Source organism: Paenibacillus sp. FSL H7-689 (assembly GCF_000517905.1).
Taxonomy (GTDB): domain Bacteria; phylum Bacillota; class Bacilli; order Paenibacillales; family Paenibacillaceae; genus Paenibacillus; species Paenibacillus amylolyticus.
The window spans coordinates 57672-115342 of record NZ_ASPU01000005.1; the positions used below are offsets into that span (position 1 = coordinate 57672).

Sequence of the window (57671 nt, forward strand, 5' to 3'; positions counted from 1 at the left end):
TTGCCCAGCGTCATTCATCAGACAGGTATAGAGATTGAGTCAGCAAATGTTAAGCTACTATGCAGCAAGTGACACAGGTAATGGCGCCGGACGTCCGGCGCCGTTATGTGTGCCTTTTTTAGGCCATACTAAGTCAATTTTTACATGTTATCATTTACATCTAATTTGAATAGCTCTTTGGACGTATCTACAATGCACTATTATTCATTCATTTATCTAGTATTTTATATTTATTAAGGGGACCTTTATGAGAACAGTCACATCATTCTTAAAAAAACCGCAGGGGTTGTTGGTTTTATCACTCATTTTGGTCATTTTCGGCAGCTTGTTTGCTGGAATGTTCAACTCTTCCTTTTATTCCGTTAAGGTCAAAGAGATCAAATTCCAAGCCGATCATGGCACGCTATCGGGTCTGCTCTACATGCCTAAAGGGGCAGGTGCGGATGATAAACGTCCGGTCATTATTACAACACATGGATATCTGAATACGAAAGAAATGCAGGATGCACCTGCTATTGAGATGTCCCGACGCGGCTATATTGTGCTTGCACTGGACATGTATGACCACGGGGATTCCCGCTGGAGTGCAGATATTCCGGTAAAGGATCTGTTCGGAACGTTCTGGATATACTCGCAGTTTGATGCAGCCAAATATATTTATGAGCAGGACTTCACCAAGAAAGATGAGAAAGGCAATGCCTACGTGGCAGTCAGCGGTCACTCCATGGGTGGGTTCTCAACGCTGTTGTCAATGTACATGGACGAGATGAGTTCCCTTCAAACAGGATACCGTATGATCTACACAGGCATCTCAGCAGGTGCGGATTACTCTTACGCTGCGGCGGTTGCGCCACAGGATCAGCTTCAGGCTGCATTTGGCAGTCGGACGGTGGGCATGGTCGCGGGGAAATATGACGAGTTTTTCTTCAACAAATCGGATGAAGAGAAAACAGCCGCAGAGAAAGAAGTACAAGGTACGGTGACTCGCAAGGATTTTGCAGCAACGGCTTCGGGTAAAGCCTTCCTTGGCCTTGCACCTGATGCGCCAAGAGGCACGACCGATACATTTACCAAAGTACCATCCGGCGATCTGACCGTAGACGGAAAAGTGGTACGTCCTTCCCAAACGGGTGAGCATATTTTGTTTACGCCTAATCAGACTCACCCATGGAACCATTTCTCGCGTACAACAACCGAGCATCTGATCGACTTTTATGCCCATGCCTTCAATGGTGTAACGTCGCCGAACCAGACAAATGTGAATCTGGATTCTGGCAATCAGATCTGGTGGGCTAAGGAAGCCTTTAATTTTGTCGCTCTGATTGGGTTCTTCCTGATGATCGTTCCGCTGATTACGTTGCTGCTCAGACTTCCGTTCTTGCGTAACGCGGCAACAGGTGAGATTGCAACCGTGTCCGCAGCGGTCAATGGAAAACAAAAAATAATCTATTGGCTCGCTATCGCATTCAGCACCCTGATTCCAGCGATTCTATTCCCAACCTTAATGGATAAAGAGGCGAATGGATTGAATGTGCTTCGCATCATCGCTCTTATTGTACTCGCCGTGAGTGTGCTTGGGGCCATTATTGGGTTCGTGATGGCTGGAAGCAAGAAGAACGATTATACATCAAGCCGCCGGATGAAAAATATTGCGGTAGGCAGCGTAATTCTGGCTATCGTATCTCTGGTGATGTGGATCATCTTCAACTATGCAGATAAGATTGTGGTTACAAGTTCTTACTTCAATGAACCGACTACGAACCAGATTGTCTACTGGGCGCTGGTGTCGGCGTTAATTATGATTCTGGTGACCTTTGCATTCCACTATTTTTCCAAAAAGGATGCAGGAACCCGCTTCAGCGATTATGGGATCAGCCTGAACCCTGTTGCGATAATTGCCAGCTTGGTAACCGCAGTACTCGCAGTAGTCATTGGGTACGCATTGTTATTCGTAGTACAGGCGATTTTCGGAACAGATTTCCGGATCTGGACGTTTGCGGTCCGTACGTTCGAGAGTGAACACTTCATTACCGCCTTACGGTATACACCGTTCTTCCTGATATATTACTTTGTCAGCGCGGTTGCTCTCAATGCTAATACACGTGGCAAACGTGGGGGCATGTTCCTGGCCATGGTCCTGAATGTTGGCGGGTTGGTGCTGTGGTTGCTGGTGCAATACGGCAAAGACTTTATGACAGGTGTGGCGTTGTATCCAGGTCAGGCATTGAATGGCATTCTGCTCTTTGCACTGGTGCCTTGTCTCATCATCGCTGCTGTGTATGCACGCAAATTGTTTGAAAAAACGAATAACGTATGGCTCGCCGCATTTGTGAACACATTATTGTTCACCATGGTTACGGTGGCGAATACCGCCCTGTTCTGGAATTTGGTTTAATGTAAAAAAAAGACATGGAATGCACCTAGGATTACACTTGACCACTCTGATTGCAGACCATACTTGATTTGACACTCAGGAACTACACAGACAGAAAACCTTTCGATCTCTCTTATCCCCGGATTTTAATGATTTTTCCCCTGAAGCTAGAAATCTGGTGATAAAGGAGCACGCTTCGCTTCTTCAGGTCCTTTCTGTCTGCTTCGCCCTTGTGTCTATAATAAGTAATATGTCTGCAATCTCCGTTCCGGTGTAATCATAGCTCAAACCATATCCAACGTTACATTAAACGTGGATATAAGTAAGGGGACCGCTCTGTAGCTTGGCTTACAGAGCGGTCTTTTTGATATGGAGGAGCGATCTTGTGTGCCTTAAATTGGATTCGCAGTTCCAGATAGTGTAATCTGGAGGTTAGGTGCAGATCGGTAAAAACCCATTTGAACGAGAAGGGATCGGGATAATTCAATGACGAAAAAAATCTATTATGACTCTGCTTACACCAGAGAGTGGCATACAACGATTACAGGTAGAGTGGACAAGGAAGACGGCGTATATGTCACGCTGGCGGAGACTGCTTTTTACCCGCATGGGGGCGGACAACCTTGTGATCTGGGGCAAATTGGCGGAATCGCTGTTCTGGATGTGAACAGCGAAGATGGTGAAGTATGGCATAAGCTGGAACGCGTCCCTGAAGAGACTGAAGTACATTGTGAGATTGACTGGGAGCGAAGATTCGATCATATGCAGCAGCATACGGGTCAGCATTTGTTATCGGCAATCACTCTGAAGCTGACTGAAGCGATGACGCTCAGCTTCCATCTTGGAACGGAGTATGACACGATTGATGTGGCTGCGGCTGAACTGGGAGCGAATCAATTGACTGCCATTGAACAAGAAGTGAATCGGCAGATCTATCGTAACGCTCGGATCAACACGTCTTGGGTTACAGCAGAAGAGGCTGCACAGTTACCACTGGTGAAGCAACCTACGGTAACGGAAGACATTCGCATCGTTGAGATCGAGGGTGTGGAGTATAACGCCTGCGGAGGAACGCATGTGTCGGCGACAGGTGAGATCGGGATCATCAAACTGTTGAAAACCGAAAAAGTGAAGGGCGGCACCCGCATTTATTTCAAATGTGGAACAAGAGCCCTGAATGAATTCACAGCTACACAAAACGTGCTCAACAGCATCATGGTTAAATTAAAGACCAGCAAGGACGAATTATTGGAGCGCATTGAGAAAATGGAGCTGGAGCAAAAACAGCTGCAAACCGAGCTGAATGCAGTGAAAACAACGAATGATGCTTACTATGCGGATGAACTTCTGGCCGCTCGGCAAGGGCTAGTGATTGCTCAGGTCTTTGAAGACAAATCGCTCAAGGATATGCAGAGCCTGGCCACCAAGCTGACGGCAGACCATGAGGGGCTTGTACTCTTTGCCAGTATCTCAGAGGCCAAAGTGGTTCTGGCACAGAACGGACAGCCGCCTGAATGGGCTTGTGGACCTTTCTTCAAAGGTAATCTTGGAGCCTATCAAGGCAAAGGTGGCGGCAGTGAAAAGATAGCTCAGGCAGGCTTTGCCAGCAGTGAAGATGCGCTTGCCTTTTATGAATTCACCAAGGACCAATTGGGACATCACTGATTCGCATTTTCCTTTAGAGACACGCAGGCATTTAAATATGGAGTAAGGGACAAGCACGTCACATTGTGGCGTGTTTTCCATTGCCAATAGTTGAAGGAGGTTGGAATATGACAGAACGAATTCCGTGTATACGGGAAGGGTGTGCAAATACCATTTTACCAGCAACAGCGTTGAAAACGGGTGGTTATTGCATGCCTTGCAAGCAGGAGATGGAACGCGAGGAGCGTCAGAGATACATTGAAGCGAATCGACGTGACGTGAACTTGTATGCAGGTATCACAGACCCAGTCGAAATTTTGAAAATCATGCACAAACCTCAGGTTCGCGATCCACTAATTCGTTATACTCCCTATGAACAATCCGAGGAACAGGTATATCTATCTTTGTCTGTAGAGCAACAAGATCAGATGAAGGATTACGCGATGCAACGGATTTGTACAGGTGATGAAGATACGGGCAAAGACATTCTGGTATATCTGGTCTGCTACCATGATATATCGTTGACTGCCGAAATTCCTGAGCTGCTGGAACAGGAGATATATTATCCTGCCATTTTGTATAAAAGTGCCTCGGGTGAGGCTCGTGATCATCTCTTGCAGCAGGTGGATACCGATGATGAGAATCGGAACCACATATTGCTCATGCTGGCCCATATCGGAGATGATGTTGTCGTGCGGCAGTTCCGGCAGTGGAGACAATCTCCTCCATCTTGGGCGAACGAATTATACGTGGCACCTGAGCATTACACCACTGAAGCTGGTTGGGAGCTTACAAAAGACGGGCAGCGCAGGGAATTATTCATCACCCCAAGTTATTCACTCTATAAAGTAAAAGAGAATGAAGGACCTAACGTGGAGTTAACCGGAAGTTCACTATCGATGCTGAACCCTAGCACCAATTGCTGTCCATGGTGTGGCAATGCGTTAACCACCTTAATTAGTCTGGATGTTAAGCATCCAGCATTGAATGACGTTTCTTGGCATGCTCAGCAACTTCAGATACAGACTTGCGTGATATGCAGCAGTTACGGTGTGGTTTACATGGAGCTGGACGTAGCAGGAGAACCGTTATGGAGTTCACATAATGTCGTGCCTGCGGGAATGGACGAGATTGACCTGGACGACTATGGTAAACTTGCACCGGATGTTGGCCAGCAGTTTCGGATTGCAAATGCATCGCGTCATGCATTCCATGCCAGTGAGTGGGCGATGGAGCCATCGTTATCTCAGGTCGGCGGCCATCCGGGATGGGTTCAAGATGCGGAGTACCCAACATGTCCACGCTGTTCCACGAGAATGAAGGCTGTCGCACAACTGGACTGGGGCGAGGTTGAGAAATATGGTGAGGGTATGTATTACATGTTCATATGTGAGCCGTGTCAGATGACCGCCGTATCGTACCAGCAATCTTGATGGTGGAAGCTAGTACAAAACATTATAAGCAATTATAAGCAGTCATCTTATTATAAGATTACACCGCTGTTAAGGTTGGAATGACAGTAGTAGACAGACTATAACAAAGTGGCATCCCGAAGTTCTTGGAACTTCATGGGATGCCCCTTTGCCCTGCGCAGGATGGATGTGAGATATTTTTGCTACAGCCAGTCGTTTATGCTATTTATTTAGCCGCCAGAGTAAGAATGGGTTGTTTTTTCTACGTGCAGAGGCCGCTTGTCGTACTCACACAGTCTAGCTATGATGAACGTAACCGCAAAAAATAGCCCTCCATATTGCTGCACATCGTAGGTTAAAATGGACAGTAAGAAGACCACCATTTCAGAGCTACACAGCAAAGGAGAGCTATCCCTATGAAGTCTACCACAAAATTCATTGGTTTAGATGTATCCAAAGAAAAAATTTCTGTCGCTATTGCTGACGAGGGTAAAGACAAGCCGCGGTATTACGGTACCATTGCTCATGCGCCTGCTGCCTTACGCAAACTCATCAAAGAGTTGGGTCCGGCAAGCTCCCTCTCGTTTTGTTATGAGGCCGGTCCTACAGGATACGAAACCTACCGCTGGATCGAATCCATGGGGGCCCATTGTGTCGTCATTGCCCCTTCGCTCATCCCCAAACGCTCCGGCGATCACGTGAAAACCGATCGACGGGATGCCGAGCAACTGGCACGTCTGTTCCGTGCAGGCGAGCTTACGCCGATTTACGTTCCAGCACGTGAAGATGAGGCGCTTCGTGAATTGGTTCGGGCACGCGAATCGGCAAAAGAAGATGCTCACCGGGCTCGTCAACGCGTGCTCAAATTTTTATTGGGTCACCAGATCCATCCGCCTGAACAAATCAAACGTCGCTGGACGAAAAAATATCGCGTATGGCTTGGACAACTGACCTTCCCGAATGCGCCTATGCAGATTGCGTTTACAGAGTACCTTCATGCCATGGACGAGATCGAGCAACGCATCGGTCGACTGGAAAAAGCCTTGATTGAAGAGGCAGCGACCAGTTCCAAAGCCGATTTGATTCAGATTTTACAGTCTCTGCGTGGCATTGGATTTCTCACGGCCGTCACGCTTGCTGCGGAGATCGGTTCCTTTGCCCGTTTCCGTTCCCCTGCTCAGCTCATGGCTTACTTGGGCCTGGTTCCGCGTGAGCATTCGTCTGGAGTCCGTACCCAACGAGGCTCGCTCACCAAAGCGGGAAATGGACGATTGCGTCGCACCTTGATTGAATCGGCATGGAGTTACCGCCATCGGCCTGCGATTAAAGGGGACTTGGCCCGCCGTTTGGAAGGTCTGCCTGCGGACATACAGCTCATTTCATGGAAAGCCCAGGAACGGCTGCACCGAAAATTCCGCCGTTTAGTTTATGGATTAAACAAACACAAAAATGTCGCGGTCACCGCGGTGGCCAGGGAGCTGACCGGGTTCATTTGGGCGATCGCCCGAACGTTGGAGCTACCGAACGCTCAGTAATCTGTTATTCATCTTGAAGAGACGGATGGTTTAAAAGGAAAAAGGGGAAAACTCCGGAGCCTTAGGCCCGGGAGTTCATGGAAGGTTCAGGAGAGAATGTACGAGGTTCGTTTGCACTAGGCTTTTAATGGGCTGAACGTGCGTGGCTAGCTTGTAAAAGCTCTCCTTGACGAAGGCATACCATGTGGTAACCAACCCACGGATAGCAGCGTGCCAACCGTCGCTCGCATATGGACTCCCGCGCTTAGGGCTTCGGGGAAAAGCAGCTTTTTGTGATGGACTTGACAAAAACGTTCATAGCAACGAACCTAGCACGTCTTATTGGGTGAATTTGCAGCAGTATAGAATTCTAACGAATCATAGCAACTCTATTTCTCCAATTGTCATGGTTTTTCGAAGAAAATCGGAGGTTAGGTCTGTAATAAGACTGCTGAGATTCGTTAGAATTTCATATGTTTTTAAAACTGCGATATAAGGTGTGTCCGATTCGTTAGCGCTTGCCACAAACCTAACCCTAAACTCACCCCATACATACCACCCGCACATTACGGCCCACACCATACGTTTCGCACATTACTACCTAAGTTACTACTTCGGCGTATGTGCTCTTCACTACATCTCTCTACAATTCCGCAGATGCTTGCTTTAACAAACCAGCCAACCATTCATAGTCCGGCGTATCTTTTTCCTTGAGTTTGATCGTTTTGCGCTCTTCCGGGCCTTCAAATATCCCATCAGGTAGATCGAGTCCGGTTGCATTGAAGATGGTGAAAGACATGGCTTGTTTGGAAGGCGAGATGACCGCAGCGTACTTTCCGTTTTTCAAAAAATGAGGTTTCTTGTATTGGACGCGTTCTTGTACGTCAGGGATGGTATCATGCACCAACTGGCGCAATTGTTCAGCGACTTGTACTTGCCAGGGGATCTGAATCTGTTCAATAAACTCGGTGACTTCTTCATTCTTGGTCATGCTTGTTCACCCTCCGTATGGATCTGATTGTGTGTTTCCCATTCTGGTCTTAGGATTCCCATCATCAAGCGGTCGTAACGCTTACCATCACGATATACAGCTGAGCGTGCACGACCTTCCAACTGAAAACCAACCTTTTCATAGGAACGGATTGCTTTGGCATTGTAGGCGATGACGTCGAGGCCAACCCGGTCCAGATTCATTTCATGGAATGCATATCGTAAAATAAGATTCAACGCTTCCGTACCATATCCCTTGTTACGATGTTTGGCAAGTCCAATGCCAATGGCAAGCTGTCCGCAGCGGTTGTTCCATTCAATGCCATGAATGACGACAAAACCAATCAGCGTATCTTCTTCATGCGTGCGAAGTCTGAAATAAACTTCCTTGTTCTTCGTTTCGCCCTCATCCTCCAACTGTTTCTCCGAATAGGGAATGGCCAGGTCAGTATCCACATTCCGAAGGTACTCCGGGTCTTCGTTCCATTGCAACATGGTCTGCACGTCTTCAGAGCGTGGTGGCGTCATCTTTAATCGTTTGCTATAAAACAGGTTATCCGTAGTGAGTGTCATAGGGTTCTCCTTTAAATTAAGTTAAGCTTGCTTCACCTTAGTTCCACGTTTAACTCTAAGTATATTTCGCAATAGACCTCGTCCCTTTGGCATATGATAGCCTCATCATACTGGAAATTATAGGTGAATCACAATAGCGTATTTCAGTGGATATAAGTAACCTCTTGTCATAAAACCTAACACGGTAGTAAGATAAAATGATTGATATACATTCAGTGATAAAACCAATAAAAATGTCGGCGGGAGTGGTATGTTATGGAGATCAAAGTGGATGATTTGAGTGGAGTCCAAGTTAAGGCTTTAATTGCGGAGCACTTGCAAGGGATGGCGGCAGATTCGCCTCCAGAAAGTATTCATGCGTTGAATCTGGACGGACTCAAGGAGCCCGAAATTACTTTCTGGTGTGCTTGGGAAGGGGACGACTTGCTCGGCTGCGGGGCTATCAAAGAACTTGATCCAGAGCATGCAGAGTTGAAGTCGATGCGTACCGCTTCGGCTCATCTGAGAAAAGGCGTAGCGAGAAAAATTTTGGCACATATTATGGAGGTTGCCACAGACCGTGGTTATAAGCGAATCAGTCTGGAGACGGGTTCAATGGATTCATTTATCCCGGCAAGGAAGATGTACGAAGATTTCGGATTTGAATATTGCGAACCATTCGCAGATTATGTATTGGACCCGAACAGCACGTTTATGACGAAAAAAATCTAAATGAATTCACATGACAAACCAGTATTCTGTTTTTTTACAGGACGCTGGTTTTTTAATTTTGCAACATATCGTACATTTTAAGAGATGGAAAAAGAGTAGAATAAACTCAATAATACGCATTAAAACAACGTGGCCTTGTGACGAAGAATGTGGAGGGAGTCGTACATGATTTACTGGTGGTTCGATCATATGAATCCGCTGTTTGCTGTCTTGGTGTTATGTCCCATCATTGCTGTGATGCTTGGAGTATGCAGTTATTTTGCCAATTGGTTTAGACTCTGGGTAGCGCTGGTTATATCTTTTATGCTGCCTTTGTTGTATATCGCGAGTGATCTTTCAACATGGGGTAGTAACATAGGCGCTTGGTTCATCTATGGGGCAGGGTACATTTTGCTAACCTGGATTGTACACAGATTGCTTCGTGCCATTGTGGGGTATAAAACATAGGTTATGTCCATATATGTTTGGGATGAATTGGCCATGAGGAACTTCTGGGCTGATTGATGGACAATAGGGTATACTGGACATTATGTCTATGAAACAAGACAGCATTACAGACGTTTTTTACATCAGGAGGACTTGAATTGGCTCAGACAGAAGGAACACTACAGAAGAAGCTTAAACCAAGACACATCAGTTTTATGGCTATGGGTGGTGTCATTGGAACGGGAATTTTTAAAGGCAGTGCAGAGACGATTGGACTCGCAGGTCCGGGCGTTATTGTCACGTACATTTTTGCCGGATTATTGCTGCTGGTTGTTATGGCCGCGATGGCGGAGATGGCTACGGTGTACAAGAACAAAAATATGAAAGACTTCGTGCAGGAGGCATTTGGTAGCAGAGTATCCTTTGTTATGGGATGGATGTACTGTTTTCTATGGTTATCGGTGTGTGTCATTGAGGTGATTGCCGCCGGGAGCTTTTTGCAGTATTGGTTCAGTGAAGTACCGCTGTGGATGCTGAGTCTGGCATGTGCGGCGTTCATTATACTGGTTAATCTGTTAAGTGTAGGTGTGTTCGGGGAATTTGAGTTTTGGCTGGCCGGGATCAAAATTGCCATGATCATTATTTTTATCTTCCTGGGTGCAGGATTGATCTTTGGCATTATCCCAAGTGACAACACCCCTTATCTGCAAAATTATACGCAAGCAGGCGGCTTCTTCCCGAACGGATGGTCTTCGATTTTCTCGGCACTGCTTGTGGTCATGTTCTCTTATGGGGGATCGGAGCTGATTGGTCTGACCCTGACCGAGACGGAAAATGCAGAAAAAGTCATGCCCAAAATCGTGGGCAATTTCATGCTCAGAATTATTCTGTTCTTCACCTTGCCGATTCTCATCATTTGTGGTCTTATCCCATGGAATGAGATCGGGCCGGAGAGCAGTCCATTTGTACAGGTGCTTGCATCCACGGGACTGCCGGGAGCAGCACACATAATGAACTTTATTTTGGTGACGGCGGTTCTGTCTGCTGCGAATTCAGGGATCTATGGTGCATCCCGGATGATGCACTCCATGGCAGTAGGCGGTGAAGCTCCAAAGGCATTGTCACAGACGAATCGCAACGGAAGCCCTGTTAACACACTTCTGGTGTGCTCAGTAGTTTTGCTCGGAGGTTCCTTGCTAGGCCTGTTCGCGCAGGATCAACTGTTCCGCGTATTGCTCGCAGTTCCGGGGTTTGTTGTAATCCTTGTGTGGATCTGTATTGCTTCATCACAGCTGAAACTACGGAAGAGATATCCGGTTCAACCGACCTTCAAAGTTTGGGGATTCCCTTACATAACCGGAGTCGTTGTACTATGTCTTAGTGTGATTGCGGTGATGTTTGTGTTTGATGAAGGGAATCGGTTCAGCATTAGCATCTGTATTGCCGTGCTCGCGTTGCTGATTATCTGGTCCCTGATTCGATTCAGGAAGACGAATGGACGAACAGTTTAGTAATGGTTGGATAGTATGCAAATGTAGAACAACATGACATCTCGGCGCTTGCGGCGGGGTGTTTTTTGTATTCAGTAAGGTAATGGTTTTATTTTGGAACTAGAACCTCTGTTTTTGTTATAACTGGGACAAATTAGGGGTAATACAAACTAGATAAATAAACCGGCAGTCTCAGAAATAAAATTTAATGGAGGGTAGAAATATGAATTTAATAAAGAAAATTGAAGAAGGACAATGTTCGATTGATGAGTTGCAACTTTTATTAAATGAAGCAAATCCAATAGTTTTGTATCATGTAATGACTTATATAGGCAAAGAAAAATTGGCGTCAACTGCTATAAATGAAAAGCTGGAGGAACTTACATCCAGAAGAGGAGCATCAGATAAGTTAATAGGTTATTATAAAGTTGGAGATTTAGCCATAGCTACACTCATCAAATTGGACAAAAAAACAGATGAAATAGCTATTTTTAAATCAATGGATGATTTTGATAAAAAAATGATATTTAACTTGATTGAAGAGTTAGAATGGTAACTCAAGTTACAGAATAAAAATAATTATCAATCTTTGAACATACTCTAATGCTTGCATTGGAGTTTTTTTGTTCCAATGAACAAAGCTACCACGGCCATGATAGCGTTTTTATGTTAACCCAATATTTTCTTGCCTAATTCGACATATTCGTTTACTATTTTCCCATACATAGTGCTTCAAGCATGCGTTTTTTGGGTAGCGCCTAGTCAAAAAGGCTTGGGTTCACGGGAGAGGAAGAGGAGCGGATGATTGGTTTTTTTAGAAAACGTTTGGTTGTGCGCATTGTTGCAGTAGTCACACTGGTCATTACGATTATAGCCGTTGGAAGCATGCTGTTACAGGTGGCCAATATGAAACTAGCTGCGCAGGAGGCCATTTCGAGTTACAACATCCAGATTGCTCAGAGTTATGTGAATCAGCTGGATACAGCATCTTATGCCGAGTTTGCCAAGGACCCCAAGGAGAATGACGAATTCTTGAAGATTCGTGATGAACTGGATGACTTTCGCGTAAGCATTGGTGCAATGTATGTGTATTTCGTCAAAATAGATGACAAAGGTACGCCACTTATTATGGTGGACGGTATGAAGGATGCAGATAAAGCCTCACCGATTAATGAAGTAACGGATGTCCCTCAGGAGGCTGTTCAAAAGCTGTTGCAGGGGCAAACAGCCAGTTCTTCGATTATTAACAATGAGGAGTACGGCGACTATATTTCCTCTTACGCTCCCATGCTGGATAGTAACGGTGCTGTAACAGGTGTAATTGGGATCGATACGGCAGTATCGGTGATCGGAAGCATTGAGTCAGATATAATGAAATCGAGTATTCCCTTCTATGCCTTATTGCTACTGATTACACTTATAGGCATTGCTGTTGTCACGTGGTTTATCGTAAGAGGACTGCGGCCACTTCAACCGCTGAAGGCGAGTGTGGAAAAAATGGCACAGGGTGAGCTTGCAGAAGCGAACCGAATTCTGACGTCGTATCGTTTGCGCAGCCAAGATGAGATTGGAACAACATATCAAGCGATGATACATATGTCCGGGAACTTGAATAAGATTGTGAGTAACATGGTTGAAGGCGTAGCAGTAACCACAGATATTTTATCAGAATCAACGAAGGAATTTAATCGCAGTACCGAAGAGATGCTTGAGATGGGCAAGACGGTTGATCAATCTGTCGAACAGATTAGGCAGGGTGCACATACGCAGAAGCAGGGTGCAAGCGATAGCGCGCATGCGATGGAAGAGATCGCAAAAGGCATAACGGATATATCCGAATCCTCGATGGTTGTGTCGGATGCGGCATCAAGTGCGCTTTCTACGGCGGAGTCCGGTAAACAGAGCATGACACTGATGAAAACACAGATGGAGAGTATCTCAAATGTCTCAAGTGAAGTTGTAGCGATGGTTCAGGTGCTGAACAACTACTCCCAGGAAATTGGTGGTGCCCTGCACACGGTTCGTGACTTTGCGAGTCAGACGAAGCTACTTGCGCTTAATGCATCCATAGAGGCAGCACATGCAGGAGAACACGGCAAAGGTTTTGCGGTTGTGGCGGATGAAGTTCGGAAGCTTGCTGAGGCCTCAAGCACATCCATGGAACGGATCTCCGACTTGCTGGTCCGTATTCAACAAGAATCACAACAGATTGGCTCACAGATGGGGGTTACTGCAACCGAGATTGGACAAGGTGTTACGATTACCGCAGAAGCGGAGCAAGCTTTCGCCCATGTAGTTGATGCGTTCCAACTGGTGACCCGTCGCATTCAGGAAGTCTCCGCTGCGGCAGAGGAAATCTCGGCAGGATCGGAAGAGGCTGCAGCCTCCGTCAATACGATCTCGCAGATCTCAGCCGGGGTGTCGGATCATTCGGATGAAATCTATCGCTTAATGCGTGAACAGTCGGCCATGTTCAACAGGGTGGCGCAGACCTCCACAATGTTGGAGCAGCAGACGAACGAGATGAGTGAAGCCGTACGAAAAGTTAAAGTATAGTTTGAGTAAGGTGTAGTAATAGTAACGCAAGAGATAGTCAGAAAAGTGTTCCGCTTTTGGAGAAGTTGGTGTTCATCCCAAACTTCCTTCAAAGGGTGGAGCACTTTTTTAGATTTAAACTTTTAAATGATCCAGCTCTATCGCCTGTCTGAAGCGTTGGGCGAATCGTTCTGCAGCTACGGCGGACTCCTTGGACTCCGTCTGCACGAAGCCAATCTGCATTTTCGGTTGATCGATTCCAGCGATCTCTACCATCTTCACCAGACCTTCTTTCCATAAGGGATTTTGGTGAAAGGAAAAGTCGTGACCAATCGTGGCGGCAATATCGTTTCTTAACACCATGTTGATCGCTTCTGAATTATTTGTTTTGAACAGAATGGACAGAGGTCCATGATCATAAGTGAATTCCTTGATGAAGTCTTCGATGAAACCATCTCGATAGAGTGCCAGCTTGTGTTCTTTTAATTGATCCGGTGTAACACGGCTGTGCTTGGCAAGTTCAGACAGGTGATGAGTACCAACTACCAGCTTGCCCGAATACATGGGACTGAAGTGAAGTCCATCGAATTCCCGCAATTGTTTGGCATAGATCGCGATAAAGCCCAGATGGGTTTTGTTGTTGCGAATATCTTCAATAATTTCCATGGACCCTTTCTCTTCAATGGAGATATTAAGTTGCGGGTGCTCACGCTTCATATCCGCAGCAGACTGGACAAGATAGGGCATAACACTTGGAAAAGTAGCCACATGAAGCTCTCCGCTAAGAGAGGAGGCTTCTGCGTTCAGGGATTTCAATTCATCAATCCGCTGTAAAATATCCAGTGCCTTGGCAATGAATTGTTTGCCTTCGGGAGTGGGATGAGTTCCCTGCCGCGAGCGTTCGAACAGGATGATACCCAATTCTTTCTCCAGACGATGAACCGATTGGCTGATCGCCGATTGTGTGACATGTAGATGCTCCGAGGCGGCTGAGAATGATTTCGTTTTCGCAATTTCAACGACATATTCGAGCTGTTCCAGATTCATGATTTCATCTCCGTTTAGCATTAATACAACTAATGTTAACATTAGTATCTATAAATATGAATAATACATGAACAGCGATATAATATATAGACAATCATACAAAGGGGATGAACTTCATGAAAGCAGCAGTATGGTATGCCCATAAAGACGTTCGTGTAGAAGAACGGAAAGTTCCGGTCGCTCAAGCGGGTCAGGTCAAAATCAAAGTGGAATATGCAGGGATCTGCGGCAGTGACTTGCATGCCTATCATCATGGTGTGGGAATTCAAGAAGGCGAGAATCATCCGCTCTCAGGACAGAAAGCACCGTTGACATTAGGTCATGAATTTGCAGGAACCGTAAGTGAATTGGGGAGTAATGTAAGCGGTGTCAGTGTAGGGGATCGAGTTGTGGTTGAGCCGTTGTACCATTGTGGAAAATGTGACTACTGTATCCAGGGGCGTTACAACCAGTGTACTCAATTTGGATTCGTTGGACTGAATGGTGATGGTGGTTTTGCAGAGTATGTTGTTGTTGAAGCATACATGGTTCATCCCATCCCGGATAACGTAACTTTCGAAGAAGGTGCGCTTGTAGAGCCTACAGCCGTAGCCTTTCACGCGGTTCGTCACAGCAAGCTGAAAGTGGGGAACAAAGTAGCCGTATATGGAGCAGGTCCAATTGGATTATTGACCATTCTGTCTGCCAAAGCAGCAGGAGCCTCTGAAATCTATGCAGTCGATGTATTTGAGGAACGTCTGGACCTGGCAGCCAAGCTGGGAGCGATTCCGGTGAACAGTGCCAAAGTCAATGCAACAGAGGTGATCCTGCAACAATCGGGCGGCATTGATGTAGCTTATGAAGCAGCAGGTGTACAACCAACGATGGATAGCGCCATTGCGGTTGTCAAAAAAGGCGGAGAAGTTGTTGTCATCGCAGCGATTCCAAATCCGCTTCAAGTGAACTTCTTCGATCTTCTGGTCAAAGAAGCGAATCTAACGGCAACGCTGGCATATCGCCACATTTTCCCTGAAGTGATTTCATTAATTGCTGAAGGGTCGCTCGATGTGAAACAGGTCATCACCAAGAAAATCAAACTGGACGACATCGTGCAGGAAGGGCTTGAGCTGTTAATGAGCGACAAGAGCCATGCGAAGATTTTGGTAGAGATTGGCGGCTAAAAAATCAATAGCGATGTATCATTTCAAATGCTATATAAGTTGAACTAAAGATTGTTTACACTGACACTACGATGACAGAATAACCTTCCAATCGCTGTTATCCCCAGATTTTTTCAATTCCCTTTTCTCAAGGGGAAATCCGGGGATAAAGGCGAACGCTTCGCTTTTTCAGGTTTTTTCTGTCCTCTCCGTTATCGTGTAAATGATTAGTGCAACTTATATAATTGATATTTATAAACGTAAAAGACCGTTCATGAAGATGATCGGTCTTTTTTACATTTCATTCTCTGTTCACTGATCCCGTGTTGGTGTTAGCCAACACAAGGAATCATAACGGTAACATATTGCCTTGCCCCCGCCACTCTCGGAGCTGAACTCCTCATCCTCTGTAAATCCAAAACGCTCATATAAACGGATGGCATTGACCATCTGACCGCCCGTATATAAATACACCGTATTTTTGCCCATTTCTTTGGCAGAATCTACGCATTGCTGGAGCAATACCCTGGCAATCCCGTGACCTCTCCATTTTGGATCAACACCCAACAGCCGAATAAACGGATAATCGATCGGCAATTCAAAGTTTGGATAAGCCTTGCGCGCTGTTTCGAATAATTGGACTGTACCAACGATCTGATCATCAATCTTCGCGATCCATAATTGTGTCAGGTACGGATTAACCACAGACTCTCGAATATCTTTGAGGTAGGCCTCCCAGCGTTCATTTTGCTCAAAAGTCTCCCGATACTCGGCATAACTTGCAACAAGGATATCTACAATCTCTGGATGGTCTGCTTCTGTGGCAGGGTGAATCGTAACGGCAGCCGTTGTCATCTTATAATTCCTCTTCTCTTATGGGTTAAGTATGGAATATAGTTTTCTTGCATTTTACCATAACGGATTCAATCCGATTCATTCAAATTTTCTATAGGTAACTCAGTCATTTCTATAGATCGTAGCGCATCAGCGATTGAGCTGTGTGGAATACAGATGATTGCGATATTCGGTTGGCGTATTGCCTTCGTATTGCTTGAACATGCGCAGGAATAGCTTGTAGTCGGAGAAGCCGCACTGTCCGGCGATTTCTTTTACACTAGCATTGGTGTTGAGCAGCAACTGTTTCGCCCGGCGAATTCGTTCTGTGAGGATATAGGTTTTGAGTCCAGTACCTTTCTCACGTTTCACCATTTTGGAGATATAGTCTTTGTTAAAATTAAAATTTTCCGCAATCTGACTCACTGTGATGTTTGTATGCAGATGAATATCGACCCACTTGCAGATATGGTCCACAATTGCATTGTGCGGGCGATAATCCGCCTCTATATTGCGCTCCAGCTCCTTGAACAACAGTAACAAAGCAGCGTCGGCTTCTTCTGGTGAGAAGGATGACACATGCAGCAACTGCTTGAATAACTGATTGGCCATGGAAGGTACCTGAATGGTGGCATGTGTCCTAAACTGGTTGAATTCTGCCTGCACGGCATCATAGTGAACCCAGTAGAAACTGACGGGTGTGTCGCTAATCTGGTAGCCGTAATGGGTGCGACCGGCGCGCAGAAACAACAGATCGTTGGCACGAACGACATATTGTTCCTCTTCTTCCGCGATGTACATCTCACCTTCCAGCATCAAAATGATCTCATGCACAGGCATGCTGCGTCTCATATGGCTCCAGTTGCCTTCGGATATGAACTTGCCGCACAGGTAATGTTCCAGTGGCTTTTGCATAGGACGGATTTATCCACCTTTTCTTGGATTATGAGTCTGATGTAATTGTATTTTATTTGATAATATGAGGATATTCAAGCTCTACAGTAGATTGATGAGTATTAGTCTTGTAGCTAATAAAACGGATTTTACCCCTTAAGAATGAATGGACATCTATTACATCCCGAGAAGGAGTGAGTGTCATGATTGATACAAAAAAAGGATTTCTGGGACCGGAACATGTAGATCTGTTAAATGGTGTGTTTCAAACATCACAAGAGGTGGGGGAGCGTTACCTGTTATCGCTGGATATTGATCGATTCCTGGCTCCATGCTTCGAAGCGCATGGTTTACCTGCCCGAAAAGAGCGCTACGCGGGTTGGGAGGCACGTACCATCAGCGGACATTCCCTCGGACATTATCTGTCTGCCCTGGCTGTGACGTATCAGGCAACCGGGAATATCACGTTAAAAGAAAGACTGGATTATGCGGTCACCGAACTGGCGAGAATCCAGCAGACCACGGGAAGCGGATATATCGGTGGTTTGTCCGAAGAACCTTTCCACATGGCTTTTCGAGCAGAGAATATCGGTGGATTCAATATCGGTGAATACTGGGTTCCCTGGTACAGTGTGCACAAAATCTATCGCGGCCTGATTGACGCCTATAAACTGACTGGCAACGGACAGGCACTTGAGGTGGTTACTCGATTTGCAGACTGGGCGGTCGAAGGATTGCTCCCGATGACAGAAGAACAGATGCAGACGATGCTTCAAAGTGAACACGGGGGCATGAATGAAGTATTCGCACACTTGTATGGGATTACCGGTAAAGCCTTATATCTTGAGATCGCTAATAAGTTCACCCATCAATTGATCCTGAGACCCTTGGAGCACAAGCAGGACGATCTTCAAGGCAAACACGCCAATACGCAGATTCCCAAAGTGATCGGTGCAGCCGAAATCTACAATCAGGACCATACTCATGAGAGTTATCGGACAGCGGCAGAATTTTTCTGGGACACCACGGTGCATCATCGTTCTTATGTATTTGGTGCGACGAGTATTTCGGAGCATTACGAAGCAAAGGGTATGGAGAGTCTTGGCATCAAAACAGGAGAGAGCTGTTGTACTCACAACATGTTACATCTAACGAAGCAACTCTTCGCCTGGAATCACGATAGCGCCTACATGGACTATTATGAAAACGCCATCTATAATCACATCCTCGGCACGCAGGACCCGGATACGGGGAACAAAACGTATTTTGCATCAACGCTGCAAGGCCACTACAAAATCTATGGAACTCATGACACCGCCTGGTGGTGCTGCACAGGATCAGGTATGGAGAACCCGGGCAAATATGCCGAGGCGATTTATTTTGAGGATGAACAGGACCTGTACGTCAACCTGTATATCGCTTCCCAACTGGATTGGGCGTCACAAGGGTTATCTCTGAAGCTTGAACCCGACTTTCCTTATTCGGAAAAGGTAACCCTGACGATCACCGGAGGCAACGCCTCGGCTCATCTAAGATTACGTGTGCCCTCATGGCTGCAAGAGCCAATGACGGCAACAGTTAACGGGGATACGGAACATCCGTATACACGGATGGAACCCGGCTATCTTTCCATCGAGCGCACATGGACAACGGGCGATGTCATCACCATCACACTGCCGATGTCACTCCGCCAGTACACTGCCCGGGATGATTCCCACAAAGTGGCATTCCTGTACGGCCCAATAGTACTCGCTGGTGCACTAGGAAACGAGGGCCTTCCCGAGGATACGATCGTAGACGAAACAGCGCTGAATCCCAAGACTGCACCTGTACCTGTGATCTGGACGGAGCAAGAGGATGTACGAGAGTGGATCAAGGTTGTAGATGCAGATACGTTAACATTTGAACTTAGCAAAGATGTTACTTCCACAGGCGAAGCCGTGAAGCTCATTCCGTTCTATGATGTGCATCACGAATTTTATACCGTGTACTGGCCGTTTAACGATGAAGGGGATGCGCTGGAGAAAGAGTTGAACGATATCACGATCGACAGGGTTCAGGCTGACGGTCAGCAGGATGAGATTGGACATCAACTGGATAGCAACTGCCGTGGGGAGCACCACAACGGTTCAACCACAGATGGCCGTAAGAAGTTGCATATGTGGCGAGAAGCTTTTGGCGTCAGTGGGGCTTACTTCAGTTACCAACTGGCAGTGGATCGTAAAGCAACCAATTATCTATGTGTGGCCTATTGGGGTGGAGATCATTCCGCGTTTAAACGGGAAGGTACGTTATATGACAGACAATTCGCCATTACCGTGGATGGAACACTCATCGGTGAGCAGCGAATTCATATGAACAAGATTGGCGAAGTGTTCTATGTGACCTACGATATTCCTGAGGCCGTAACATCAGGTAAAGACAGCGTTAAGGTAATGTTCCAGGCGAAGGGCGACAATGGATGTGCCGGGAAAGTTGTAGAGGTGCGCACCACGCGAAGCAAACCGGAATCCATCTTTTCGTGAAAGAGGCATGGTGTGAAAAGGCGCAAACACAATGTTATAATGAAAACAAAAATACGGTTAGTTGGAAGAGGAGGATCGAAGTGTGGCAAAACCCGACAATAAAGGTACTTATAGCTTTCAGGATTGGTTAACATGGGAAGGATCATGGGAATTAATTAACGGCAGAGCTTTTAATATCTCGCCAGTACCTACTTCATCGCACCAGTTTATTGTGGGTGAGCTGCACTTCTCTTTGCGGACTTTTTTTCAGAATCGGAAATGTTTCGTGTTTGTTGCCCCTTTTGATGTGTATTTTAGCGAAAATGAACAATACGACCTACCAGATCAAGTTGTACAGCCTGATTTATCGGTAGTGTGCTCCAAAGACCAGATATCCAAAAGTGGCTGTCACGGTGCACCTTCTTTAATTATCGAGGTGTTATCGCCTTCGACTGCGTTAAAGGATTTTAACGAAAAATTTAACTTGTATCAGAAATATGGTGTGAACGAATACTGGATTGTTGACCCCGGGAATCAAACCGTCCATGTGTACACGCTGGAGGATGGCAGCTACCAGACCCGTCATCTGTATACAGAGCAGGAAACGATTCAATCGGTTATATATCCTGAATTGGTAATTCCGTTGGATTCGCTGTTCAAGTTCAGGTAGTGCGAAGCGTCAATCTGTCTGCTACAGACGAAGCAATAAGGCGGCCACTTTTTTATTCTAACGAACCGTACACGTCTTATATGGGCAATATTGATGTGGTGGAAAATGTAACGAATCTCAGCGATGCTATTTCATTCGAAATAAGCGATAAACAACGTCTTTTCGCCTAAAACGGGAACATAACGTGTCTCAGGTTCGTTACATTTTCAGAAGAGCTGGAATGTACCTAATAACGTCACCTCAGTTCGTTAGATGTAGAACACGGCATCAAAATTTTAATAAGAACACGAAAAATAATGAACCAACGTAAAAGGGACGAAAGCGGATGATCTCCGATTCGTCCTTTTTGCTTTGCTCCTTTTTTAGACAAGTCTTATATAAAAAATGACACGCATAGCTATTTTCCACGTATTACCTGATAACATTTCTTCTCCACAATCTGCTGTCTCGTAAAGCTCACTTTTTATGGATTGACCACAAAATTTCCTGCCAAGTTCCACGTTGTCCCTGAAAATATGAAATGGGATAAGCCCAAACCACGTATATTATGAGTATCCAAATATTCAATCATATCCACCTGAGAGCGTTAACATCATGTACAATAAGAATAAGTTGAACAGGAAAATTACGACATGAAGCACCAATATATAACATGAAAGGAGGTCGGATGATTGAACATGATCAAGTACATAAAATTGTTGGGATTAATCCTCGGTATTGTGGCTGTGAATGTTCTCGCATTCTCACCCGGCTTTATCGGGCTGAATTTCGAGGAGGGTGCATTCACAACTGCGCTATCCGTTACCCTTCTGTTCGGTAGTGCAATGGCACTCCTATATGGGAGTTATGCCCTGCTGTTCAGACAACCGGTAGTGCTGCCCGTGAAGCATATTGAAACGCATGAAGATTATGTGGAAGCACTATCTTTTTATAGACGCATTAAAGTCCTCGAAGAAGATATTACGCTGGGGCTGTCCCAACTTAGCCGAATGAAAAAGAAAAAAGAAACACTTCTGAATGTGCTTCATCAGCGTTTTGATCCAGGGGAACTGAGCTACAAGAAATTCGCTTCGGTCACACTTGAAGTAGAGAAGCTGTTATACCTGAACATCCGCAGTGTGCTGAACCGGTTGAACGTATTCGATGAAGCTGACTATGCCAACATGATGAAATCCAAATCCTCAACACTTCCCCAGAAGCTTTTTCAGGAAAAAACCAAAGTATACAACGATTATCTGTCTTATGTGAAAAATGCATTACACACCAATGAGGAGATTTTGCTCAAGCTCGATCAGTTGTTACTCGAGATTTCACGTCTCGACAGCTTTGAAGCCGGAGATATTGAACAGATGCCTTGTATGCAGGAGATTGATCAGTTAATCAAGCATACCAAATTATACAGACAGTGAGGGGTTGCGAGTATGGCCAAGAAGGGAAAGTTTTTTTTCATATCGATTGTAATGCTGGTGCTCGTATTTGGTCTGGTCTATGCAGGGATTACACTGACGTCGAACTTTGGCAAGTCGACTACACAGGTGAGCACAGAGAATGCAGGTAAGGAACTGGGAAAACTGTACGCGGACATTGCGCCAGCGACGGCGGAACCGGTCAAAGGACAGATTGATCTCGACCCGGTCGATGTGGCAGAATCACTGCCGGATATCTCCAAATTTGCAATTGCCGTAGAGAATACAACAAATGATTACGTCGAAATCTTCTCTTCCCCAGAGAAGTCGGGCAGCGGGGTAGACGGCTGGTTAACCGAAGTGGGCGAGGAGTTCAACAAAGCGAATATCACCGTTGGCGGGAAACAAGTATCGGTCAAAATCCGCAACATTGCCTCCGGTACGGCCACCGATTATATCAAGTCTGGTAAGTATATGCCGGATGCATTCACCCCTTCTAACGAATTGTGGGGCGAAATGGTTGAAGCCAGTGGGGTGAAGACCGAGATGGTGTCCGAGCGATTGGTAGGGAATGTTCCGGGTATTGTCATCTCCAAAGCGAAATACGATGCACTGGTTGATACGTACGGCTCCGTTAATGTAAAAACCGTAACCGAAGCGATTGCCAACAATGAACTCGCGATGGGATATACCGATCCATTTGCCAGCTCCACAGGACTGAATTTCCTGGTGACCGCACTGAATACGTATGACAGCGCCAACCCGCTTGGCGAGAAGGCTATTGAAGGGTTCGAAAAATTCCAGACGAATGTACCGTTTACAGCGTCGACAACGATTCAGATGAGGGAGGCTGCCAAGTCCGGCAGACTGGATGCCTTTGTACTCGAATACCAGACGTATGTGAATACCGCTGATCTGAAGAGTGGTTACGTCTTTACACCATTTGGCGTGAGACATGACAGTCCGCTGTATGCACTCGGTCAACTGCCGCAGAACAAACAGGAGATCGTCCAAAAGTTTGCGGAATTCGTAACCCAGGCGAAGTACCAACAATCGGCGGAGGAGTTCGGTTTCAACGGGCTACAGGATTACAAATCCGAACTGGTTACCGTGGATGGCGGCACGTTGCTGTCCGCACAGAAAGTATGGAAAGAGAAGAAGAACGGCAGCAAACCCATTGCCGCCGTGTTCGTGACAGACGTGTCCGGAAGCATGGACGGCGAACCGCTTAACCGACTGAAGGAATCCCTGCGCAAAGGTCAGAAGTATCTGGGCACAGACAACAGTATTGGCCTGGTCTCTTACTCCAGCGGGGTAACCGTGAATCTGCCGATTGCCAAGTATGATACGAACCAGCAGTCCATGTTTGTCGGAACAGTTGATAGTCTGCAAGCTGGCGGTGGTACGGCGACCTTTGACGGGATCGTGGTGGCGATGAAGATGCTGGAAGATTATATGGCTGCTGATCCAAACGTGAAGCCGCTGATCTTTGTCCTAAGTGATGGCGAGACCAACGAAGGTCATACCCTCAAGGATATCCGGGATCTGGTCGAGACGTACAAAGTGCCAATCTATACGATTGGATACAACGCGGACATCAAGGCTTTGGAGAGCATCTCCAGCATTAACGAAGCAGCAAGCATCAATGCCGATACCGACGATGTCGTGTACAAGATTGGAAACCTGTTTAACGTACAGATGTAATCTAAAGGGGGAACTGTAGATGTCATTTTCAATGGAAATACCGAGCCAGAAGGAAATTCAGAAGGTGATTGAGGAAGAGGTGAAACCCGTGCCCGCCGAGGTCGCGGAGCTTCAACAAGTGGCAAATGCCAACGTAGAGATGATCATGACACTGGATCTCGAGTCCCTGGAGAAACGCAAAGAGATTCTGCAATCCATTGACGGCTTTGGCATGAACACGATGAGATCCTCTTCTGAGAAAAACGCCTTGCTTCAAGTCTCCGTTGGACATCTGTCCAAGACGGGAGACGAGGGCGGTCAGGTCGCCAAAGGTTTGACCGAGTTGCATATGCAACTGAAGGATCTCGACCCAAGCGTGGTCGACTTTGCCAAGACCGGTTTCCTTGGGAAATTGTTCAATCCGCTTCGCGCCTATTTCCTGAAATACCAGAAGGCTGACGCAGTCATCGCTGACATCGTAACCTCTTTGGATAAAGGCAGATCCACCCTGCGTAATGATAATACAACGCTGGAGATCGAACAACAGAACCTGCGAGAACTCACCAAGCGACTGCAAAAGGAAATCCAGCTTGGTGTGCTTATGGATGAGTCCATCGATGCGCAGATTGAAGCGGCCAAGGTTCGGAATGAGGACCCTGAAAAAGTCCGGTTTATTACCGAAGAAGTGCTGTTCCCGCTCCGTCAGCGGGTGATGGATCTGCAGCAGATGCTAGTCGTGAACCAGCAGGGTATCATGGCGATTGAAGTAGTCATCCGCAATAATAAGGAACTGATCCGAGGCGTAGACCGTGCGAAGAATGTAACGATTTCGGCATTGAAAATTGCCGTTACAGTAGCGAGTGCTTTGTATAATCAGAAGATTGTATTGCAGAAAATTGAGTTGCTGAACCAGACAACCAACGATCTGATCGCAGGTACTTCCAAAATGCTGAAGGATCAGGGGATTGCCATTCAGAAGCAGGCGTATGAAGCCAGCATCTCCGTGGATACGATGAAACAGGCGTTCACCGATGTGCTGTCGGCGCTCGATTCGATCAGTCTTTATAAGCAGGAAGCTCTGCCAAGAATGCGTGAGACGATTAACCAGTTCCGTGAACTTGCGGATACCGGCGAGCAACAGATTCAGCGGTTGGAGAAAGGGCAAAAGCTGGGGCTGTAGTGAGCAGATTAAGGCCAAGGACATAATCTGCCGGAAAAGACTCCCTCGGGAGTCTTTTTTTGATGTCAGCTTTGTATAATTCATGGCATTGCTCGCGGGTACCGAATTTCGACGAACAGAATCATTCTGATCTACTTATTGCTGATGGGGAGCTGCTTAGTCTTTTAATCCAACTATTGATGGAATCTCCATATACAATTATAGCCAATTGAATTAAAATTAAAGAGGCTTGTAGCCGGGGAGTTGGACTAACTATATACAGAAATAGAGGGATACGATGAAGGGTCAGAAGGTGTTTGCCATACTGCTGGGAGCGTCTATTGTATTGAGCGGTTGTGGCGGGATTGAGATTACCATTAAGGAAGAAGGGAAGAGCCAAGAATTACAGGAGACAACCAAACCAGTTATACAGTCAGATGTAGTTCAAGGCGGAGAGCAGGTAGAGCTAACGGTTAACTCGAAGAGTGAAGCTCAAACGGAAGTTAACAAGGTTCAAGAAGATACGGCTCAGGAAATAGCAGTAGAGAAGCTTAAGGAAGAAGCAAGCTACGCTGTGTCTGAGACGTCAGCAGAACAAAGTATTGATTATCTGAAGCCAACGTCTTCAGAAATAAATCTGCGCGTTGCACCTAGTATCAATGCAAGATCAGTAGGTATCCTATACCAAGACGATGAAGCTGTATATTTGCACCGCAAAAATTTTGATCCCTCGGACGGTCGTACCTGGTATCAGGTAAGTATTTCGGATGGAAGCATCGGATGGGTGAGCAGTAAAGTGGTGAAGCAATCGGATGGTCGTTATTACGAAGGAAATGCGTATTCCACATCTAAAGCGCAGTTCGTGACCGTATCGGTGGCCCATGCAAATATGCGAGATATACCTTCGATCAACGGATCTGCTGTTGCCGTTGTGGACAAAGGAGATCAATTGGAACACTGGGGCGGTTCCGTTTATGATCCATCAGATGGTCGTACGTGGTACGAAGTATGGACAAGTAGTGGGAAGTACGGTTGGATTAGCGGCAAAGTAATCACTTGGTAGACGGGAGACTAGAATCTTTATATACCAACTTTACAAGAGATTCATATTAGCATTTTGCTACATTCACACAGTCTAGACGGACCAGAGCCTGAGGAGCACCAGCTTCTTTGCTGAATTTACTCACTAGGATATGAGAAATACATATATGGAAGATACATCCGCAAATTACGGTTGAACGCAGGGTAACCTGCCGATTCAACCGTTCTTTTTATTTTGGCAATATGGATCAACGGCTAAGAAGGAGACTTCTATACAAGGGGACGCCTTAAAGTGTTATCCGGCTTGTAATGGATGATCTTGAACAACTCCTCGGCCATGTAGGTGGGGCTGTGCTTGAAATCCTGTCTGATCCACTCCATGATCATGCCAAATATCGCATGAGATTGGTAGCTTGCCAATATTTCATGGTTGATGTGCGGAGGGAAGATATGGTTCAGATCCTGTAAAGCGAGATCCCGAAGGACATCACAGATCATACGCTGGAAGTTGGAGGAGGCCTCAGATTTCACAACCAGTGTGTAGAATTGTGCGTGTTGGTGTACATGCTCAAATATAGTGATAGCCGAAGAGGGCATCAGATTGACTTCGAACTTTTCCTCATCCTGATAAGGTTTGCGGAAAGAAGTTACCAGATCCTGAATCACATCATCGATAATTTCGTTGAACAGGTCTTCTTTGTACTGATAATGCCTGTAGAAAGTTCCTCGATTCAGGTCGGCTCGCTGCACAATATCCGTAATTGATATTTCTTTAAAGGGATGTTTTTGCATCAAATGGATGAGTGCATCCTTCAGTGCAGCTTTTGATTTTTTAATTCTTCGGTCCATCGAATTCAGAGTTTCAGACATCTATTTTCCTCCTCGCTATATAAGTTGAACTAAAGAATATTTACACTGACCACTTCGATGACAGAACAACCTTCCAATCGCTGTTATCCCCAGATTTTTTTGATTCCTTTTATAAAATGATAAATCCGGGGATAAAGGCGAACGCTCACGCTTCGTCAGGTTATTTCTGTCCTCTCCGTTTTGTGTAAATGTTTAGTTCAATTTATATAGTTCACTTTATCAATTAAAGTACATTCGGGCTTAGTAGTGTTGTTTAACGTACAACTGGACAAGCTTTTACTGATTGAAGTGAAACGCTATGACTTATTATACTAAGGATAAGAGTTAATGAACATTTGTTTGTTAACTTATTGTAAACGAATACACAAAGGAGGATACATGGAATGAAACTTCAAGATAAAGTTGCAGTTGTTACAGGTGCTGGTTCAGGTATGGGGAAAGCAATTGCCACGTTGTATGCTCAAGAAGGCGCGAAAGTCGTCGTATCGGATATTAACGAAGAATCCGCACAAGCGGTAGTGAATGATATTAAAGCCCAGGGTGGAGAAGCGATTGTCGTTCTGGCCAATGTAGCTAAAGAAGAAGATGTGCAAAATCTGATCGATACGACGGTGAGCACATACGGTACAGTAGATATTCTGGTTAACAATGCGGGAATTATGGATGGCATGGAGCCGGCAGCAGATGTAACGGATGAGAAGTGGGAGAGATTGTTTGCTGTGAACACAACCAGTGTGATGCGGACAACGCGTAAAGTATTGCCGATCTTCCTGGAAAAACAAAAAGGCGTTATCGTGAACATTGCTTCAGCAGGGGGCCTACACGGCGGACGTGCAGGAGCAGCCTATACAGCTTCCAAACATGCGGTCGTGGGCTTCACCAAAAATACAGGGTATATGTATGCTGAGCAAGGCATTCGCTGTAACGCGATCGCTCCAGGCGCTGTGGCAACCAATATCAGCACATCTATGGCAGGTATTAGCCATTTCGGTGCAGGGCGTCAACAGCTTGGGATGGCAATCAACCCACGCATCGGGACGAGCGAAGAGATCGCCAAAGTGGCTTTGTTCCTTGGATCTGACGAGTCCAGCTTCGTGAACGGAACTGTCGTTACAGCTGATGCAGGCTGGAGCTCTTATTAATCCATTGAAGTGCAGCCAAGCGTGGAGTACGGAAATAGTGTGTGAATTAAGGAAGCCGCAAGAGTATATGCGGCTTCTTTTTTTGCACCTATGCACCTACGTACGGTGGATAGCAGCATCATATTCCGTATAGGACAAACGTTTGCATTATTACACGGATACCCGAAATGAATCAATCTAAGGGTGGCTTTGGCTTGGAAAAGAGTGAGGATTCACGCACGATCAGACGATGGGGGATGATGACCGGATTATGAAGCTGTGGTTCCCCACTAAGAATTTTTAACAATACCTGAACGGCTGTATAACCAAGCTGATAAGTCCCGATGTCGATAGAGCTTAGGGGTGGAGAAGCCAGTTCCGATAATGCAATATTGTTAAAACTGACCACACTGATATCTTCAGGCACCAGATAATGAAGCTCAGCAAGAGCTCTCAATACCCCAAAGGCCACATTGTCATCGATGACAACAATTGCGGTGGGTCTGTCCGGCAAGGACATGAACAGCGACATCGCTCTGAATCCACTTTCCTGCAGAAATTCGCCTTCCACAATCCAATCACTATCCGCATCCAGCCCGGCTTGGGCAAGCGCTTTTTGGTATCCTAACATACGATCATGCGATAACGTAATGTCCGGAGGACCGCTGACAAATCCGATTCGCGTATGTCCTTGGGCGATCAGATGATGAGTCGCATCATAAGCGGTCTGCACATTATCGTTATCCACCATGGGGGCATTTGGATGAGCTTCACTGCGACCGATTAACACAAAAGGAAACTTTTCCGCTTCCAAAAATGAAATGATGGGATCATCTCGCTTGGACCCAAGCAGCAGAATACCATCCACTCTACGGCCATGCACAAGGCGTGATATCGCATGCAGTTCATTGTCTGATGATGTTTCAGTTGTTAGCAGCAATTCATAGTTCATTCGGGTGGCATGTGTAATAATACCTCGGAGCAGTTCCCCGAAAAAGTAATTTTGAAACAACTCTTCTGCAGGACGCGGAAGCATAATCCCAAGGGTATGTGTTGTTTTGGAAACCAGGCTCTTCGCGATGATGTTGGGATGGTAGTTCAATTCTTTCATAATTTGCTTCACTTTGAGAGACGTTTTGGTGCTGATTCTAGGATGGTTGGAAATCACCCGTGACACTGTAGAAGGGGAAACACCCGCCAATTTGGCAATATCCTTGATCGTAATCATGTGAAAAAATCCCTTCTGAACAATCGTATAAATATTCTCCTATGGTAATCCAAAGGATACGAGAAATCAATTGCTAACTGCCGAGTAAGGGATGCACGCCAAGTGAAATTAAGGAAGAAAGAGTCAGAACAAGGAAACAGGAAATTACTGCAGGTAGAAGAAGGAAATTGGTTAAAATTGAGCAAATATGGCTTGTGCAAACGTTTGTGCAAATAAAGATCGTTATTGTATGATGTGATTGTTATTGTAGCGCTTACATCGTTGGATTTACATACCTCTTGACTTGTTTACCCCTACATATTGAACGAATAGGTCATCTTGTCTCCCATTTGAGCAAACGTTTGTACAAAATGGAATATGGGATGTAAAACCTGACAACATACGCAGACAAAAGGGTGAAAAGCGCGAACTTTGTTGGACCAAGCAGAGGGAAGGGGACATTTTACATGAGAAAATGGCAAGGGGCAACATTGTCCGTCATGATGGCTTTTACACTGGCTGCATGCGGGGCTGGAGGCGGAAGTCCATCTCCAACTACGGCAGGTGAGAATCCGGAGGAAGTTGTAGAGCTGACATCCGAGAACCTTCAACCGGAAGAAGGGGCAACGCTGGTGATCTGGGAGGATAAAAATCAAAGCAGCTTTATTGAACAAAGAGCCAAAAAATTCGAAGAAAAATATGGGGTAACGGTCAAAATGGAGGAGTTGCCTCCAACCGATCAGGTAACCAAGCTGACGACGGATGGCCCAGCGGGTCTGGCGGCAGATGTGGTTGTTTTCCCACATGATAAGATTGGTAGCGCTTCAGAGGCGGGACTTATTCTTCCCAATGACATATTCGAAGCAGAGACCGCAGAGAACACCAGCGACAACGCGCTGAAGGCAGTGACGTTCAAGGATATCCTGTACGGCTATCCGTACAGCGTGGAGACCTACGCCCTTTTCTATAACAAGGCACTCTATCCAGAAGCTCCGAAAAACTTTGATGAGATTATCAGTTTCGCCAAGACGTTCAATAATGTGAAGTCCAATCAGTATGCGCTGATGTGGGAATTGCAGCAATTTTACTATAACTATGCGTTCCTGGCTTCACAGGGCGGTTATATTTTTGGGGACAACGGGATGGATAGCACGGATCTCGGTCTGAATAACGAAGGAGCCCAGAAGGGTGGACAGTTCTTGCAGACGCTGAAGTCGGAAGTGCTGCCGCTCAAGATGGGTGACGTGAACTATGATATCAAAAAAGGATTATTCTCCAGCGGCAAGCTGGCTATGGACATTAACGGTCCGTGGACCATTGCCGATTATCGCAATGCAGGTATTGATTTTGGCGTTGCTCCGCTTCCGGCAATCGATGGCAAACCGATGACCTCCTTCTCAGGTGTTAAAGCCTATTATGTGAATGCATTTACACAATACCCGAATGCGTCGAAGCTCTTGGCAGCGTTCCTTTCCAATGAAGAAGCTCAGATGGAGAACTTTGACCTGAATGGTACACTTCCTGCGAACAAAAACGTAGCTGCTGATCCGAAGCTACAAGAGGACCCAATCAACAAGGCGTTCCTGGAACAGTTCAACAACTCAACACCAATGCCTTCGCTTCCTGCCATGGACAGCGTATGGGGACCAATCACGTCGGCCATTACGGATATCTGGGATACCGATAAGGACGTGAAGGCGTCACTGGATAACGCTGTGAAACAGATCCAGGAAAGCCTTGCAACCGTCCAATAAGAACGAACGACGAGTGCAAAGATATGCATAAGAACTGTATAAATTGAACTTCATATTTACACAAAAACGGAGAGGGCAGAAGGAAGCTGAAGAAGTGAAGCTAAAAGCTTTCTGAAAGAAAGCTACTTCGGAAGCATAGGCTCGCCTTTATCAGCGATCGGAAGCTTGTTCTGTCATCGGAGTGGTCAGTGTAAGTACACTTTTGTTCAATATATACAAGTTAGCAATAGGCGGGGAGGAGAGAGCGAATGCAACAGCAGCATGTCCCGGTGCCTGTTGGACCGAACAGGGAAAGACAGCACCGGATGACAGCGGCTATATGTTCCATCATACTGCAAGGTCTTGGACAGCTGTACAATCGACAATGGATTAAGGGAATTTGTCTACTGTTACTGGAGGGAGCAGGGCTTGCGTACCTGCTTCCTCGCCTGTCGCAGGCCGTATGGGGCATATGGACACTGGGGGAAAATACACAGCGTTTTGTCAAAGTGAATGGGTCCACCGTACTTCAAAGGGGAGACCATTCCATCTTTTTGCTGCTTGATGGCATTATCATACTGCTGGTGTTTTTTGTGTTTATTCTGATCTACATCCTGAATATCCGGGATGCGTACGTCACGGGACTTGCGAGGGAAGAAGGCAAGCAGACCCTGGGTGCAGCGGCTTCGCTTCGAAACATGATGGACAAAAACTTTCCGTATCTGTTTCTGTCCATTCCGGCACTGGGGATACTCTTCTTCACCGTTATGCCCATCCTGTTTACGATCACAATTGCATTTACGAACTATTCGGCCCCGGATCATATTCCGCCAGCCAAACTCGTGGACTGGGTGGGCTTCAAGACGTTCAGTGATCTGATTCAATTGAAATCCTGGAGCCAGACATTTTACGGCGTGCTCACTTGGACGGTCATCTGGGCCATTCTGGCTACAGTCACCACCTATTTTGGCGGCGTGTTAGTAGCACTGTTAATTGAACAGCGGGGCATACGTTTCAAAAAGCTGTGGCGGACCATCTTCATTCTGCCTTATGCCATCCCGCAGATTATCTCCTTGCTGCTCATGCGTAATCTGTTCAATGGTCAGTTTGGTCCGATCAATACGTACATGAGAGCATTTGGGCTGGAGGGATTACCCTGGCTGACAGATCCGTTCTGGGCCAAAGTCACCGTCATTGTTGTCAACATGTGGATTGGTATTCCGGTCAGTATGGTGCTGATTCTTGGTGTATTGACAGCCATCCCTCGTGATCTCTACGAGGCTGCCGAAGTGGACGGAGCATCTGCGTTTCAGAAATTCAGGATCATTACGATGCCGTTCATTCTTTTTGCCACAACTCCGGTACTCATCATGCAGTTCGCCGGAAATTTCAACAACTTCAATGTCATCTTCCTGCTGACCAACGGGAATCCATTGCGTGGAGACTACCAGTACGCAGGGGCGACGGACCTGTTGGTGACCTGGCTCTACAAGCTCACGCTCGACAATAACAAATTCAACATGGCTTCAGCGGTAGGTATTATCATCTTCCTCATTATCGCTTCATTCTCTATCTGGAACTTCCGCCGCTCCAAATCATTCAAGGAGGAGGACATGATTCAATGAAGACACGTAATAATCCGCTGCGTTTGGCCCTGAGTTATGTGCTATTGCTGATCATCGCCGTTGTCTCCATCTACCCGGTGCTCTGGATCTTTCTCTCTTCCTTGAGACCCGGCGCGGCATTGTTCAGTGAACGGTTGTGGCCCGAAGCATTTACGCTGACCCATTACGGTGAGCTGTTTAATAACCCGTCCTTTATGTACGGCAGATGGTATATGAATACGCTGAAAATTGCCTTTTTCACGATGATCTTCTCCACGTTGATGGTTACGCTTGGGATGTATGCCTTGTCCCGCTTCCGCTTCCGTGGACGTAAAACGATTCTCTCCACCATGCTGATCCTCGGCATGTTCCCAAGCTTCATGAGCATGATTGCAATCTATATCATTTTGCTGCAAATTAAATTGCTCGACACCCACGCTGCGCTCATTCTGGTCTATTCTTCAGGGGCGGTACTGGGCGGATTTATCGTCAAAGGTTTCTTTGACACCATCCCGCGCAGCCTGGACGAAGCGGCGCGCATGGATGGTGCAAGTCATCTGCGTGTATTCACCAGCATCATCCTGCCTTTATCCAAACCAATGCTGACTTATGTGGCACTAACCAGTTTCACCGGTGCTTGGATGGACTTTATCTTCGCCCGGCTGGTGCTGCGGACGAAAGAGAACTGGACGCTTGCGGTGGGTATGTGGGATCTGGTCAACCGTTATCAGGACAGTAACTTTACGATGTTTGCTGCGGGAGCGGTACTGATCGCTATTCCAATTACCCTGCTGTTTGTTTTCCTGCAACGATTCCTGGTTCAGGGTCTGACAGCAGGAGCTTCCAAAGGGTAAACGCAGACTCAGCAAGAAACATTATAGGTCTAGAGACAATATCATCAACTAAGCTAACGACGGCATGATTAATCTCGATTGCGAACACTCACTTAACTCAGGCACTTCCGTGATGTCATGTCTTTATCGACTGGCACTTCTGCGGAAGTGCCTAGTTCTGTATGGGCTCGAATCATGATTAGGGAGGAACGTGATGTATGGGCATGATACCATCCAGTGAGCCCGAGATTATCGGATACCAAGATGGACAAGCTGCATTGCATAATACTAAAGCTCCGCCAACACTTTGGCGTAATGTTACCTTTCGCAGGATATTGTACGGCTACGGCATCTCGGTCTTCGGGGATTGCTTCAATGGGATTGCGATCAGCCTGTGGGTTTTACAGACCACAGGCAGTGCGAAGAGCATGGCGGCCGTACAGATCTGCAATATGGCCGTCAGTTTTCTGTTTGGATCGGTAAGCTGATGCTGGCCTCGGATGTATTTCGGGGCGTAATGGCTGTACTGATTGCGGTTAGCTTATTCGGTTGGCATGCACCGTTCCCAGTGGTGCTCTTGTTACTCTCGCTCTCCATGTTTTCAAGCCTGTTTCAGGCCCCTGCATTCCACGCCTCTGTAGCAAGTATGGTGGGCAGAGAGCATATTCAACAAGCGACGGGAACCATTCATATGGTGGATAATCTTGCCCGAATCAGCGGACTAGCCGCAGCGGGCGTTGCTGTTGCTGCATTTGGCGGATTCATCGCCATATTAATTACAGGAGCAACCTTCCTGTTGTCCGCAGTCTGTGTGCTGATGGCGGGCCGCTTTCCAGAGGTACAGCGATCCGTTAGTCAGCAGACTACGTTTGCTCAAGAGTGGCGCAGTTCGTTTGGCTACATCTATCGGAATCCTTTGATCCGTTCCATCGTATTGCTCAATCCCGTACTGATTTTGTTTTTCATGTCGGCCATGATGCTGGTTCAAGTGCTGGCGGTCAAGGTATGGGAGGCGAATCCGGTACAGTTTGGATTAATTGAGACCTGTATTCCGCTGGGATATATGATTGGCTCTGCATTGTTGATTGCTTCGGGAAAACGATTGAAGCGAAGAGGGAGATGGGGATTTATCGGTCTGATTGTGTTGGGACCGATATATATTTTCTTGTCGAACGTATCCTCACCAATTATGGCGTTACCGTTCATCGTGGGCGGAGGTGCGATGTTCGCCTGCTGTACAATGCTCACCCAGATTATGCTGAGGACAGCTGTTCCAGACGAGCTGCAAGGAAGGGTCTATGGCGTAGTAGGAACAATCACCAGTACAGCGCCTATTTTGGGATTGACTGTTGTCTCCGTATTGGCAGATCAATGGGGGGCAGCTTCTGTGCTGCAAGGCGTGGGCATATTACTGCTGGCGACAGGTATTCTGGCCGCTACAACATTGAAGTCGATCCGAACCTATCATTAGAAATGTGAGATATAGATCCATTCTATATTAGTTGAACTATAAACATTTACACGATAACGGAGCAGTCAGATGCAATCCGGAAAAGCGAAGCGTTCGCCTAAAAGATTTCTAAAAGAAAGCTACATTGGAAGCATACGCTAGCTCCAGATTTTCCCTGTATAGAAGGGAATTAAAACAACTGGGGGTAACAGCGATGGGAGATGGATCTGACCGTGTAGTGGTCAAGTGTAGAGTCATTTGTTCAATTTATATAGCATAATCCAATAGCAAAACCCGGAGCATACGCTCGTTAGCGTAACTCCGGGTTAGCTTATAGAAGGATTATCTTATTGCCAGTTTACATTTACAGTCGCTGTACCGCTGGTTGGTGTGGTGAACGTGTGGTTGGAACCACCTTCCCACGTAATGGTTGCACCATTTTTCTTGAAGAATTTGAACTCCAGTTGTTTCCCGGCTGGCACGCTCACATCATAGTACCAAGTTGGGTAGGCGTGGATGACCTGATTGAAAGCAGGACCAATAGCTGTTGTGCCCGTACTCCAGTTGCCCAGTTCTGCCACGTTACCTGTCAGATAGATGTTCTGACCCAGTGTGGTGGACGCATTATTAATGACAAATCGTACAGTGACCTGATCACTCGTAAGGAGGGTAAAGTTGTTATACGCATTGCTGTTAACACCGTTCGCAGCTACTTTCACAGCATAATTGCCTGCGGCAACCGCTGGGATCGTCACTTTGATCTGCGTATCTTCCCAGGATGTGATCGCAGCACCGGTAACGGCTGTTGTACCGAAGTATACCGTACCTTTGGTGGAGCCAAATCCACGTCCGCTAATGGTAACGACATTACCCGGTTTGCCCATCACCGGACCTACATGTCCGATCGTTGGTGTAGTTTCGCTCGTTGTATATTGCCATACTGCTGTTGCTCCGGCTGCCAGTGTGAAGGAAGAGACGTTGCCATTGGTGGAAGTGATGTTATTACCGTTCAGTGCACCGCCCAGTACATCGGTGTAGTTGCCTGTTGGCAGTGAAGTGCTTAGATTCGAAATGCTTGCTGGTGTGGAGAGATTACGGTTCACCGCAACAACAGCTACACTTTTGCCAAATTTGCGCTCATAGACGTACACATCATTATTGATCCAGCGTTGCTGAGTGGAGCCATAGGCAATCGCCGGATTGGATTTGCGCAGAGGTGCCAGTTTGCTGATCACATTGAAAGCAGTGGTTGTTTTGGAGAAGGAAGGCATTTTGGCCCGATTATCAGGGTCTCCGTTACCCGTCAGATACTGCTCGGTACCATAATAGATGGCAGGTACGCCGCGGGAAGTCAGCGTGAAGGCCAGCGCTTGTTCCAGACGACGGTTGTTCACGGCACTTGTTTTGAACCGATCCATATCATGGTTGTCGATGAACGTGACTTGGTCATTCACCTGATTATAATCTGCCGCTGTGCCTGTAATCATCGAATCCAGAGCATACATGTTGGATGTGTTATCCCGGAAGACGTCACGCACGGCAGAGTTAAAGCGAAAATCGAGCAGGCTCATCCCGGATTCATTGGCAAATTCTGTGTTATCCGCATCGGATGCAGCGGATCCCAGGAACCATTCACCGAAAGTGAATACAGGTTTATGTGCATAGATGGAGGACATCCAGCTCTTTTGCCAGCCGAGAGGCATATGTTTCACTGCATCAACGCGAATACCATCCACGCCCATATCGAGCCATAGCTTGATTGCATCTTTGAAATATTGATCAATGGTACTGTTATTGTGATTCAGGTCAGCGAGGTCATAGAGGTTTTTGTAGATACCATTCTCCAGGGAGGAAAAATCGGAGCCGCCGTTGTGATGGAAATATCCATTTGTATCATTGGTGTATCCGCCAACAAGATTACCATCATCGTATAACTTGCCATTCTCTGCAAAGGAGGTATCGGTTTCCATGGCAGGAGACGTATGGTTCGGTGCAAAGTCAATGACGATCTTGATGCCTTTGGCATGAGCGGTTGTAATCAGATTTTGAAAGTCAGCCATCGTTCCGAAATAAGGATTGGTCTTCTTGAAATCACGTGCCCAGTAACCATGATATGCTGTGTTGATCACGCCGCCGTAGTTGATGGTAGCGAAGATATTTTCGACCGGTTGGGAAATCCACAGTGCTGTAACGCCCAGATCGCTAAAATAGTTATCGTTGATTTTGTTGATCAAACCCTGCCAGTCGCCTCCGCAATACAACTTCAGGTTACTACAAGTGGCATCGTAGGCAGCTCCGGTAGGATTGTTGGAAGGATTGCCGTCCAGGAAGCGGTCCGTAAAGATCTGATAGATGACATCTGTACTAAAGTTCTGCTTGTTGCTAACCGCGGTATCCGCATCGGCATAGATCGCTGAAGCAGGCAGATAGGGAAGTGCGCCCCCTGCAAGTAAACTGAGTGTCAGTGTTGTGCTGAGGAGTACACGTTTGGCCATTTGAAACATAGTAATCCACCCTTCTCGTGAATGTAGTAGTTTAGATAAACAACCAACCCGGCTCTTGAATAATAGCGCTTTCAATACAGCGAAGTGTTACGCAGTGGATTGAAGACTTCCCTCCTTTTGACACGCCAACAACCCCGGCATCTCCTTCGGGAGTTACCGGGGTTGTCCTAAACCGCTCAGGTTTAAAAGCATGGCCCTCGAGTTATGATCACAACGTTATCGTAAGAAATATTGGATCTTATGTCAATAACTTTTTTGGGAGTATTTATTTTCTATTTTTATGTTTACAAAAGCATGTCCGGGGATTTAAACTATTCGCAGATTCACAATATAAGGGCTATGTATCCCGGAACACTTACGTGTGTTCTGGGACAACCCCGTCTCTTCTGAGGCGGGGTTATTTGTATTATGCAGTCGAATTGGGAGAAGAGAGGCGGTTGATAATCGTTGAGTACCCATTCTGTCATCGAATGTTTGGAAGGCATTCAGGCGTCGAGGCTGGGCAATATCCGCAACATTTATGTGTACCTCCCGCCCGGTTACCATGAGCAGACAGCTCGGCATTATCCGGTTCTGTACGTTCATGCGGGGCAGCGGGCTTTTGGTCCATCCCGGACAGGCAATGAAACATGGAACATGGATCAGGCAGCGGACGGACTAATTGCCTCCGGGCAGATTGAATCACTGATTATTGTCGGTATTGCACATGTCCGTCCAGTCACGCACAACGAATTCTACCACTACATTGCTCCTGAGAGAGAGGCCGTGAGTGTGGGGTGCTCAGGCATCGACTATGAGCATTTCATCATTCATGAACTCAAACCGATCATTGACCATCGTTATCGGACGTTGCCAGACAAGGAGAATACCGGGCTGTTGGGTTCATCTGCCGCAGCACTTTGTACATTGCACATGGGGATGCGAAATCCGGATGTTTTCGGAAAACTGATCATGATGTCGCCATTCTATGTGGATGTGCAGCTGGACGAAACATCGGAAAGCGGGCTGTTGGAAGAAAACATGTATCGCTTGCCAGAAGAGGTACCCGACGTTCGGATGTGGATGGATATTGGAGACACGGAAGGTCTGTTTCTGCCTTCCCAGGTCAGAAGAGTAGCTCATCAATTGCTTGAACGGGGAGTCAGATCGGGTGCGGAATTGGCATTTCTGGAACAGCAGGGTGCCTGTCATCAGGAAGGTGACTGGGCAGCACGCGTTCATCTCCCGTTACTGTACATGTTCGGCCACTTGGGTAAGCCCTCCTCGCTCGAACTGCTTGGAAGGGATGTCATCGGACTACAGGGTGGAATGACCGTGTGTATCAATGCACAAATGCACTACGAGAGCGGATTGGTTCAGAGTCTGCTGCATGGGAATTATACTTCGAGTGACCCGAATGTACTTCAGGTTCATGCGAGTGGAGAGTTGGTTCCTGTCGGTATTGGAAGTGCATTTATCACGCTGACTGTGGGGGAACTGTCTGCTACACGCATCTACACGGTTATTCCTGAAATGTCCACTCATGTGGAGGTCTGCATTCGTGCAGAGGTAGCTCCCGACGAAGACTCGGAGGAAACGATATATGGTGGCATGGGCATGAAGCTTGTCCGTTCTGGTAAAGGTCGATATGAAGGTAGTTACCGAGTCCCACGTGATAGTGGGTTCTCCTTCCGATTTACACGTGGTTTCCGCCGTTTCGAGACCGATGTGGATGGCAAACCTATTGCCAATCGGGTATTTCGAGCGACAGATGATATGTCTGTGCATTACCTAATCCAATCCTGGGGCAGTACGTCAGCCAAAACGGGAACAGGAGGCCCAAAATGATTATTCCTTCATTCGCTCCAGTGCTGGACATTCCCTATTATTATCCCTGCAATTTTCCTCTGATTCATGAAGTGCTCCATCGACAAGGATCCATCACAAGTCTTGCACTGTTGGCGGCAAGTCGGTTGTACAGCCTTCCTTCGTGCGGGGATAACGGACTGGTGAAGCCTTATTTTCACAAGCTGGATTATGCAGAGCCGATCTGGGAGATGTATGGTCAGCGACAGCTGGACAGCTTTGAGGAAGGCAAGACGCAGATCCGGCAGCATATTGGCGAAGGTGGGCTTTTTTTGGCTACAGGAACCAGTTATCATCTGCCTTACTGTGAGGATTATCAGAATCCCGAGTACATTCGCAAACACGTGAAGCAAGGCTCCCGACTGCATCTGGTAGACCATTGGATTGCCGTATATGGTCTGGATGATGAGCATGTTCATGTCTACGATCCCGTGCCCTCCAAGTATAAGGGGAAGGTTGCTCAAGCAGCCTTTCATGATTTCTGGAAAGGGAACCGAAGTATCCCCGAGCTTGCGCATGCCAAACGCAAAGAAGAACTCCGAACGTATGGCACCATGGACATTCGGGCGACTGTAAAGCTGGATTCTGTCGGTTACCGCGACATGTTGACCCAGGCGTTAACAACGCAAATTGAAGAATTTCTGACAGGCCGGACGATTACGCAAGGAGAACGCAATTATTATTTTGGACATGCGGTATCGCTGCAACTGTTACATGCATTACATGCGGTGAATGAAGAGGAACAGGCCAATGAAATGCTAATATCCGGTCTGCTGTTTGATATGCGATGGAGTCGATATTTTCTTCGAGATCTTCTTCAGGAGTCTGCCCTATGGCTAGGTTCTCCACTTGATCAATATGCGAGAGAATTCAGCGAGATCATTGTACGTTGGGAGAAGGCCTACAATATGCTTCAGATCAGTCGGATAAAACAGCGTGAGCAGTGGAAAGTACAGCTAACAAGTGTAATTAAAATGTTGGTCACCGATGAATGGCAATGGTATGAGTCACTTCGACAGTCCATACCTCAGGCAGATTGCTTCCCACGTCAGGCCGTGTTGATGATTGGACAAGAACACAGGGAGGATTTGCTCCGTATCGTATTGGATAGTTGTCGGGAGTTAAACGCGTACCATAATACAACGATTCCACTTTGTGAGGGTGGTAACGCTCCACTGTACGGACGAAGTGGGCAACTGGATTCGCTGGAACTCGTGTCATTGCTTGCAGTGGTAGAGCAGGGAATTGAAGATCGATGGGGAACAGGAATGGGCGCCGCTCTGGCGGAGATGGCTGCTGCTTCCATGCCGGAAAGCCCTTATCAGACCGTAGGTTCACTAGTCGATTATCTCGCACAGCAATGGGCGCCTGCCCGTGAGGAGGATGCACAGTGGTAATCCAATTCTTGCTTGAACGATTCGCGGAGCAGGGACAGCGTCCTGCGCTGATCTGGAAGGATCAGGAGTACAGCTATCGGTGGCTGCTGGAACAGGTTGGCATCATGAGTAAGTGGATTACAGCAGAAGGGCTGACTGGGCAACTTGTAACGCTGGAGGAAGACTATTCCCCCTATGCAGCGGCAGCATTGGTTGCTTTGCTCGGACAAGGGTGTATCGTGCTCCCCATGGATCGGAACCTGGTTGAAGCCAAACGAGAGGAATATATCCAGCTGGCACAGGTGAAGTGGCGTTTGGGCGTTGAAGAAGGCAAGTTGTGCATTCGGCAAACATGTGAATTATCTGGAGAGGTTCCTGTGTTGTTATCCTCGCTGGCACAAGAAGGCGTAGGCGGACTTGTACTCTTTTCATCCGGATCAACCGGAGTGAGTAAAGCGACTGTGCATCGTGCAGATCGGCTGTTACATGGTTTTCGGCGGCAGGTTCGGCCTTTGCGAACGATTCCTTTTATGATGTTTGATCATATCGGCGGTGTGAATACAATGCTGCAATCCCTGTCCAGTGGGGGCTGTCTCTGTATCATTGCGGATCGATCTCCCGAAGAAGTGTGCCGAACGATTGAGAAGTTTCGTGTGCAGGCGCTGCCTGTCTCTCCAACATTCATGAATCTGTTACTGCTGGGTAGAAATGATGAGGGGTATGATCTATCCAGTCTCGAAGTTGTGTCATATGGATCGGAAGTGATGCCCGAATCCGTACTGGCAGCCTGGAACCGGAGATTTCCACAACTAAGGACGATACAAGCCTATGGCATGTCTGAACTTGGTATTCTGCCAACCCGCTCCAAAGAGCCAGGTTCTCTGCTGTTCTCCATTCAAGATGAAGAGGTCAAGTATCGGGTGGTGGAAGGAGAATTGCAGATTCATACGGCAACCGCGATGATCGGATATTTGAATGCACCATCACCCTTTACAGAGGATGGGTGGCTGCGAACTGGCGATGAGGCTGTGCTGGAGCAGGGTTACATTCGTATTCTGGGACGTCGTTCCGAGATCATTAATGTAGGTGGACGGAAAGTGTATCCTGCCGAGGTCGAGGGTGTTCTGGAAGAGATGGAATGTATTGAAGCGGCCGTAGTTTCGGGAGAACAGAGTGGTATCACTGGTCAGAGGGTGAAGGTGACTATCCGGCTGGCTACAGAATGTACTCTCACCGATCTGCGGCGATCCATCTGGGAATATTGTCAGGACAAGCTGCCTTCGTACAAGATTCCACAGAAAATCGTAATTACACAGGGAGCGCTCGTAAGTTCAAGAATGAAGAAAATACGAAAACCGATGACTTCGACAACCTTCGCCTCGGCTGGGAAATAGGTCGCTGCTTCGAAGAATTTCACCTTGCTTGAATCGCTATCGCTAACGAACCTCAAACATCTTATTGAGGGGATAATCAAGAAAAGTAAAACCTAACGAATCTCAGCAACGTTATTCCGTCGAAAACACGGCTTCTGCTTGCGAAAATCGACTCATTAAACGAAATAACGTCTCTCTGATTCGTTAGGCATTTAGACCGCGTATAATGAAGCGAATAAGGTGTGCTGGGTTCGTTAGAATATGACGTATAAGATACAGAAGAGGCTGTCCTTGGTCTAATATGCTACCCATACAGTAACAGGATTTTATTATTTTTACCTGTCTACTTTATGGGTAGCATATCACCTAGGGGACAGCCTCTTTGAAGTTATTTTCCCTTGTTAGCTGTATTTACCTCAAGCCTCAGCTGGTTGTTTCACCTCAAGTTGCATCAGGGAGAATCCGTATGCTTCCAGATCAAGGGTCAGTTTATTTTGCCGAGCTTCCACGGTGTTGGATGTGAACAGATTTCGCCAGATGTTACGATCTCCCAAGGGAAGTTCAAGGGTACACGGCTCATCACCCGCATTAAGAACAAGAAGCATGCGCTCACCCGTATGCGAATCCAATCGTTCGATGGCAAGACAAGGGTCTCCGGCTTTTGCACATACAATCTTCAGTTCTGTGCTGCGCAGGGCAGGGTGCTGTTTGCGAAGGGCAATCGTACGGGTGAAGAATTCCAGAAGCTCGCGGTTCTGCTTGGTCTCATCCCACTCCATACACTTGCGGCAACCCGGATCATATCCTCCATCAAGTCCCACTTCGTCTCCATAATAGATGCATGGCACACCTGGATACGTAAGCAGTAACATAACGGCAAGCTTCATCTTGCGCTCGTCTCCATCACATAAAGTCAGCAGTCTGGGGGTATCATGACTTCCGAGCAGATTGAAGGCCGCTTCTGTTACAGGCTGTGAATAGGCTGCGAGCAGTTTGCCGATCTCATTGGCAAATGCGAGTCCGTCGAGCTTGCCGTGCACCGTATAGTCCAATACCGAGTTGGTAAACGGATAATTCATAACGGCATCGAACTGGTCTCCCTGAAGCCACATGAGCGAATCATGCCAGATCTCGCCGAGCAGATAGGCGTCAGGTTTGATGGCTTTTACCGTCTGACGGAATTCGCGCCAGAACTGATGGTCCACCTCATTCGCCACATCGAGCCGCCATCCGTCAATGTCCATCTCCTCAATCCAGAAACGTCCTACCTCTAATAGGTATGCCTTCACTTCAGTGTGTTCTGTGTTCAGTTTCGGCATGAGCGGTTCAAAGGCAAAGGTGTCATAAGTCGGTATACCATCCTCCACACGCGGCGGCCAGTCTTTGATATAGAACCAATCTGCGTAGGGAGAGGCAGCTCCATTCTTCATGACATCGACAAAAGGAGGGAACTCTCTGCCGGAATGGTTGAACACCGCATCCAGAACGACACGTATGCCGCGCTGATGACAGGCGTCCACGAACGCTTTGAACTGTTCATTGGTACCAAAGTGAGGATCAACCTTCATGTAATCGCCTGTATTGTATTTGTGATTCGTAGTGGCCTCAAACAACGGACAGAAATAAATGGCATTGATGCCGAGCTGACTTATATGATCCAGATGATCCAGCACACCTTGGAGGTCGCCGCCAAAGAAGTTCACTGGTGTAGGTTCTCCTCCCCAGGGTTCAGCATTTTTGGGACTGAGGGATGGATCACCATTGGCATAACGTTCAGGGAAAATTTGATAAAACACAGCGTCCTTAACCCAGGCAGGCGGTTCAAAAATGTCGACTGGATTCATAAATGGAAAATCAAAGAATTCGAGTGGATGATCAGGCAGCGCCTGCTCGAATCCACGCTCTGTCATCCAGACCGATTCCTCTCCCTGAATCAGTTGGAAACCATACCGTAATCGGCGATAGGGAGGTGAAGTCTCAGCTTCCCAATAATCGAACATTTCATCCCGGGCAAAGATGTGCATGGGGATGTGTGTGATCGTCCGATCCCAGGCATATTTGTCTCCCGTAATCGCAATCACCGCATCCAGGTCCCCACGTTTGGACCGAAGTCGGAGGTGCATGGTCGAGCGGTCATACGCATAGGACCAATTGAGTTTGGGGCGATGGTAAACGGCTTCAAGAATCATGTAAATCACTCCTCGTCAGATGATGAAATTCAGATAAAAGTGGCCATTAAACGCAAAAAAAGGCACAACCTCAATTGTTCACGAGGTTGTACCTTTCGGCAGCATAGCCTTTTGATTATAGTGCTATTATACGAACTAACTCAGCAAAAGAAAACACTTTTTTTCCTTAAATTTCAAATTGTTTTATTCGAAATGTAGGACGCATATCTGCAATTACTTTTTTTTATAAATCAAATCCAAGTTTATTGGCGTATGCAGAGAATTCTTTGTGAAATTTCTCGATATTTTTCTTGCCGGTAGCAATTTTGGCATTGGCTTGTTTCAGGACAGCGCTGTTTACCGTTGTTTTGGAGACAGATTTTTTAGCGAGTTGGAATCCTTCCAGCTGTGTATAGCTACCTTTGATCAAGTTGGCATGGATTTTTTGCAATTCCGCATTTTGCGGTTTGATCATCTTCAGCTTGGATACATATTTGGTGTAGTTAGGAATCGCTGTATTGGTCAGTTTCAGGAAAACGGACTTGCGATTGGATGATGTGATGTAAAATCCACCTCCCAAAGCATTGAAGGCTCTCTCCTCATATACCGATGCCATATCCAACTGATCAAGGTAGCCCAGGAAATCTTCTTCTTCGACTGTAGGGATCGGTTCTTGTTCTGACGTGTCAATTTCTTCATAGTATTCGTCTTCCGAATATGTATTGGTTGAGTCATCCGCAGCAGCGGCATAGGACCCTACAGGTGCGAACACCCCGCCGAGCAAGACAAAACTCATAATGATTGATAGTACCCATGATTTCTTCACGTGTTAATATCCCCTATCTATAGATGTGATTTTATTCCAATGGATAATCTAACATAGTACAACAAGAAATTACAGGAATTGTTTTACAGTAAATTCATCAGTCAAACGCATATGAATGAATAATGAGTCACTAGCAAAAAGGACATGTATTAGATGAAACTAAAAGTAAAAAGAGAGATTTGTATATTTCATAGGTAAGAAAAAAATTACATATATGGTTTGTGTGGAGGCGTATTGTATCGATATATATTGTATTGGTTTAGTTAATATATCTTTATTTAATGTTGTTTTGTGAAGTTACAGGGTTCGACAGGGAGTGAGAAGTTTTTCCAAATAAAATGCTTGTATAATGATTTCATCTCCATTACAATACAATTGATAATGAGATTCAATATCATTTAGATGAAAAAGGGGAGACGGATTTCATGTATAAAGTAAAGAAAAAGCTATACATTTATGCAGCACTTATTCTGATGATTTCATTACTTGCTGGTTGTGCTTCGGGTGGAAGTGCCGAGACAACGAATACGTCCAGCCAAGCTGTAAGCAGCAATGAGAGCAATAATGAAAGTGATACAACTGCCAGTGCGACTGAAGATCAGACCCGAGTGATCAAACATGCCATGGGCGAAACCACAATTAAGGGAACCCCGCAAAAGATCGTGACACTGTTCCAGGGTGCGAATGATGTCGTTGTTGCACTTGGCGTGAAACCGACAGGCGTGGTGGAATCCTGGGTTCAGCAGCCAGTCTATGAATATCTGAGAGCAGATCTGGACGGAGTTCCACAAGTAGGACAGGAATCGCAACCCAATCTGGAAGAGATCAACAAGTTGAAACCCGACTTGATTATTGCTACGAAGATCAGACATGAAGAGATCTATGAGCAACTGTCGCAGATCGCACCAACGGTAGTGACGGAGACGCTTTTTGACTGGAAAGAAACGGTGAAAACTGTTGGGGAAGCGATGAATAGGGTTGAGCAATCGGATAAATTGTTGTCTGATTGGGATGGCCGTGTAGCTGATTTCAAAGAGAAAATGGGGGATCGTCTGCCAATTGAAGCAACCATCACGAACTTTAGAGCCGATCAGGTTCGTATCTTCTACATGGGATATGCAGGTAAGATTCTGAATGAACTCGGGTTCACCAGACCTGCCGGACATGACGCAGACACATGGGGAGTTGAATTGACTTCCAAAGAAAACATTCCAGATATGAATGCAGACATGATCTTCAACTTCAATTCAGGCACAGAAACAGATGCCATCCAGAAAAATTATGATGATTGGACCAGCAGTCCACTGTGGAAAAACCTTGATGCAGTCAAGAACAACCAACTGGTTCAGGTCGATGAAGTGGCCTGGAACATGGCAGGCGGATACACATCGGCCAACATGATGCTGGACGATCTATATAAGCAGTTCAACCTGAACTAACTAACAGGAGCAGGACCTGCCATGCACCAGAACATTCGTTAACGAAGTGTATGGGCAGGCAGGTCTTTTATCATTTTACAGATGAAAGAGTGAGAGTATGTTTCCCCTTTTTACAAAGGCAAGCGCCAAGATCTATGGACTGGTTGGTCTATTCATATTACTTCTACTTGCTTGCCTAGCCAGTATGATTCTGGGACGTACGCATATCACGTTTCAGATGGCATGGGAAGCACTGCAATTCTATGACGAGAGTTCTGTGGAACATGTGGTTCTGCTGACGGAACGGTTGCCACGTACAGTTATTGCTGCTGTTGTAGGAGCAAGTTTGGCCGTGGCGGGTGGGCTGATGCAGGCATTGACACGTAACCCGCTGGCATCACCGAGTGTGTTCGGAATTAATTCTGGTGCGATCTTTTTTATTGTTATTGCCATTGTTGTATTGTCCGTATCTTCGCTCACCACCATGATGTGGTTTGGTTTTGCGGGGGCTGCTGTAGCCGCGGCAATTGTATATGGGCTAGGTTCCCTCGGTCGTGATGGCCTGACACCGATCAAAATTGTACTGGCGGGGACGGCAATCTCCGCGTTATTTGCCTCGTTCACACAGGCCATTCTGGTGCTGGATGGAACCGGATTGCAGGATGTACTGTTCTGGCTTGCCGGTTCAGTAAGTGGTCGGACATTGGATATGTTATATCCTGTTCTGCCGTACATGACAGCCGCAGCTATTGTCTCTTTGTTCATGGGCAGAGCCATCAATCTGCTGTTGACGGGTGACGATATCGCCAAAGGCATGGGACAGAATGTACTTCTAGTTAAGGTGCTCATGGGAATTGTTACGGTATTGCTGGCGGGTGGTTCGGTTGCCGTAGCCGGTTCGATCGGTCTTGTCGGACTGGTTGTCCCGCATATCATGCGTGCACTGGTGGGAAATGATTACCGCTGGCTCGTTCCTTACTCTATTGTAGGGGGAGCGATTCTGCTGCTGTCCGCGGATGTGGTGGCAAGGTTGGTGATCATGCCGCAGGAAGTTCCACTCGGTGTCATGACTGCACTGATTGGCGGACCCTTCTTCGTGTATATTGCCCGCAAGGGGGTGACGAAGATATGAGGAAGGTGTTGACTTTTCGCAACAAAAAAGACACTGTCTCAGTGCAAATGGAACGAAAATCATTACTTGTCATCGGTATATGTATCCTCTTGTTCCTGATGGCAGGAGTGGTCGGTACCAGTGTAGGCAGTGACTTTATTTCTCCGCTGGATGTGCTCAGAACGATATTTGGTCTGAATGCAGGAGAGCATGACTTCGTCGTGCTGACCTTAAGACTGCCACGGGTGTTATTATCTCTGCTCGTAGGAGCAACCCTCGGTATGTCAGGCGCACTTCTGCAAGGCATTATCCGTAATCCGCTGGCATCACCGGATGTCATCGGCATCACCGGCGGCGCGGCCGTTGCAGCTGTAGGTTTTGTTACGCTGTTAGGTGGAGCGGTAAGTATCAAGTTGTTGCCATTGTTCGCCATCGCTGGCGCAATTGTGACGGCTTTGATCATCTATGTGCTTGCCTGGAAAAAGGGAGTCAGTCCGATCCGTCTGGTGCTGATCGGAATTGGAGTGTCAGCCATTACCGGAGCTGGAACGACCTTTATGCTGATTCTGAGTCCGTTCTACACGGCAGGTCAAGCCTATATCTGGCTGACAGGAAGTGTATACGGAGCATCGTGGACCGATGTCCGAACGATTTTACCGGTTATCGTAATTGTTATACCGCTGGCGATCTGGTTCGCTCGTAGCCTGAATGCACAGGAGTTCGGGGATGATCTGGCCACAGGGCTGGGTGTAACTGTACAGCGGCATCGTTCAGCGTTGTTGTTATGCAGTGTACTGCTGGCGGGAATCGCCGTTGCGGTTGCCGGAACCATTGGTTTTGTAGGCCTGATCGCTCCACATATTGCCCGAAAGCTGGTTGGACGGATGTTTGGCAGTATGCTGATTGTTTCTGGACTGGTTGGTGCTCTGCTTGTATTTGCGGCAGATCTGATTGCCCGCACTGCCTTTCTACCGCTGGATGTTCCCGCAGGGGTATTCACCGCAGGCGTAGGCGCACCATTTTTCCTGTATTTGTTGTTCAAGAATAGAAATCAGTTTTGAGGAGGAGAGAGCTGTGAGTATTCTGGAAGCCAAGGAGCTTACGATCTCCTATGGAGCAGAACCCATTATTGAAAATTTAAACCTGATCATTCCCAAGGGACAAATTACCGTCCTGATTGGCAGCAACGGCTGTGGCAAATCTACGCTACTGCGTACGATGGCCCGGTTGCTGAAATCCAGCTCCGGTTCGGTGCTGCTGGATGGCGAAGAGATTGCAAAGCTGCCGACCAAGGAAATTTCAAGACGCATGTCCATCCTGCCACAGGGTCCGACCGCTCCGGAAGGCTTGACGGTGAACCAACTGGTTAAGCAAGGACGTTATCCACATCAAACATGGCTGAAGCAATGGTCACGAGAGGATGAGCGTATGGTCAAGCTGGCACTGGAGTCCACACATCTGACAGAACTCGCGGATCGGCCTGTGGATGCACTGTCTGGTGGACAGCGTCAGCGTGCCTGGATTGCAATGACGCTCGCGCAGGGTACCGAAACGCTGCTGCTGGATGAACCTACAACCTATCTGGATATGACACATCAGATTGATATCCTCGATCTGTTGTTTGAGTTGAACGAACGGGAAGGATGCACGATTGTTATGGTACTTCATGATCTGAATCTGGCATGTCGTTATGCGCATCACATTGTGGCTGTTCACAACAAGTCCATCTACGCAGAAGGTAAACCGGAAGATATTGTTACACAGGAGATGGTTCGTATGGTTTTCCAGATGGAGTGTGAGATTGCGGTCGATCCACTGTTCGGCACACCAACCTGTATCCCGCATGGAAGGGGAAGGAAGCTGAAGGGAGAACAGCGTTATACACAACTGGCTTGAGGATCAAAAAGTCCGTTTTTGATTCGTTTAATAGTTATTCAAAACTCCACATCAACTCCATTGTATGATCATGCAGATGACAAATTAGGCAAGCCATTGGTAAAACCATGTCCCAGGCTTGCCCGGTTTGTTGTGCCTATTATTCGATAAAAGCATACCTGCATCGACTTAAACCCACACTAAATTCAATCTTATTTTTCCTTAAAAGTTTATTATTGACAATATAACTCGAATTGCCATAAAATAGATTTTATATGATATTGATAATCATTATCAATATTAAACTACAATAAAAATTGATGAACGTATGAGCAATATAAGTTGAATTCAAATTTCACACGTTAACGGAGGGAGCAGAACAGATCTGAAGAAGCGGAGCTACAAGTTTTCTGCAAGAAAGCTGCATCGGAAGCATAAGCTGCGCCTACAAGCTTTCTAAAAGAAAGCTGCTTCGAAAGCATACGCTATCACCGGATTTTCCCTTTGTATAAGGAATTAAAAAAAATCTGGGGATAACAGCGATTGGAAGGTTGTTCTGTCATTGTAGTGTCAGCGTAAATAATCTTTAATTCAACTTATATAGGAGCGAGTACCTTCATTCGATCGAGGAGGATTTTCAGTGTTTCCGAAAGGGATTCATAATCTGCAAAACCGACTCATTATAAGCAAAGCGAGAGAAATGGGCATCACCTGTGAGCCACTTCTTGAGGGATGCGAAGATTTCCTGAAGCTGTCTGTAGGGGACCAAGAGATCATCATTAACAAAACCAGATCTCATCGTCTGCCGTTAATCGCTGGACTGCTCGCGAAGAACAAGCAGGCATGTAATATGTTGTTGCATGAACAGGGCATGCCTGTACCATCATTTATCGTGATCCCGGAGATGGGGAGTGAAGCAGTAGCTTTTCTGAATAGATACGGCTCTATTGTAGTGAAACCGCTGGATGCGAGCAGCAGCATGGGCGTGACGCTGGATGTGCGTACTGAAGAAGAACTGGAGACAGCCATTCATCTTGCGAGTGTCCACGGCAGCAGCATTATGTTGCAGCAATATGTGACCGGGATCGATTACAGAGTGCTGATCATTAACGGTGAAGTGGCGGCTGTGAACCAGTATCGGCCTGTCTATGTTGAGGGAGACGGAACTTCAACCGTTCGGGCGTTAATTGAGCAGTTGAATCAGGAACGAATCGAGATGACACCCATTGGCGAGTATGAAGCGTTTCCCGAGGTTAATGCAGAAACGGAACGACTGCTGGAGGTATTACATGCACAAGGGACAACACTGGATGAAGTTCCTGCCGCGGGAAAAGAAATCGAGTTATACAATCTCCGCAATTCTGCCGCCGGAAAAATCAGTGAATTCTACAAGGATTGTACCGAAATCATTCATCCCGAAAATGCCCGGATGATTATTCAGGCGGCAAAGACTCTTCAGATCGATGTAGCAGGAGTCGATGTTCGTTGTCGTGATATCCGCACCCCGATCTCCAGAGATCTGGGAGGCATCCTGGAAGTGAACGCCTTGCCAGATCTGACACACCACGTCTTTCCCCATGGTGGAACAACTCGTGATGTGGTTCGGTTATACCTGGAATACCTGTGTCAGGAGCAACCTGAATATAAATAAATATAGCCTATAACAACGTATAGATGACAATATATGACGGATAACGGATACCATCATTTAATTCGGACCTCACCATGATTTTGAACCAATACCATGTCATATGCAAAATGTAGAACAAGAATCACAGGCAGCAGGTTCAGCCTGAATCGATTATAAGGAGCGTTAGAGGGCTATGTCAGTAGAGGTGCAGACGGAATATCTGAAGATGCAAAATGAGAAGGAATCCAATGCAAGATCGTACCCGAGACATTTCCCGCTTGTCATTAACAAGGCCCATGGGGTGAAGATTACCGATACGGAAGGCCGCGTATTCTACGACTGCCTGGCTGGGGCAGGAACATTGGCGCTGGGGCATAACCATGACACGGTGGTCAACGCCATTCGCGATGTTCTCGATCAGCAGATTCCACTTCATACACTGGATCTGGCAACACCGCTGAAGCTTTCATATATGCAAGAACTATTCTCCATTCTTCCGGCAGAGATGCGAGACAAAGCCAAAATCCAGTTCTGTGGTCCAACCGGAGCGGATGCGGTAGAAGCAGCCATTAAGCTGGTCAAACATGCAACAGGTGGCAAGTCTATTCTTGCCTTTCAGGGAGGTTATCACGGTTCGACCCAAGCGACAATGTCGATGAGTGGCAACCTGAGCAAGAAACAACATCTGCAGAGCCTGCTGCCCGATGTTCATTTCCTGCCTTTTCCTTATGAGTACCGCTGCCCATTTGGTGTTGGGGAAGGCATGACGGCCCGGTTAAGCGCACAGTATATCGAGAACTTGCTCGATGATTGCGAGAGCGGTATTGCGGCACCGTGTGGGGTCATTGTGGAGACGGTGCAGGGTGAAGGTGGAGCCATTCCGGCAGATATCGAATGGCTGAGGGAGCTGCGACGAATCACAGCAGAGCGAAGCATTCCACTCATCATCGACGAAGTGCAGACAGGCATTGGACGGACAGGCCGGATGTTTTCATTTGAACATGCCGGGATTGTACCCGATGTAATTGTCTGCTCCAAAGCAGTTGGCGGAAGTTTGCCGATGTCTGTTGTCATCTACCAAGAAGAACTGGACCAATGGCAGCCTGGTGCACACACAGGTACGTTCCGTGGCAATCAGTTGGCCATGGCAGCGGGACTTGCGACACTTCGTTATATTCGGGAACAGGATGTTTTACACAACGTACATCTGCGCAGTGAGCAGTTCATGAATCAACTGAATGCATTGAAAGAACGCTATGCAGAGATCGGTGACGTGCGGGGCAGAGGGTTGATGATTGGCGTTGAGGTGGTTGATCCAACAGGACGCAAGGATCGTCTGGGACATTATCTGCCTAATGGTGCGCTGGCTGAGTCTATTCAGCGTGAATGTTTCAAGAATGGATTAATTGTAGAACTGGGCGGGCGTCATTCAGCTGTTGTTCGTTTTCTGCCGCCGCTGAATATTACGGAGCAAGAATCGGGTGCAATCCTTGCAATCTTTGAGAAATCGGTAGCTGAAGCGATTGCCTTAGCAACAGCCGCATGCTGAAGCTTTCCCTTATGAAGAGGCATGCAGTATTACTCGCGATTCTGATCGGTGCCTTTTCGCTGGTACTGACCAACAGTGCATTTAACCTGCTGCTGCCTTATTTTGTGAAATATTATCAGATCTCTACGACAGCAGGCGGGTGGATTATCGCGCTGTACATGCTGGCTATGACGTTAACGATGCCGCTGGCTTCCCTGATTGTGGACCGACTGGGGCGTAAGCAGACTTATATGTTGGGGATCAGTATCTATGGACTGTTCTCGGTAGCAGGTGCGTTGTTTTATCACTCCATCGAAGTACTCTTGCTTGTACGTTTTATGCATGGCGTTGCCGCGGGGCTGATGATTCCGTTATCACTTGTGTTGCTGTTTGATGTCTACGGACCGGAGGTAAGGGGACGAATTACAGGAGCGTGGGGCTTGCTTCTTATGTTGGCTCCGGCTGCCGGTCCAACGCTGGGTGGTTTCATCATTCAGTATGGGCGGCTTGAAATGTTGTTCTGGCTCAATGTGCCACTGGCTATATTCTCGTTGATCGGGTGCGGTCGAGTCATTCAGACTTATATCCCTGCTCGTAGGAAAAAATGGCATCCAACCAGTGTCATGCTGCTGATCTGCGCTGTAGGTGCCCTTAGTCTGGGAGTACAGTTGTACGCAAGTCCTGTCGTGGAAGTATGGGTACCTTGGCTGCTGATTGCTCTCGGTGTGGTGCTGCTCATTCGTTTTGTTCAGACCGAGAACAGTCGCAAGGAACCATTGATCCGGTACCAGTTGCTGCGGCGTAATGCCATCTTTCCGCTGACTGTATTGATCTCGACGATTCAGGATTGTGTCATGTTTGGCGTGATCTTTGCATTGCCGTTATTGTTCCAGGACGTCTTCCACCTGTCGCCGGCCTTGTCCGGTGCGTTGTTCATTCCCTTGTCAATCTGTACAAGTCTGTTTATGTGGATTGGCGGCAGCTTGCTGGATCGCGGTCGGTCCATACATTTTATCGCATGGGGGACGTTGCTGGTGTCGATATCGATCTTGTCGTTTGCGGTTCTGCCCCTGGGAGCATCGGTCTGGATCATAGGGATGCTCATGGCATGCCGGGGAATTGGCGTTGGCCTGTCAGGTATGAGCATCTCTGCGATTGGTCTGCAAGCATTAGCAGACGAAGACATGCACGAAGGGTCGGTGTTATCAACCACGATTGAGCGTCTGGCTTCTTCGTTTGCGGTGATGGGCTTGACCCTGTATTACGATATGCGTTGGCAATGGCTTGCCGGGGCAGGAACGTCCATGGAGATGGCAAAATGGGGAGCACTCAAAGAGATCTGTATCGGACTTGGCTGCGCCATACTGCTTACACTTCCCCTGGTCTTACTTATAACCCGAAAGAAGGTTGGCATCATTGTTCGAGATGGAAAACAAGCTCCGGTCTGAGGCTGAGCAGCAGGCCCATGAACATTCGTGCAAACTGCTGTTGAACTGTTACATCCGTGAGCTTGCGCTAGAGAAGGAAAGCGATATTCGGATCAATCCGAACACGCTGTCGTACACTGTTACTTTTCAAGCTAGTAGGGTGAAGGTGACAGGACGCTTGTCTTATTACTCTGCCATGGGGGAGCATGAATACATCAGCATGGAATCTGGCGGGGAAACCGTGCATTATCGCGACCTGGTTCGCTGGATCACATCTGAGCTAAGCGGGAATGGGGAACAGGGAGCGAGTTCGGTTCAACATGGAATGATGAAAAGTGTGATGGAAATGAAGCGTTCACTTGAGGTGGATAGTGCACATCCAAAGGGCGAGAATACGAATCGTGTAGATGCGACGTATGCCAAAGATTTTGCACAAAAGGTAGATAACAGTGTCGGTAACCTTACGTTGTATATCGAACAAGCGGCCGGTCTCGACATCCATGACTATCGCACATCTGAACAGTCACTGTTGTATGGTCATCCGTTCCATCCGTTTCCGAAGAACTCCAAAGGCTTCAGCGAGGATGATGTGCAGAAGTACAGTCCGGAGTTACGGACATCATTTCAACTCTGTTATATCGCCGTGAGGCAGGATGTCTACGTGCAGGAATGGGTCGATGACGAGGCGGCAATGGATTTGCAGGACCTCCTGTGGAGCCATGTGGAGCCTATTTTAAAAGAAAAGAGTGAAATGTATGGGCTGCTGCCTGTCCATCCATGGCAATACGCATACATATCACGATTGTCCGAGGTACAGCACTATATTCGAGATGAAAAATTAATCCTACTCGGTAGTGCGGGGCCTATCGTCTATCCAACTTCTTCGGTCCGTACGGTCTATGTTCCCGGATGGAACTGCAATATCAAGCTGTCACTGAATATGCAGATCACCAACATGATTCGCACTAACAGTGCTGAGCAGATGCGCAGAACACTGGATGCCTCCAAGTACGTCAGGCAGCATGACTGCTTCGGTGCTGAACCGAACACGCATATTGCGTATGAGACAGGCGTAGCGACTTGTGCTTTTGAAGATGAAGAGTTAACCAGTCTGTTTACGATAGCTTATCGGCCCATTGAGTTTGATGTTGAGAATACGTATGTCTTATCCAGTCTGGTTGAAGCACCGCTTCCCGGGATGCGGTCGAGACTGATGGCGATGCTGGGTGGTGGACGTGACATTGCCGAGCGTTGGCTGGAACGTTATCTGAAATGTTCGCTGCTGCCGATTGTACGGGCTGCGGGAGAGAAAGGTATTCATTTTGAAGCTCATTTGCAGAATACCCTTGTGACCTTAAAGGATGGGTTGCCTGTTGATTTTATCGTCCGCGATCTGGAAGGGGTCAGTGTGGATGAGGAACTTATAAGTGAGCAGGATCGTGCTGCGTCGGATTTATTATTTTATTCGCGAGAGAAAGCCTGGGCGCGGACATCGTACTATTTTATCGTCAATCATCTGGGGTCTTTGATTCATGCCATGGCGCGAGATGTGAACGTCCCGGAGGAGCATTTCTGGAAGCAGGTACGTGGGGTACTTGTGGAGGAACTGGAACGAACGGGCAATGCATATGTGCAACATCTGCTGATGACGGATGCATTTCTGGCCAAACAAAACTTGGTGAGTTGTGTAAGAGGGATTAGCCAGACCCCGGATTACGTGCCGGTGAGCAATGTAATGAAACGAATAGGGAGTGAAGTGCATGGGAGTCGTGGGATACAGGGCTGAAGCAGGCGGCAGGACAGAAGCAGTCTACGTGGGTGTACAGGAACGGATCATGCGGCAGACACTGGAGGCAATGTGGTTCGAAGGCATTCTGGACAGTCATGTAAGTGGGAGCGAATGGCGAACCGAGGGACTTACATCTTCCGGTCATTCTGTGGCGTACACATGTGAAGCGGAGCGAAAGTTTTCATTTGGCCGGGTGAAAGTGAAGAAGGGTTCGATCCAAAGAGAAGGCGTACCGTGCACCGATCTGGATCTGTTTTTGGAGGAAATTGTGCTGAACGCTTTGAAGTGTGCAAATGTGACGGCTTTTATCCAGGAACTACTCGAAACGATGGCAAAGGACAGCCAGTGCCGGGCAATATTACCCTTGAACATTCCGAATGAAGATCGGCATTATGATGCGCTCGAAAGTCACATGACCGACGGTCATCTGTACCACCCGAGCTATAAGTCGAGGCTGGGATTTTCTTTGAAAGACAATCTGGCTTATGGCCCTGAATTTAACTCAAAGGTTGCATTAGTCTGGGTTGCTGTGAAAAAAGAATTTGCTCAGACCGCTGTATCCGCAGGGTATAGCTCTGAAAAACTGGTAGGGCAACATCTGACCGCAGAGGATATGCAGCGATTTCAACAGATTCTGCAACAACAAGGTCGAACGGACATGGGTGAGAACCTTAACGCATATGTGGCGAGTGCAGATCAGCTTGGGAGCAGTGCCGAGGTTGGTGAGAGCGTTGGAGAGACAATCCAAGCGAAGCTTCATGGGGGAGTTCGTGAAAAAGGCGAAACAGTCCGTAGCTCGGGTAGGGAAGACAGCAAGGTTGGCATAGGAATAGGTTCTGGCACTGATGATTCATATGTGTTCATTCCGGTTCATCCGTGGCAGTGGGAGCACCAGTTGGAATCGGTATATGCCCGTCAACTGATGGATGGAGACATCGTGTATCTTGGTCCATCGTCTTCGCCCTATCGTGCGCAGCAGTCGATCCGTTCGCTGTCGAATCGGGTGAATCCGGAAGCCCCTTACATCAAGCTGGCCCTTAGCATCACCAACACGTCGAGCACACGTATTCTGGCACAGCATACGACCCAGAACGCACCGCTGATCAGCGATTGGCTGGATGAACTTGTTCGTGAAGATGAGCTGTTGCAGCAGGCGCAGTTTGGCATTTTAAAAGAAATCATGGGATTGTCGTTCCGTTATGAGCAGTTGCCTGCAACCCAGTATGGACGTGCCTACGGTACACTCGGTGCCATCTGGCGGGAGAATGTATCGGTTCATCTTAAGGAAGGCGAGACCGCATGGCCTCTGAATGCATTGATGTTGGTGCAGCCGGATGGTGTTCCATTTATCCAAGATGCTGTAGAGCGACATGGTGTGGAAAAGTGGAGTGAGGCCCTTGTTCGCACAGTTACATTGCCGATTATCCATCTGCTCTATGCACACGGGATTGCGCTGGAATCTCATGCCCAGAATATCATTTTGGTACTGGAAGATGATCTGCCCAAACGAATCATTATCAAGGATCTGCATGATGGTGTCCGCTACGTACCGGATCAACTGATGTATCCGGAACGGGCACCGAAGCTGAACCCCGAGCCTGAAACCCATCGCAAGTTCAATCGGTATTCCTTCATCTATGCGGGAGATGTGTCGGAAGTTCGTGACTATACGTATGACGCATTCTTTTTTATCTGTATGACGGATATTGCGCTGGCTTTGGAGAAGTTTGGTCTGTCGGAGGAAGCGCTCTGGCAGCTGTGCGCAGGTGTAATTGTGGATTATCAGAAGCAGCACCCGGAGTACACGGAACGGTTCGTTGCATTTGACCTTTTTGCCGAAGATGCACTGATCGAAGAGATGACCAAGCGCCGTCTGTATGGGGATGGAGAGTTATATTTCCGCAAAGCGAGCAATCCGCTCAAGATATCAAAGGATG

Annotated in this window: 44 protein-coding genes (1 of these 44 only partly in view); 34 read left to right on the top strand and 10 right to left on the bottom strand. The window is 47.1% G+C overall.

The window, feature by feature from the left end:
- The first annotated feature begins 247 nt into the window (after positions 1 to 247).
- From C170_RS02990 to C170_RS03005, 4 genes are all read left to right on the top strand, one after another.
- On the top strand, positions 248 to 2395 hold the full coding sequence (locus tag C170_RS02990; protein WP_036606181.1) for an alpha/beta hydrolase family protein: 2148 nt from the start codon (positions 248 to 250) through the stop codon (positions 2393 to 2395).
- A 465-nt stretch (positions 2396 to 2860) separates the two neighbouring features.
- Positions 2861 to 4039, top strand: coding sequence for an alanyl-tRNA editing protein (locus C170_RS02995; protein ID WP_036606182.1), 1179 nt, complete (start codon positions 2861 to 2863; stop codon positions 4037 to 4039).
- 107 nt (positions 4040 to 4146) lie between these two features.
- On the top strand, positions 4147 to 5451 hold the full coding sequence (locus C170_RS03000; RefSeq protein ID WP_036606183.1) for a hypothetical protein: 1305 nt from the start codon (positions 4147 to 4149) through the stop codon (positions 5449 to 5451).
- Between the two features lie 395 nt (positions 5452 to 5846).
- Positions 5847 to 6965: an IS110 family transposase gene (locus C170_RS03005; protein ID WP_036606184.1), complete on the top strand. Its 1119-nt coding sequence runs from the start codon at positions 5847 to 5849 to the stop codon at positions 6963 to 6965.
- A 622-nt stretch (positions 6966 to 7587) separates the two neighbouring features.
- Here C170_RS03005 and C170_RS03010 read toward each other — a convergent pair.
- On the bottom strand, positions 7588 to 7935 hold the full coding sequence (locus C170_RS03010) for a DUF1801 domain-containing protein (protein ID WP_036606185.1): 348 nt from the start codon (positions 7933 to 7935) through the stop codon (positions 7588 to 7590).
- A complete protein-coding gene (locus tag C170_RS03015; RefSeq protein ID WP_036606186.1) occupies positions 7932 to 8507 on the bottom strand; it encodes a GNAT family N-acetyltransferase in 576 nt (191 codons plus the stop codon). The genes C170_RS03010 and C170_RS03015 overlap by 4 nt, the downstream gene beginning before the upstream one ends.
- A gap of 255 nt (positions 8508 to 8762) precedes the next feature.
- On the opposite strand from C170_RS03015, the gene C170_RS03020 reads away from it, so the two are divergent.
- The 5 genes from C170_RS03020 to C170_RS03040 all read left to right on the top strand — a co-directional run bounded on the left by C170_RS03020 (position 8763) and on the right by C170_RS03040 (position 13690).
- On the top strand, positions 8763 to 9218 hold the full coding sequence (locus tag C170_RS03020) for a GNAT family N-acetyltransferase (RefSeq protein WP_036606187.1): 456 nt from the start codon (positions 8763 to 8765) through the stop codon (positions 9216 to 9218).
- Between the two features lie 165 nt (positions 9219 to 9383).
- The gene (locus tag C170_RS03025; RefSeq protein WP_036606188.1) at positions 9384 to 9665 is read left to right on the top strand and encodes a hypothetical protein; all 282 of its coding nucleotides are present in this window, start codon (positions 9384 to 9386) and stop codon (positions 9663 to 9665) included.
- 137 nt (positions 9666 to 9802) lie between these two features.
- Positions 9803 to 11155: an amino acid permease gene (locus tag C170_RS03030; protein ID WP_036606189.1), complete on the top strand. Its 1353-nt coding sequence runs from the start codon at positions 9803 to 9805 to the stop codon at positions 11153 to 11155.
- Positions 11156 to 11357: 202 nt separating this feature from the next.
- The gene (locus C170_RS03035) at positions 11358 to 11690 is read left to right on the top strand and encodes a hypothetical protein (protein WP_051446963.1); all 333 of its coding nucleotides are present in this window, start codon (positions 11358 to 11360) and stop codon (positions 11688 to 11690) included.
- Between the two features lie 245 nt (positions 11691 to 11935).
- Positions 11936 to 13690, top strand: a complete 1755-nt coding sequence (locus C170_RS03040; protein WP_036606190.1) for a methyl-accepting chemotaxis protein — start codon at positions 11936 to 11938, stop codon at positions 13688 to 13690.
- A gap of 114 nt (positions 13691 to 13804) precedes the next feature.
- On the opposite strand, the gene C170_RS03045 is transcribed toward C170_RS03040, so the two are convergent.
- Complete coding sequence (locus C170_RS03045) at positions 13805 to 14716, bottom strand: LysR family transcriptional regulator (protein ID WP_036606191.1); 912 nt, start codon at positions 14714 to 14716, stop codon at positions 13805 to 13807.
- Positions 14717 to 14832: 116 nt separating this feature from the next.
- Here C170_RS03045 and C170_RS03050 point away from each other — a divergent pair, with 116 nt between their 5' ends.
- Positions 14833 to 15876 (top strand): 2,3-butanediol dehydrogenase, encoded by a 1044-nt coding sequence (locus C170_RS03050; RefSeq protein ID WP_036606192.1) that lies wholly within the window; start codon positions 14833 to 14835, stop codon positions 15874 to 15876.
- Between the two features lie 291 nt (positions 15877 to 16167).
- On the opposite strand, the gene C170_RS03055 is transcribed toward C170_RS03050, so the two are convergent.
- Positions 16168 to 16710 (bottom strand): GNAT family N-acetyltransferase, encoded by a 543-nt coding sequence (locus C170_RS03055; protein WP_036606193.1) that lies wholly within the window; start codon positions 16708 to 16710, stop codon positions 16168 to 16170.
- 129 nt (positions 16711 to 16839) lie between these two features.
- On the bottom strand, positions 16840 to 17604 hold the full coding sequence (locus C170_RS03060) for a helix-turn-helix transcriptional regulator (RefSeq protein ID WP_155985013.1): 765 nt from the start codon (positions 17602 to 17604) through the stop codon (positions 16840 to 16842).
- Positions 17605 to 17786: 182 nt separating this feature from the next.
- On the opposite strand from C170_RS03060, the gene C170_RS03065 reads away from it, so the two are divergent.
- The 6 genes from C170_RS03065 (at position 17787) to C170_RS03090 (ending at position 26068) form a co-directional block, all read left to right on the top strand.
- The gene (locus C170_RS03065) at positions 17787 to 20108 is read left to right on the top strand and encodes a beta-L-arabinofuranosidase domain-containing protein (RefSeq protein WP_036606194.1); all 2322 of its coding nucleotides are present in this window, start codon (positions 17787 to 17789) and stop codon (positions 20106 to 20108) included.
- An 82-nt stretch (positions 20109 to 20190) separates the two neighbouring features.
- The gene (locus C170_RS03070; protein WP_036606195.1) at positions 20191 to 20757 is read left to right on the top strand and encodes a Uma2 family endonuclease; all 567 of its coding nucleotides are present in this window, start codon (positions 20191 to 20193) and stop codon (positions 20755 to 20757) included.
- 677 nt (positions 20758 to 21434) lie between these two features.
- Positions 21435 to 22166 (top strand): hypothetical protein, encoded by a 732-nt coding sequence (locus C170_RS03075; protein ID WP_155985014.1) that lies wholly within the window; start codon positions 21435 to 21437, stop codon positions 22164 to 22166.
- 12 nt (positions 22167 to 22178) lie between these two features.
- On the top strand, positions 22179 to 23867 hold the full coding sequence (locus C170_RS03080; RefSeq protein ID WP_036606197.1) for a vWA domain-containing protein: 1689 nt from the start codon (positions 22179 to 22181) through the stop codon (positions 23865 to 23867).
- Between the two features lie 19 nt (positions 23868 to 23886).
- Positions 23887 to 25026, top strand: a complete 1140-nt coding sequence (locus C170_RS03085; protein ID WP_017690481.1) for a toxic anion resistance protein — start codon at positions 23887 to 23889, stop codon at positions 25024 to 25026.
- Positions 25027 to 25303: 277 nt separating this feature from the next.
- On the top strand, positions 25304 to 26068 hold the full coding sequence (locus C170_RS03090; RefSeq protein WP_036606198.1) for an SH3 domain-containing protein: 765 nt from the start codon (positions 25304 to 25306) through the stop codon (positions 26066 to 26068).
- Positions 26069 to 26316: 248 nt separating this feature from the next.
- Here C170_RS03090 and C170_RS03095 read toward each other — a convergent pair whose 3' ends face one another.
- The gene (locus C170_RS03095; protein ID WP_036606199.1) at positions 26317 to 26916 is read right to left on the bottom strand and encodes a TetR/AcrR family transcriptional regulator; all 600 of its coding nucleotides are present in this window, start codon (positions 26914 to 26916) and stop codon (positions 26317 to 26319) included.
- Positions 26917 to 27299: 383 nt separating this feature from the next.
- Between C170_RS03095 and C170_RS03100 the strand changes: the two genes are divergently transcribed.
- On the top strand, positions 27300 to 28058 hold the full coding sequence (locus tag C170_RS03100) for an SDR family oxidoreductase (RefSeq protein ID WP_036606200.1): 759 nt from the start codon (positions 27300 to 27302) through the stop codon (positions 28056 to 28058).
- A 172-nt stretch (positions 28059 to 28230) separates the two neighbouring features.
- Here C170_RS03100 and C170_RS03105 read toward each other — a convergent pair whose 3' ends face one another.
- Entirely contained in the window at positions 28231 to 29265 is a 1035-nt protein-coding gene (locus C170_RS03105) for a LacI family DNA-binding transcriptional regulator (protein ID WP_036606201.1), read from the bottom strand.
- Positions 29266 to 29711: 446 nt separating this feature from the next.
- Here C170_RS03105 and C170_RS03110 point away from each other — a divergent pair, with 446 nt between their 5' ends.
- The 5 genes from C170_RS03110 (at position 29712) to C170_RS03125 (ending at position 34885) form a co-directional block, all read left to right on the top strand.
- A complete protein-coding gene (locus tag C170_RS03110; protein ID WP_051446964.1) occupies positions 29712 to 30998 on the top strand; it encodes a sugar ABC transporter substrate-binding protein in 1287 nt (428 codons plus the stop codon).
- A 248-nt stretch (positions 30999 to 31246) separates the two neighbouring features.
- The gene (locus tag C170_RS03115; protein WP_051446965.1) at positions 31247 to 32602 is read left to right on the top strand and encodes a sugar ABC transporter permease; all 1356 of its coding nucleotides are present in this window, start codon (positions 31247 to 31249) and stop codon (positions 32600 to 32602) included.
- Positions 32599 to 33435, top strand: a complete 837-nt coding sequence (locus tag C170_RS03120) for a sugar ABC transporter permease (RefSeq protein ID WP_017690474.1) — start codon at positions 32599 to 32601, stop codon at positions 33433 to 33435. The genes C170_RS03115 and C170_RS03120 overlap by 4 nt, the downstream gene beginning before the upstream one ends.
- Positions 33436 to 33632: 197 nt before the next feature.
- Positions 33633 to 33902, top strand: coding sequence for a hypothetical protein (locus C170_RS31245; RefSeq protein WP_051446966.1), 270 nt, complete (start codon positions 33633 to 33635; stop codon positions 33900 to 33902).
- Entirely contained in the window at positions 33902 to 34885 is a 984-nt protein-coding gene (locus tag C170_RS03125; protein ID WP_051446967.1) for an MFS transporter, read from the top strand. Before C170_RS31245 ends, C170_RS03125 begins: the two co-directional genes overlap by 1 nt.
- A gap of 326 nt (positions 34886 to 35211) precedes the next feature.
- Here the strand turns inward: C170_RS03125 and C170_RS03130 are convergent, their stop codons facing one another.
- Positions 35212 to 37368: an alpha-amylase family glycosyl hydrolase gene (locus C170_RS03130; RefSeq protein ID WP_155985015.1), complete on the bottom strand. Its 2157-nt coding sequence runs from the start codon at positions 37366 to 37368 to the stop codon at positions 35212 to 35214.
- Between the two features lie 447 nt (positions 37369 to 37815).
- On the opposite strand from C170_RS03130, the gene C170_RS03135 reads away from it, so the two are divergent.
- The 3 genes from C170_RS03135 to C170_RS03145 are packed head-to-tail and all read left to right on the top strand — an operon-like array spanning position 37816 to position 41983.
- Complete coding sequence (locus C170_RS03135) at positions 37816 to 39195, top strand: alpha/beta hydrolase (protein WP_051446968.1); 1380 nt, start codon at positions 37816 to 37818, stop codon at positions 39193 to 39195.
- On the top strand, positions 39192 to 40610 hold the full coding sequence (locus C170_RS03140) for a hypothetical protein (protein ID WP_036606202.1): 1419 nt from the start codon (positions 39192 to 39194) through the stop codon (positions 40608 to 40610). The genes C170_RS03135 and C170_RS03140 overlap by 4 nt, the downstream gene beginning before the upstream one ends.
- Positions 40604 to 41983, top strand: a complete 1380-nt coding sequence (locus C170_RS03145; protein WP_036606203.1) for an ANL family adenylate-forming protein — start codon at positions 40604 to 40606, stop codon at positions 41981 to 41983. The genes C170_RS03140 and C170_RS03145 overlap by 7 nt, the downstream gene beginning before the upstream one ends.
- Positions 41984 to 42378: 395 nt before the next feature.
- Here the strand turns inward: C170_RS03145 and C170_RS03150 are convergent, their stop codons facing one another.
- Positions 42379 to 44151, bottom strand: coding sequence for an alpha-glycosidase (locus C170_RS03150; protein WP_036606204.1), 1773 nt, complete (start codon positions 44149 to 44151; stop codon positions 42379 to 42381).
- A gap of 223 nt (positions 44152 to 44374) precedes the next feature.
- Positions 44375 to 44956, bottom strand: a complete 582-nt coding sequence (locus C170_RS03155) for a hypothetical protein (protein WP_036606205.1) — start codon at positions 44954 to 44956, stop codon at positions 44375 to 44377.
- A gap of 425 nt (positions 44957 to 45381) precedes the next feature.
- On the opposite strand from C170_RS03155, the gene C170_RS03160 reads away from it, so the two are divergent.
- From C170_RS03160 to C170_RS03200, 9 genes are all read left to right on the top strand, one after another.
- The gene (locus C170_RS03160; protein WP_036606206.1) at positions 45382 to 46395 is read left to right on the top strand and encodes an ABC transporter substrate-binding protein; all 1014 of its coding nucleotides are present in this window, start codon (positions 45382 to 45384) and stop codon (positions 46393 to 46395) included.
- 97 nt (positions 46396 to 46492) lie between these two features.
- A complete protein-coding gene (locus C170_RS03165; protein WP_036606207.1) occupies positions 46493 to 47506 on the top strand; it encodes a FecCD family ABC transporter permease in 1014 nt (337 codons plus the stop codon).
- The gene (locus tag C170_RS03170; protein ID WP_036606208.1) at positions 47503 to 48546 is read left to right on the top strand and encodes a FecCD family ABC transporter permease; all 1044 of its coding nucleotides are present in this window, start codon (positions 47503 to 47505) and stop codon (positions 48544 to 48546) included. The genes C170_RS03165 and C170_RS03170 overlap by 4 nt, the downstream gene beginning before the upstream one ends.
- Positions 48547 to 48559: 13 nt before the next feature.
- Complete coding sequence (locus C170_RS03175) at positions 48560 to 49381, top strand: ABC transporter ATP-binding protein (RefSeq protein WP_036606209.1); 822 nt, start codon at positions 48560 to 48562, stop codon at positions 49379 to 49381.
- 619 nt (positions 49382 to 50000) lie between these two features.
- Positions 50001 to 51011 (top strand): hypothetical protein, encoded by a 1011-nt coding sequence (locus C170_RS03180; RefSeq protein WP_036606210.1) that lies wholly within the window; start codon positions 50001 to 50003, stop codon positions 51009 to 51011.
- A 172-nt stretch (positions 51012 to 51183) separates the two neighbouring features.
- A complete protein-coding gene (locus C170_RS03185) occupies positions 51184 to 52539 on the top strand; it encodes a diaminobutyrate--2-oxoglutarate transaminase (protein WP_036606211.1) in 1356 nt (451 codons plus the stop codon).
- An 11-nt stretch (positions 52540 to 52550) separates the two neighbouring features.
- Positions 52551 to 53966, top strand: coding sequence for an MFS transporter (locus tag C170_RS03190; protein ID WP_036606212.1), 1416 nt, complete (start codon positions 52551 to 52553; stop codon positions 53964 to 53966).
- Complete coding sequence (locus tag C170_RS03195; RefSeq protein ID WP_235193880.1) at positions 53944 to 55731, top strand: IucA/IucC family protein; 1788 nt, start codon at positions 53944 to 53946, stop codon at positions 55729 to 55731. The genes C170_RS03190 and C170_RS03195 overlap by 23 nt, the downstream gene beginning before the upstream one ends.
- Positions 55706 to 57671, top strand: partial view of an IucA/IucC family protein gene (locus C170_RS03200; RefSeq protein WP_036606214.1) — the 5' portion only. 47 nt of this gene lie beyond the right edge of the window; 1966 of the gene's 2013 nt are visible here — the first part of the coding sequence; the start codon lies at positions 55706 to 55708; its stop codon lies beyond the right edge, outside the window. The genes C170_RS03195 and C170_RS03200 overlap by 26 nt, the downstream gene beginning before the upstream one ends.

What these genes read in the sequence shown, in the direction of transcription:
- C170_RS02990 (WP_036606181.1), top strand. Translation starts at nt 248, where the DNA reads ATGAGAACAGTCACATCATTCTTAAAAAAACCGCAGGGGTTGTTGGTT.
- C170_RS02995 (WP_036606182.1), top strand. Translation starts at nt 2,861, where the DNA reads ATGACGAAAAAAATCTATTATGACTCTGCTTACACCAGAGAGTGGCAT.
- C170_RS03000 (WP_036606183.1), top strand. Translation starts at nt 4,147, where the DNA reads ATGACAGAACGAATTCCGTGTATACGGGAAGGGTGTGCAAATACCATT.
- C170_RS03005 (WP_036606184.1), top strand. Translation starts at nt 5,847, where the DNA reads ATGAAGTCTACCACAAAATTCATTGGTTTAGATGTATCCAAAGAAAAA.
- C170_RS03010 (WP_036606185.1), bottom strand. Translation starts at nt 7,935, where the DNA reads ATGACCAAGAATGAAGAAGTCACCGAGTTTATTGAACAGATTCAGATC.
- C170_RS03015 (WP_036606186.1), bottom strand. Translation starts at nt 8,507, where the DNA reads ATGACACTCACTACGGATAACCTGTTTTATAGCAAACGATTAAAGATG.
- C170_RS03020 (WP_036606187.1), top strand. Translation starts at nt 8,763, where the DNA reads ATGGAGATCAAAGTGGATGATTTGAGTGGAGTCCAAGTTAAGGCTTTA.
- C170_RS03025 (WP_036606188.1), top strand. Translation starts at nt 9,384, where the DNA reads ATGATTTACTGGTGGTTCGATCATATGAATCCGCTGTTTGCTGTCTTG.
- C170_RS03035 (WP_051446963.1), top strand. Translation starts at nt 11,358, where the DNA reads ATGAATTTAATAAAGAAAATTGAAGAAGGACAATGTTCGATTGATGAG.
- C170_RS03040 (WP_036606190.1), top strand. Translation starts at nt 11,936, where the DNA reads ATGATTGGTTTTTTTAGAAAACGTTTGGTTGTGCGCATTGTTGCAGTA.
- C170_RS03045 (WP_036606191.1), bottom strand. Translation starts at nt 14,716, where the DNA reads ATGAATCTGGAACAGCTCGAATATGTCGTTGAAATTGCGAAAACGAAA.
- C170_RS03050 (WP_036606192.1), top strand. Translation starts at nt 14,833, where the DNA reads ATGAAAGCAGCAGTATGGTATGCCCATAAAGACGTTCGTGTAGAAGAA.
- C170_RS03055 (WP_036606193.1), bottom strand. Translation starts at nt 16,710, where the DNA reads ATGACAACGGCTGCCGTTACGATTCACCCTGCCACAGAAGCAGACCAT.
- C170_RS03060 (WP_155985013.1), bottom strand. Translation starts at nt 17,604, where the DNA reads ATGCAAAAGCCACTGGAACATTACCTGTGCGGCAAGTTCATATCCGAA.
- C170_RS03065 (WP_036606194.1), top strand. Translation starts at nt 17,787, where the DNA reads ATGATTGATACAAAAAAAGGATTTCTGGGACCGGAACATGTAGATCTG.
- C170_RS03075 (WP_155985014.1), top strand. Translation starts at nt 21,435, where the DNA reads ATGATCAAGTACATAAAATTGTTGGGATTAATCCTCGGTATTGTGGCT.
- C170_RS03080 (WP_036606197.1), top strand. Translation starts at nt 22,179, where the DNA reads ATGGCCAAGAAGGGAAAGTTTTTTTTCATATCGATTGTAATGCTGGTG.
- C170_RS03085 (WP_017690481.1), top strand. Translation starts at nt 23,887, where the DNA reads ATGTCATTTTCAATGGAAATACCGAGCCAGAAGGAAATTCAGAAGGTG.
- C170_RS03090 (WP_036606198.1), top strand. Translation starts at nt 25,304, where the DNA reads ATGAAGGGTCAGAAGGTGTTTGCCATACTGCTGGGAGCGTCTATTGTA.
- C170_RS03095 (WP_036606199.1), bottom strand. Translation starts at nt 26,916, where the DNA reads ATGTCTGAAACTCTGAATTCGATGGACCGAAGAATTAAAAAATCAAAA.
- C170_RS03100 (WP_036606200.1), top strand. Translation starts at nt 27,300, where the DNA reads ATGAAACTTCAAGATAAAGTTGCAGTTGTTACAGGTGCTGGTTCAGGT.
- C170_RS03105 (WP_036606201.1), bottom strand. Translation starts at nt 29,265, where the DNA reads ATGATTACGATCAAGGATATTGCCAAATTGGCGGGTGTTTCCCCTTCT.
- C170_RS03110 (WP_051446964.1), top strand. Translation starts at nt 29,712, where the DNA reads ATGAGAAAATGGCAAGGGGCAACATTGTCCGTCATGATGGCTTTTACA.
- C170_RS03115 (WP_051446965.1), top strand. Translation starts at nt 31,247, where the DNA reads ATGCAACAGCAGCATGTCCCGGTGCCTGTTGGACCGAACAGGGAAAGA.
- C170_RS03120 (WP_017690474.1), top strand. Translation starts at nt 32,599, where the DNA reads ATGAAGACACGTAATAATCCGCTGCGTTTGGCCCTGAGTTATGTGCTA.
- C170_RS31245 (WP_051446966.1), top strand. Translation starts at nt 33,633, where the DNA reads ATGGGCATGATACCATCCAGTGAGCCCGAGATTATCGGATACCAAGAT.
- C170_RS03125 (WP_051446967.1), top strand. Translation starts at nt 33,902, where the DNA reads ATGCTGGCCTCGGATGTATTTCGGGGCGTAATGGCTGTACTGATTGCG.
- C170_RS03130 (WP_155985015.1), bottom strand. Translation starts at nt 37,368, where the DNA reads ATGTTTCAAATGGCCAAACGTGTACTCCTCAGCACAACACTGACACTC.
- C170_RS03140 (WP_036606202.1), top strand. Translation starts at nt 39,192, where the DNA reads ATGATTATTCCTTCATTCGCTCCAGTGCTGGACATTCCCTATTATTAT.
- C170_RS03150 (WP_036606204.1), bottom strand. Translation starts at nt 44,151, where the DNA reads ATGATTCTTGAAGCCGTTTACCATCGCCCCAAACTCAATTGGTCCTAT.
- C170_RS03160 (WP_036606206.1), top strand. Translation starts at nt 45,382, where the DNA reads ATGTATAAAGTAAAGAAAAAGCTATACATTTATGCAGCACTTATTCTG.
- C170_RS03165 (WP_036606207.1), top strand. Translation starts at nt 46,493, where the DNA reads ATGTTTCCCCTTTTTACAAAGGCAAGCGCCAAGATCTATGGACTGGTT.
- C170_RS03170 (WP_036606208.1), top strand. Translation starts at nt 47,503, where the DNA reads ATGAGGAAGGTGTTGACTTTTCGCAACAAAAAAGACACTGTCTCAGTG.
- C170_RS03185 (WP_036606211.1), top strand. Translation starts at nt 51,184, where the DNA reads ATGTCAGTAGAGGTGCAGACGGAATATCTGAAGATGCAAAATGAGAAG.
- C170_RS03190 (WP_036606212.1), top strand. Translation starts at nt 52,551, where the DNA reads ATGAAGAGGCATGCAGTATTACTCGCGATTCTGATCGGTGCCTTTTCG.
- C170_RS03195 (WP_235193880.1), top strand. Translation starts at nt 53,944, where the DNA reads ATGGAAAACAAGCTCCGGTCTGAGGCTGAGCAGCAGGCCCATGAACAT.